55 protein-coding genes and 1 pseudogene (2 of these 56 running past the window's edge) are annotated in these 57,045 nt (G+C 58.8%); 35 read left to right on the top strand and 21 right to left on the bottom strand.

The annotated features are described in order from the left end of the window. Positions 1–529, top strand: partial view of a GNAT family N-acetyltransferase gene (locus AACY18_RS11290; RefSeq protein ID WP_339464888.1) — the end only. The gene continues 596 nt to the left of window position 1, outside the view; only the last 529 of its 1,125 coding nucleotides appear in the window; the start codon falls outside the window, past its left edge; the stop codon is at positions 527–529. Between the two features lie 110 nt (positions 530–639). Here the strand turns inward: AACY18_RS11290 and AACY18_RS11295 are convergent. The 5 genes and pseudogenes from AACY18_RS11295 to AACY18_RS11315 form a co-directional block, all read right to left on the bottom strand. Next, positions 640–1,020: pseudogene (locus AACY18_RS11295) on the bottom strand (aquaporin); the annotation flags it as partial. A gap of 26 nt (positions 1,021–1,046) precedes the next feature. Continuing rightward, positions 1,047–2,879 (bottom strand): ABC transporter ATP-binding protein, encoded by a 1,833-nt coding sequence (locus tag AACY18_RS11300; protein WP_339431057.1) that lies wholly within the window; start codon positions 2,877–2,879, stop codon positions 1,047–1,049. An 88-nt stretch (positions 2,880–2,967) separates the two neighbouring features. Next, on the bottom strand, positions 2,968–3,531 hold the full coding sequence (locus AACY18_RS11305) for a peptidylprolyl isomerase (protein WP_339431058.1): 564 nt from the start codon (positions 3,529–3,531) through the stop codon (positions 2,968–2,970). A gap of 3 nt (positions 3,532–3,534) precedes the next feature. Further along, the gene (locus AACY18_RS11310; RefSeq protein WP_339431059.1) at positions 3,535–4,338 is read right to left on the bottom strand and encodes an alpha/beta fold hydrolase; all 804 of its coding nucleotides are present in this window, start codon (positions 4,336–4,338) and stop codon (positions 3,535–3,537) included. A gap of 14 nt (positions 4,339–4,352) precedes the next feature. Next, positions 4,353–5,276, bottom strand: coding sequence for a LysR family transcriptional regulator (locus tag AACY18_RS11315; RefSeq protein ID WP_339431060.1), 924 nt, complete (start codon positions 5,274–5,276; stop codon positions 4,353–4,355). Between the two features lie 49 nt (positions 5,277–5,325). Here AACY18_RS11315 and AACY18_RS11320 point away from each other — a divergent pair, with 49 nt between their 5' ends. Both AACY18_RS11320 and AACY18_RS11325 read left to right on the top strand, forming a co-directional pair. Further along, positions 5,326–5,640, top strand: coding sequence for a 3-phosphoglycerate kinase (locus AACY18_RS11320; RefSeq protein WP_221729354.1), 315 nt, complete (start codon positions 5,326–5,328; stop codon positions 5,638–5,640). Positions 5,641–5,870: 230 nt separating this feature from the next. Continuing rightward, on the top strand, positions 5,871–6,470 hold the full coding sequence (locus AACY18_RS11325) for an FMN-dependent NADH-azoreductase (protein WP_221729353.1): 600 nt from the start codon (positions 5,871–5,873) through the stop codon (positions 6,468–6,470). Positions 6,471–6,707: 237 nt separating this feature from the next. Here the strand turns inward: AACY18_RS11325 and rne are convergent, their stop codons facing one another. Next, complete coding sequence (gene rne, locus AACY18_RS11330; protein WP_339464889.1) at positions 6,708–9,884, bottom strand: ribonuclease E; 3,177 nt, start codon at positions 9,882–9,884, stop codon at positions 6,708–6,710. Between the two features lie 699 nt (positions 9,885–10,583). Between rne and rluC the strand changes: the two genes are divergently transcribed. From rluC to sppA, 3 genes are read left to right on the top strand one after another with little or no spacing between them, the layout of a single operon-like run. Then, entirely contained in the window at positions 10,584–11,543 is a 960-nt protein-coding gene (gene rluC / locus AACY18_RS11335; protein WP_339431063.1) for a 23S rRNA pseudouridine(955/2504/2580) synthase RluC, read from the top strand. Then, positions 11,530–12,192 carry an HAD-IA family hydrolase gene (locus AACY18_RS11340; protein WP_339431064.1) on the top strand — a complete coding sequence of 221 codons (663 nt, stop codon included), beginning with the start codon at positions 11,530–11,532 and terminating at the stop codon, positions 12,190–12,192. The genes rluC and AACY18_RS11340 overlap by 14 nt, the downstream gene beginning before the upstream one ends. Before the next feature lie 24 nt (positions 12,193–12,216). Continuing rightward, entirely contained in the window at positions 12,217–13,206 is a 990-nt protein-coding gene (sppA, locus tag AACY18_RS11345; protein ID WP_339431065.1) for a signal peptide peptidase SppA, read from the top strand. A 72-nt stretch (positions 13,207–13,278) separates the two neighbouring features. Here sppA and AACY18_RS11350 read toward each other — a convergent pair whose 3' ends face one another. After that, on the bottom strand, positions 13,279–13,857 hold the full coding sequence (locus tag AACY18_RS11350) for a Maf family protein (RefSeq protein ID WP_339431066.1): 579 nt from the start codon (positions 13,855–13,857) through the stop codon (positions 13,279–13,281). Positions 13,858–13,962: 105 nt separating this feature from the next. On the opposite strand from AACY18_RS11350, the gene AACY18_RS11355 reads away from it, so the two are divergent. From AACY18_RS11355 to AACY18_RS11485, 27 genes are all read left to right on the top strand, one after another. Then, positions 13,963–14,490, top strand: a complete 528-nt coding sequence (locus AACY18_RS11355; RefSeq protein WP_014339505.1) for a YceD family protein — start codon at positions 13,963–13,965, stop codon at positions 14,488–14,490. A gap of 13 nt (positions 14,491–14,503) precedes the next feature. After that, entirely contained in the window at positions 14,504–14,686 is a 183-nt protein-coding gene (rpmF, locus tag AACY18_RS11360) for a 50S ribosomal protein L32 (protein WP_003179396.1), read from the top strand. 4 nt (positions 14,687–14,690) lie between these two features. Next, positions 14,691–15,701: a phosphate acyltransferase PlsX gene (plsX, locus tag AACY18_RS11365; RefSeq protein WP_339464890.1), complete on the top strand. Its 1,011-nt coding sequence runs from the start codon at positions 14,691–14,693 to the stop codon at positions 15,699–15,701. Positions 15,702–15,824: 123 nt separating this feature from the next. Beyond that, positions 15,825–16,763, top strand: coding sequence for an ACP S-malonyltransferase (gene fabD, locus AACY18_RS11370; protein ID WP_339464892.1), 939 nt, complete (start codon positions 15,825–15,827; stop codon positions 16,761–16,763). A 16-nt stretch (positions 16,764–16,779) separates the two neighbouring features. Then, positions 16,780–17,520: a 3-oxoacyl-ACP reductase FabG gene (gene fabG, locus AACY18_RS11375; RefSeq protein ID WP_339464893.1), complete on the top strand. Its 741-nt coding sequence runs from the start codon at positions 16,780–16,782 to the stop codon at positions 17,518–17,520. 196 nt (positions 17,521–17,716) lie between these two features. Next, positions 17,717–17,953, top strand: coding sequence for an acyl carrier protein (gene acpP / locus AACY18_RS11380; protein ID WP_003175607.1), 237 nt, complete (start codon positions 17,717–17,719; stop codon positions 17,951–17,953). A 108-nt stretch (positions 17,954–18,061) separates the two neighbouring features. Next, positions 18,062–19,306, top strand: a complete 1,245-nt coding sequence (gene fabF / locus AACY18_RS11385) for a beta-ketoacyl-ACP synthase II (protein ID WP_339431070.1) — start codon at positions 18,062–18,064, stop codon at positions 19,304–19,306. Further along, positions 19,306–20,121 carry an aminodeoxychorismate lyase gene (gene pabC, locus AACY18_RS11390; protein WP_339431071.1) on the top strand — a complete coding sequence of 272 codons (816 nt, stop codon included), beginning with the start codon at positions 19,306–19,308 and terminating at the stop codon, positions 20,119–20,121. The genes fabF and pabC overlap by 1 nt, the downstream gene beginning before the upstream one ends. Before the next feature lie 3 nt (positions 20,122–20,124). Continuing rightward, the gene (mltG, locus tag AACY18_RS11395) at positions 20,125–21,294 is read left to right on the top strand and encodes an endolytic transglycosylase MltG (RefSeq protein WP_339464894.1); all 1,170 of its coding nucleotides are present in this window, start codon (positions 20,125–20,127) and stop codon (positions 21,292–21,294) included. A gap of 19 nt (positions 21,295–21,313) precedes the next feature. Then, positions 21,314–21,946 (top strand): dTMP kinase, encoded by a 633-nt coding sequence (gene tmk, locus AACY18_RS11400; RefSeq protein ID WP_339431073.1) that lies wholly within the window; start codon positions 21,314–21,316, stop codon positions 21,944–21,946. After that, positions 21,939–22,922, top strand: a complete 984-nt coding sequence (locus AACY18_RS11405) for a DNA polymerase III subunit delta' (RefSeq protein WP_339431074.1) — start codon at positions 21,939–21,941, stop codon at positions 22,920–22,922. Before tmk ends, AACY18_RS11405 begins: the two co-directional genes overlap by 8 nt. A gap of 42 nt (positions 22,923–22,964) precedes the next feature. Further along, on the top strand, positions 22,965–23,321 hold the full coding sequence (locus AACY18_RS11410) for a PilZ domain-containing protein (RefSeq protein WP_150651119.1): 357 nt from the start codon (positions 22,965–22,967) through the stop codon (positions 23,319–23,321). A gap of 14 nt (positions 23,322–23,335) precedes the next feature. After that, positions 23,336–24,121: a TatD family hydrolase gene (locus tag AACY18_RS11415; protein WP_339431075.1), complete on the top strand. Its 786-nt coding sequence runs from the start codon at positions 23,336–23,338 to the stop codon at positions 24,119–24,121. Positions 24,122–24,462: 341 nt separating this feature from the next. Next, on the top strand, positions 24,463–25,104 hold the full coding sequence (locus AACY18_RS11420) for a TetR/AcrR family transcriptional regulator (RefSeq protein WP_221729339.1): 642 nt from the start codon (positions 24,463–24,465) through the stop codon (positions 25,102–25,104). A 137-nt stretch (positions 25,105–25,241) separates the two neighbouring features. Continuing rightward, on the top strand, positions 25,242–26,210 hold the full coding sequence (locus AACY18_RS11425) for a GTP 3',8-cyclase MoaA (RefSeq protein WP_339431076.1): 969 nt from the start codon (positions 25,242–25,244) through the stop codon (positions 26,208–26,210). Positions 26,211–26,381: 171 nt separating this feature from the next. After that, positions 26,382–26,987: a DUF4823 domain-containing protein gene (locus AACY18_RS11430; protein ID WP_339431077.1), complete on the top strand. Its 606-nt coding sequence runs from the start codon at positions 26,382–26,384 to the stop codon at positions 26,985–26,987. A gap of 15 nt (positions 26,988–27,002) precedes the next feature. Further along, positions 27,003–27,563, top strand: a complete 561-nt coding sequence (locus AACY18_RS11435; RefSeq protein WP_339464895.1) for a DUF1285 domain-containing protein — start codon at positions 27,003–27,005, stop codon at positions 27,561–27,563. Between the two features lie 132 nt (positions 27,564–27,695). Next, entirely contained in the window at positions 27,696–28,412 is a 717-nt protein-coding gene (locus AACY18_RS11440; RefSeq protein WP_339431079.1) for a FadR/GntR family transcriptional regulator, read from the top strand. Positions 28,413–28,482: 70 nt separating this feature from the next. Beyond that, positions 28,483–29,358: an SMP-30/gluconolactonase/LRE family protein gene (locus tag AACY18_RS11445; protein ID WP_339431080.1), complete on the top strand. Its 876-nt coding sequence runs from the start codon at positions 28,483–28,485 to the stop codon at positions 29,356–29,358. Positions 29,359–29,628: 270 nt separating this feature from the next. Next, positions 29,629–30,447 (top strand): SDR family oxidoreductase, encoded by an 819-nt coding sequence (locus tag AACY18_RS11450; RefSeq protein ID WP_339464896.1) that lies wholly within the window; start codon positions 29,629–29,631, stop codon positions 30,445–30,447. Between the two features lie 145 nt (positions 30,448–30,592). Then, the gene (locus tag AACY18_RS11455) at positions 30,593–31,597 is read left to right on the top strand and encodes a substrate-binding domain-containing protein (protein ID WP_339431082.1); all 1,005 of its coding nucleotides are present in this window, start codon (positions 30,593–30,595) and stop codon (positions 31,595–31,597) included. A gap of 54 nt (positions 31,598–31,651) precedes the next feature. Then, complete coding sequence (araG, locus tag AACY18_RS11460) at positions 31,652–33,196, top strand: L-arabinose ABC transporter ATP-binding protein AraG (protein WP_339431083.1); 1,545 nt, start codon at positions 31,652–31,654, stop codon at positions 33,194–33,196. 12 nt (positions 33,197–33,208) lie between these two features. Further along, positions 33,209–34,177 carry an L-arabinose ABC transporter permease AraH gene (araH, locus tag AACY18_RS11465; protein ID WP_339431084.1) on the top strand — a complete coding sequence of 323 codons (969 nt, stop codon included), beginning with the start codon at positions 33,209–33,211 and terminating at the stop codon, positions 34,175–34,177. 183 nt (positions 34,178–34,360) lie between these two features. Next, on the top strand, positions 34,361–35,074 hold the full coding sequence (locus AACY18_RS11470) for a GntR family transcriptional regulator (RefSeq protein WP_339431085.1): 714 nt from the start codon (positions 34,361–34,363) through the stop codon (positions 35,072–35,074). After that, on the top strand, positions 35,071–36,069 hold the full coding sequence (locus tag AACY18_RS11475; protein ID WP_339464897.1) for an ADP-ribosylglycohydrolase family protein: 999 nt from the start codon (positions 35,071–35,073) through the stop codon (positions 36,067–36,069). The genes AACY18_RS11470 and AACY18_RS11475 overlap by 4 nt, the downstream gene beginning before the upstream one ends. Positions 36,070–36,228: 159 nt before the next feature. Continuing rightward, positions 36,229–37,695, top strand: a complete 1,467-nt coding sequence (locus AACY18_RS11480) for a purine-cytosine permease family protein (RefSeq protein ID WP_339464898.1) — start codon at positions 36,229–36,231, stop codon at positions 37,693–37,695. After that, complete coding sequence (locus AACY18_RS11485; protein WP_339431088.1) at positions 37,688–38,608, top strand: PfkB family carbohydrate kinase; 921 nt, start codon at positions 37,688–37,690, stop codon at positions 38,606–38,608. The genes AACY18_RS11480 and AACY18_RS11485 overlap by 8 nt, the downstream gene beginning before the upstream one ends. 39 nt (positions 38,609–38,647) lie before the next feature. On the opposite strand, the gene AACY18_RS11490 is transcribed toward AACY18_RS11485, so the two are convergent. From AACY18_RS11490 to AACY18_RS11500, 3 genes are all read right to left on the bottom strand, one after another. Beyond that, positions 38,648–38,905, bottom strand: coding sequence for a hypothetical protein (locus tag AACY18_RS11490; RefSeq protein WP_221729325.1), 258 nt, complete (start codon positions 38,903–38,905; stop codon positions 38,648–38,650). 44 nt (positions 38,906–38,949) lie between these two features. After that, positions 38,950–39,276, bottom strand: coding sequence for a hypothetical protein (locus tag AACY18_RS11495; protein ID WP_339431089.1), 327 nt, complete (start codon positions 39,274–39,276; stop codon positions 38,950–38,952). A gap of 97 nt (positions 39,277–39,373) precedes the next feature. Then, positions 39,374–40,027, bottom strand: coding sequence for an HD domain-containing protein (locus tag AACY18_RS11500; protein WP_339431090.1), 654 nt, complete (start codon positions 40,025–40,027; stop codon positions 39,374–39,376). A 151-nt stretch (positions 40,028–40,178) separates the two neighbouring features. Between AACY18_RS11500 and AACY18_RS11505 the strand changes: the two genes are divergently transcribed. Next, positions 40,179–40,658, top strand: a complete 480-nt coding sequence (locus tag AACY18_RS11505) for a GNAT family N-acetyltransferase (protein WP_339464899.1) — start codon at positions 40,179–40,181, stop codon at positions 40,656–40,658. Positions 40,659–40,724: 66 nt separating this feature from the next. Here AACY18_RS11505 and AACY18_RS11510 read toward each other — a convergent pair whose 3' ends face one another. The 6 genes from AACY18_RS11510 to AACY18_RS11535 all read right to left on the bottom strand — a co-directional run bounded on the left by AACY18_RS11510 (position 40,725) and on the right by AACY18_RS11535 (position 47,565). After that, positions 40,725–41,717, bottom strand: a complete 993-nt coding sequence (locus tag AACY18_RS11510; protein ID WP_339431092.1) for a LacI family DNA-binding transcriptional regulator — start codon at positions 41,715–41,717, stop codon at positions 40,725–40,727. Between the two features lie 75 nt (positions 41,718–41,792). Next, on the bottom strand, positions 41,793–43,262 hold the full coding sequence (locus AACY18_RS11515) for a glycoside hydrolase family 32 protein (protein WP_445261471.1): 1,470 nt from the start codon (positions 43,260–43,262) through the stop codon (positions 41,793–41,795). 29 nt (positions 43,263–43,291) lie between these two features. Continuing rightward, the gene (locus tag AACY18_RS11520) at positions 43,292–44,437 is read right to left on the bottom strand and encodes an ABC transporter ATP-binding protein (protein ID WP_339431094.1); all 1,146 of its coding nucleotides are present in this window, start codon (positions 44,435–44,437) and stop codon (positions 43,292–43,294) included. Positions 44,438–44,464: 27 nt separating this feature from the next. Beyond that, complete coding sequence (locus AACY18_RS11525; protein ID WP_339431095.1) at positions 44,465–45,307, bottom strand: carbohydrate ABC transporter permease; 843 nt, start codon at positions 45,305–45,307, stop codon at positions 44,465–44,467. After that, positions 45,304–46,269 (bottom strand): carbohydrate ABC transporter permease, encoded by a 966-nt coding sequence (locus AACY18_RS11530; RefSeq protein ID WP_339431096.1) that lies wholly within the window; start codon positions 46,267–46,269, stop codon positions 45,304–45,306. The genes AACY18_RS11525 and AACY18_RS11530 overlap by 4 nt, the downstream gene beginning before the upstream one ends. A gap of 21 nt (positions 46,270–46,290) precedes the next feature. Further along, a complete protein-coding gene (locus AACY18_RS11535) occupies positions 46,291–47,565 on the bottom strand; it encodes an ABC transporter substrate-binding protein (protein WP_339464900.1) in 1,275 nt (424 codons plus the stop codon). 168 nt (positions 47,566–47,733) lie between these two features. On the opposite strand from AACY18_RS11535, the gene AACY18_RS11540 reads away from it, so the two are divergent. Next, entirely contained in the window at positions 47,734–49,299 is a 1,566-nt protein-coding gene (locus tag AACY18_RS11540; RefSeq protein ID WP_339431098.1) for a carbohydrate porin, read from the top strand. Between the two features lie 236 nt (positions 49,300–49,535). Here the strand turns inward: AACY18_RS11540 and AACY18_RS11550 are convergent, their stop codons facing one another. The 5 genes from AACY18_RS11550 to AACY18_RS11570 all read right to left on the bottom strand — a co-directional run. Beyond that, the gene (locus tag AACY18_RS11550) at positions 49,536–50,234 is read right to left on the bottom strand and encodes an outer membrane protein (RefSeq protein ID WP_339464901.1); all 699 of its coding nucleotides are present in this window, start codon (positions 50,232–50,234) and stop codon (positions 49,536–49,538) included. Positions 50,235–50,319: 85 nt separating this feature from the next. After that, on the bottom strand, positions 50,320–50,793 hold the full coding sequence (locus AACY18_RS11555) for an SRPBCC family protein (RefSeq protein ID WP_339431100.1): 474 nt from the start codon (positions 50,791–50,793) through the stop codon (positions 50,320–50,322). Between the two features lie 26 nt (positions 50,794–50,819). Continuing rightward, complete coding sequence (locus AACY18_RS11560; protein WP_339464902.1) at positions 50,820–54,236, bottom strand: beta-ketoacyl synthase N-terminal-like domain-containing protein; 3,417 nt, start codon at positions 54,234–54,236, stop codon at positions 50,820–50,822. A gap of 75 nt (positions 54,237–54,311) precedes the next feature. Next, positions 54,312–55,397: an acyl carrier protein gene (locus tag AACY18_RS11565; RefSeq protein WP_339464904.1), complete on the bottom strand. Its 1,086-nt coding sequence runs from the start codon at positions 55,395–55,397 to the stop codon at positions 54,312–54,314. Positions 55,398–55,515: 118 nt separating this feature from the next. Further along, positions 55,516–57,045, bottom strand: the 3' portion of a protein-coding gene (locus tag AACY18_RS11570) for an FAD-dependent monooxygenase (RefSeq protein WP_339464905.1). 231 nt of this gene lie beyond the right edge of the window; the window shows 1,530 of its 1,761 coding nt (coding positions 232–1,761); the start codon falls outside the window, past its right edge — the gene reads right to left on this strand; it ends in the stop codon at positions 55,516–55,518.

Here is a 57,045-nt window from a genome sequence, read left to right on the forward strand (position 1 = left end):
GGGGCAGGGCTTCGAATTTGAATGGCTACAAGGGCGAGAGCTAAACGAATCGCAGTGGGATTTCGTCTACGCCTGCTATGCCAATACCTACGCCGTGCGTCGGCAGACACCGTATCTGACGCGAGAGTTTTTCAGTTTGCTGGCCGCGCGCATGCCCGAATCGATCCGCGTGGTGCTGGCCAGGCAGGGCTCACGGCCGGTGGCCATGGCCTTCAGTCTGGTTGGCGGTGACAGTTTTTACGGGCGCTATTGGGGATGCCTTGCCGAATTTGATCGGCTGCACTTTGAAACCTGTTTTTATCAGGGCATGGACTACGCGATTGCCCAGGGCTATCAGCGTTTCGATGCCGGTGCTCAGGGCGAGCACAAACTGATTCGTGGCTTCGAACCGGTGATCACTCACTCGTGGCATTACCTGCGGCATCCGGGTCTGAAAGCGGCGGTAAAAGACTTCCTGCAGCAGGAACGCGCCGGTGTCCTGGCCTACGCCGAAGAAGCGAGAGCAGCCTTGCCCTACCGCCAAACCTAAATCTCCAATGTGGGGCTTGCTCGCGAAGGCGGTGTGTCAGTACAGCAAATATTGCCTGACACCACGCCTTCGCGAGCAAGCCCGCTCCCACATTTGGTTTTGTGTTGGACTCAGGTTTTTTCGTTACCCAACCAGAGATAAATCACTTCACCGGCCACCGCACCTGACAGCGGCGCCACCCAGAACATCCACAACTGCGCGATGGCCCAGCCGCCGACCATCAGCGCCGGCCCGGTACTGCGCGCCGGGTTCACCGAGGTATTGGTCACCGGAATCGAGATCAGGTGGATCAACGTCAGCGCCAGACCTATGGCAATCGGTGCGAGGCCCGGCGGTGCACGTTTATCGGTGGCGCCCAGAATGATGATCACAAACATCGCAGTCATCACCCGTTCGGTGACAAACCCGGCCGCCATCGAATACTGACCGGGCGAATGCTCGCCGTAACCGTTGGAGGCGAGGCCGGCGGCAATGTCGAAACCCTCACTCCCACATTGCAATTGTATTGACCCAATGATCAATCGATCCCGACAAATCCGCCGGTCTGGTGCGCCCATAACCGCGAATACAGTCCGCCATGGGCCAGCAGTTCGGCGTGGGTGCCGCTCTCGGCGATCTTGCCGTTTTCCAGCACCACCAGGCGATCCATGCGCGCGATAGTCGAGAGGCGGTGAGCAATGGCGATCACTGTTTTGCCCTGCATCAGGGTTTCCAGGCTTTCCTGAATCGCCGCTTCGACTTCCGAGTCCAGGGCCGAGGTTGCTTCGTCCATGATCAGAATCGGCGCGTCCTTGAGCAGCACGCGGGCAATCGCGATGCGCTGACGTTGACCGCCCGACAGCTTCACCCCGCGCTCGCCGACATGCGCGTCGAAGCCGGTGCGGCCTTCAGCGTCCGACAGCAACGGAATGAACTCATCGGCACGGGCCTTGTGCGCGGCATCCCAAAGCTGTGCGTCAGTCGCGTCAGGCTTGCCATACAGCAAGTTGTCGCGGATTGAACGGTGCAGCAGCGACGTGTCTTGAGTGATCATACCGATCCGCTCACGCAGGCTTTCCTGGCTGACGTCGGCGATGTTCTGGTCGTCGATCAGGATGCGCCCGCCCTCGACGTCATAGAGGCGCAGCAGCAGGTTGACCAAGGTTGATTTACCGGCGCCGGACGGCCCGATCAGACCGATTTTTTCACCCGGTTTGATGGTCAGGTTGAGGTCGCCGATGATGCCTTTCTTCTTGCCGTAGTGAAAATCGACGTGCTCGAAACACACCTCGCCATTGGCCACGGCCAGCGGTTTGGCGTGTTCGTGATCGGTGACGCTGACCGGCTGCGAGATGGTCCGCAGACCGTCCTGGACCATGCCGATGTTTTCGAAGATGCCCGTGACCACCCACATGATCCAGCCGGACATGTTGACGATGCGGATCACCAGACCGGTGGCCAGGGCAATCGCGCCGACGGTGATCAGCGATTGCGTCCACAGCCACAGGGCCAGCGCGGTTGTGCCGACGATCAGCAAGCCGTTCATGGCGGTGATCGCCACGTCCATGCTGGTGACCACGCGGCCGGCCATTTGCGCTTTGACGGTTTGTTCTTCGATCGCTTCCCTGGCGTAGTGCTGTTCGAAATGAGTGTGAGCGAACAGCTTGAGCGTGGCGATATTGGTGTAGCCGTCGACGATTCGGCCCATCAGTTTCGAACGTGCGTCGGAGGCTTCCACCGAGCGGTCCTTGACCCGCGGCACGAAGTAACAGAGTGCGCCGATGTAGGCGACGATCCACGTCAGCAACGGGACCATCAGACGCCAGTCGGCTTCGGCGAACAGCACCAGCGCGCTGATCGCGTAGATCACCACATGCCACAGTGCATCCACCGCCTGCACTGCTGAATCACGCAGCGAGTTGCCGGTCTGCATGATGCGCTGGGCAATGCGCCCGGCGAAGTCGTTCTGGAAGAAGTTCAGGCTCTGCTTGAGCACGTAGCTGTGGTTCTGCCAGCGGATCATGCTGGTCATGCCGGGGCTTAACGTCTGGTGCACCAGCAGGTCGTGCAGGCCGAAGAAAATCGGTCTGAGCACAAGCGCAACCACCACCATCCACGTCAGTTCGAGGGCGTGATCGCTGAAGAAATTCGGATTTGGCGTACCTTGGGCCAGGTCGATGATGCGACTCAGGTAACTGAACAGCGCCACTTCGATCAGCGCGGCGAACAGGCCGACCACCAGCAGGGCGGCGAAACTCGGCCAGACCTGCTTCAGGTAATAGGTATAGAAGGGGAGCACACGGTCGGGCGGAGACGCCGTAGGGGCGTCGCGGAATATGTCGATCAGTTGTTCAAAACGGCGATAGAGCATCAGATAACCGCCCGGAGTACGGGCTCTCCTTTTATCAGTGTGAGCGGCGCGGGATCAGGCCGTCGCCGCTCGATATGCCCTGCTGTACTCAGTCGAGGCGTTTGGCCGACTTGATAATCACAGGGTCGACAGGCACGTTCTGCATGCCGCTTTTGGTGGTGGTTTGCGAGTTGACGATGATGTCGACGACGTCCATGCCCTTGACCACTTTGGCAAACACCGCATAACCGGCGTCACGGCCTGGATCGAGGAAGGCGTTGTCAGCGACGTTGATAAAGAACTGGCTGGTGGCCGAGTTCGGATTGGAAGTACGGGCCATCGACAAGGTGCCGCGAACGTTATGCAGGCCATTGCTGGCTTCGTTCTTGATCGGTTCCTTGGTGTCCTTTTGTTGCATCTGCTGGGTGAAACCACCGCCCTGAGCCATGAAACCCGGGATCACACGGTGGAAAATCGTGTTGTTGTAGAAGCCACTGTCGACGTACGCCAGAAAGTTCTTGGTACTGATCGGCGCTTTGACCGGGTCCAGTTCGATTTCGATCTGGCCATTGGTGGTGTCCAGCAGCACGTGCGGCGCTTTGGCCGGGGTAGCAGCCATCAGGTTGGCAGCAAACAGCACGGTGCCGGCGACGAGGGCGAGTTTTTTCAGCATGGGTCAGTGATCCTGAGATTGAGTATCGGCTGCGGCGAGAAACGCCAGCAGCGTTTGATTGAAGCGTTCGGGCTGATCGAGCGGGGTGGCATGGCGTGAATCAGCGATCACCACCAGCCGCGCATCGGGCAGCAGTTTTACATAGGTTTCTTTAAGTGCCACAGGTGTGTAATCACGGTCGGCACTGACGATGAGCGTTGGACAGGTCACCCGGGAAAGTCGTTCCTGAACCCCCCAGCCAACAATTGCATCGAAGCTGGCGAGATAAGCACGTTTGTCGTTTTTTGCCCAGCGTTGCGCCATTTTCTGCCGCAGATTCGCCTGTTCGGGTTTTGGGAACAGTTTGCTGCCCAGCGCCTTGCCGATGGTCGCCAGGCTCAGCACGCGCATCAGGCTCCAGCGTTTGAACCATTGCCAATAGTCGTCGAGGCTGCGCAGTTTGACTTCAGGGGCGCTGTTGACGATGGTCAGGCTCTTGAGCATCTGCGGCTGATCGACACCCAACTGGAAGCCGATCATGCCGCCCATCGACAGACCGACGTAGTGCACCGGACCAAGGTTCAAATACTCGATCAGCGCCACCATATCGGCGCTGAACCCCGCGATGCTGTAGCGCTCGCGGGGTTTGTCCGAGCGCCCGTGGCCACGGATATCCGGGACGATCACCCGGTAGTGCGCGGCCAGCGCAGGGATCTGCATTTCCCAATCCAGCGTGCTCGAGCCGAGCCCGTGAACCAGCAGCAACGGCGTGCCGTGGCCATATTCCTCGTAGTGCAGGTTGCAACCTTCGTGCGCAAAATAGGCCATCGCTGGACTCCGTGTCAGACTTGCTCAGGGGCGGCGAACGGTGCGTCCAGCGGCAAGGTGTCGAAGGTGCGCAACAGTTCGATGAGGATTTGTGTCGCCGGGCCCAGCGGTTTGTCCTTGTTCGAATACAGATAGAAACTCGGGTTGCGGCTGCCGCCCTGATCCAACGGTAGCAGCTTGAGCGATCCCTCTTTCAGTTCCCGTTCGATCATGTGTCGCGGTAACCAGGCAAAGCCCAGGCCGCTGCTGACGAATGTCGCGGCCGTGGCGAGACTGCCGACGGTCCAGCGCTGTTCGGCGCCGAGCCAGCCGACATCCCGTGGCTGTTGACGACCGGAGTCGCGGATGACCACTTGCATCTGGGTTTCCAGATCCTGGAAGCTCAGTTCACGATTGAGTCGATGCAGGCTGTGGTCTGGGTGAGCAACCGCAACAAACTCCACGTCGCTCAGCTCCGCGCCCAGGTAACCGGGAATGCTCAGGCCGGTGATGGCCAGATCGGCCACGCCTTCGAGCAGCACCTCCTCGACACCCGACAACACTTCCTCACGCAGACGCACGCGACAGCCACGGCTCTGTGGCATGAACGCAGTCAACGCACGCACGATACGTGCGCTTGGATAAGCCGCATCGACCACCAGCCGCACTTCCGCTTCCCAGCCTTGCTCCATGTGATGGGCGAGATCTTCCAGTTGACTGGCCTGTTTGACCAGTTGCCGCGAGCGGCGTAGCAACACGCCGCCGGCTTCGGTCAGTACCGCTTTACGACCGTCGATCCGCAGCAACGGCACACCGAGCTGATCCTGCATACGGGCAACGGTGTAACTCACCGACGACTGCGAACGGTGCAGAACCTCGGCGGCCTGGGCGAATCCGCCGTGGTCGACTACGGCCTGCAATGTTCGCCATTGATCCAGGGTCACGCGGGGCGCTTTCATCAATAGCTCCTCTTGTCCTAAGCTGACGGTCCCCATTGGAGACTGTCGAATGAAAAAATTCTGTTGTGTGGTGCTGGCACTGCTGCCGTTGACAGCCTTTGCGTATCCGATCGATGTGCAGAAAAATCTCAATGGCATGAAGATCGACTACCAGAGTTTCGCCACGGATAACGACATTGGCTCCATCCAGGTGGCCAACTACGGCGACGTCGACGCGAGCTGCAAAGTGGTGTTCCGCAACGGTCCCGAGGCGCCACGGACACGTAACATCGAAGTCGTGGCCGGCAAACATAAAAACGCCACGGCCAAGTTCACCCGCACCATTATCAAACTGCGCATCGATCTGACCTGTACCCCGAAATAACAGCAAATCTTCCTTGTGGGAGCGGGTTTGCTCGTGAGGGCGGTAGATCAGTCATCCATGCTCGTGCTGACACATCGCCTTCGCCAGCAAGCTCACTCTCAAAGGGTTGAGTTGCATCTAAACTAAATTTTCGATGCTTTGCAGCAATTATTTGCGCTTTTTCATCGATTCAGCTCTGTTTAACCTTCACTCCATCGACCTACAACATTCTCGGATGGAGGCTACACAGCATGTCCCGCGTTCTGATCATCGAAAGCAGCGCCCGCCAGCAAGACTCGGTGTCCCGTCAGTTGACCCAGACCTTCATCAATCAGTGGAAAACCGCGCACCCCGACGATCAGATCACTGTGCGTGATCTCGCCGTGAACCCGGTGCCGCACCTGGACATCAACCTGTTGGGTGGCTGGATGAAGCCTGCCGATCAGCGCAACGACAGCGAACAGTCTTCTCTGGATCGCTCCAACGAATTGACCGATGAACTGCTGGCTGCCGACGTGCTGGTCATGGCCGCGCCGATGTACAACTTTGCGATCCCGAGCACCCTCAAGGCCTGGCTTGACCATGTGCTGCGTGCCGGCGTCACCTTCAAGTACACCGACACCGGTCCGCAAGGCCTGCTGAGCGGCAAGCGTGCCTACGTGCTGACCGCTCGCGGCGGAATTTACGCCGGCGGCCCGGCGGATCATCAAGAACCTTACCTGCGTCAGGTGATGGGTTTTATCGGTATCCACGACGTGACCTTCATTCATGCCGAAGGCATGAACCTGGGTGGCGACTTTCAGGAGAAGGGCTTGAACCAGGCCAACGCCAAACTGGCTTCCGTCGCTTGATAGGTTAATCGCCAGATAATCACTGGATGTTCTAGTGCTCTGGCGCAACCCCTTCAAGGTTTTACGCGCATCGAACCTCCCTTTGCACTTATTGCTCCTGAGTGCTGTAGCCCGATTGAACGCTTTAGCGAGATCGGGCTTTTTTTTGTTCTTCACGCAATCCCGGTACGGTAATCGGTGAGCATAAAAAAAGCCCCGCCTGAATATTCAGGCGGGGCTTTTTATTGGCTTTTGGAATCAGACGAGGGGTTTAGGCTCGTGTTCTTTTTCCTGGGCCTCTTCGTGATGCTCGGCCGCGTCCTGAACGGAGCGAGGCGCTTCAGCAATGGCTGCTTCAACGACGACTTCTTCAGCAGCCGGGGCAGGAGCTGCCTCGACCACTTCAGCCGCAGGAGCAGCTACGGCAGCCAGTTCAGCTTCCTTCTGCAGACGTTCTTCTTCGCGCTTGCGACGACGCACTTCGCGTGGATCGTTTGGAGCGCGGCCGTTTGGCGTCAGCGCGCTGACTACAGGCGCTTCAACCGCTGGGGCTTGGGCAACCACTGGCGCTTCGACGACCGGCGCTGGAGCAGGTTCGGCAGCGGCAACCACTGGCTCGGACACCGTGGCTTGTGGCACTTCAGCTTCAGCAGCAGGCGCTGGCGCTTCGGCTACGGTTGGCTCTGCAACCCAGTTGAATGCAGTTTGCTCTTCGCGAACTTCACGCACGCTTTCGGTCACGTTTTCAGCGACGGTTTCGATAACCGGCTCTGCAACGACAACGGGCTCTTGGGCTACGAAAGCAGGTTCGGCAGCGATTTCAATCTGAGGCTGGGCTTCAACCTGGGCTTGAATTTCGCGAACCGGTGCCACTTCGACTTCCGGAGCCGCCGTCACTTCCACCGGAGTGGTTGCTTCAACCACCGGTGCTTCAACTGGAGCAGTTTCCAGTGTAGCGGCAGTGGCGCGTTCGGCTTGCTCGTTGGCTTGCGCTTCAGCCGGAGCGCTGATGACGCTGCTGGCGACGGCGGTGGTAACAGCCAGGCCAGCGGCCAGATCGGCAGCGCTTGGTGCTTCAGCGTTTTCGCCGGACTCGGATTCTTCCGATCCTTCGATCACGTTGCCGTTGGCATCACGCTGACGCTCGCGACGGTTGCTGCGACGACGCTGGCCGCGGGAGCGACGACGTGGACGATCGCCTTCGGCGTTCTCCGAACCATCTTCCGGCAGTTGCTCTTCATTGGTGATCACTTCGTCTTCAACGACGGCAGCAGCGGCCTGCTCTGCACGCGGTTGACGCTCTTCGCGCGGCGGGCGCGGTGCGCGCTCTTCGCGAGGCTGGCGGGCCGGACGCTCTTCTGCATTAACGGTGGCAGCGGCGGCTACTGGAGCGGCATCCAGTGGCTCGCGCAGTTCGCGTACACGTTCTTCACGCTCGCCACGAGGCTTGCGGTCTTCACGCGGCGCACGTGGGGCGCGTTCTTCACGAGGTGCGCGAGGTGCGCGTTCTTCGCGGGCGGCTGGCGCTTCAGTGCGAGCTTCGCGAGGTGCACGTTCTTCGCGCGGTGCACGTTCTTCGCGCGGCTTGCGCTCTTCATCGCGACGACCATTACGGTTGCGGCTCTGCTGGCGACCGTTGCGACGTTCTTCGTTGCGGGCTGGACGCTCGGTAGCTGGTTTTTCAACGACCACCGGCGCGGCGGGCTCTTCTTTGGTCGCGAACAGGCTGACCAGCGACTTCACCAGACCTTTGAACAGGCTTGGCTCTGGCGCGGCCACTGGAGCTGGTGCTGGTGCAGCAGGTGCGGCCACTTCGGTCGGAACCGGAGCGTTGGCGCGGGCTGGTGCGGTCTTGACCGCGGCTTCCTGGCGAACCAGGGTGCGGGTTGCGGCGGCTGGCTGGACTTCTTCGACGTCGGCAGCGGCAGCGGCGATTTCGTAGCTGGACTGGTTGGTCGCGGCTTCCGGGCTGTCATCACGCAAACGCTGAACTTCGAAGTGCGGCGTTTCGAGGTGGTCGTTTGGCAGGATGACGATACGGGCACGAGTGCGCAGTTCGATCTTGGTGATCGAGTTGCGTTTTTCGTTGAGCAGGAACGCAGCCACCGGGATCGGCACCTGGGCGCGAACTTCGGCAGTGCGGTCTTTCAGGGCTTCTTCTTCGATCAGGCGCAGGATCGCCAGCGACAGCGATTCAACGTCACGGATGATGCCGGTGCCGTTGCAACGCGGGCAGACGATGCCGCTGCTTTCGCCCAAGGATGGGCGCAGGCGCTGACGGGACATTTCCAGCAGGCCGAAGCGCGAGATACGGCCGATCTGCACGCGAGCGCGGTCGGCTTCCAGGCATTCGCGGACTTTCTCTTCCACGGCGCGCTGGTTCTTGGCAGGGGTCATGTCGATGAAGTCGATGACGATCAGGCCGCCGATGTCGCGCAGGCGCAACTGACGGGCGATTTCTTCAGCCGCTTCAAGGTTGGTCTGCAGAGCGGTTTCTTCGATGTCGCTGCCTTTGGTGGCGCGCGCCGAGTTGATGTCGATGGACACCAGCGCTTCGGTCGGATCGATAACGATGGAACCGCCGGAAGGCAGTTCGACGACGCGCTGGAAGGCGGTCTCGATCTGGCTTTCGATCTGGAAACGGTTGAACAGCGGAACGCTGTCTTCGTACAGCTTGATCTTGCTGGCGTACTGCGGCATTACCTGGCGGATGAAAGTCAGGGCTTCGTCCTGGGCTTCAACGCTGTCGATCAGCACTTCGCCGATGTCCTGGCGCAGGTAATCGCGGATCGCGCGGATGATCACGTTGCTTTCCTGGTAAATCAGGAATGGCGCGGAGCGATCCAGCGAGGCTTCTTTGATGGCGGTCCACAGTTGCAGCAGGTAGTCGAGGTCCCACTGCATTTCTTCGCTGCTGCGGCCAAGGCCTGCAGTGCGCACGATCAGACCCATGTCGGCCGGGGCAACCAGGCCGTTCAGTGCTTCACGCAGTTCGTTGCGCTCTTCGCCTTCGATGCGACGGGAGATACCGCCGGCACGCGGGTTGTTCGGCATCAGCACCAGGTAACGACCGGCCAGGCTGATGAAGGTGGTCAGGGCTGCGCCCTTGTTGCCACGTTCTTCTTTTTCAACCTGAACGATGACTTCCTGGCCTTCGCTCAGGACGTCCTTGATGTTGACGCGGCCTTCGGGGGCTTTCTTGAAGTATTCGCGGGAGATTTCTTTGAGGGGCAGGAAGCCGTGGCGCTCGGAGCCAAAATCGACAAAGGCAGCCTCAAGGCTTGGTTCGATGCGAGTGATGCGGCCTTTATAGATGTTGGCCTTCTTCTGCTCGCGTGCACCGGATTCGATGTCCAGGTCGTAGAGGCGTTGGCCATCTACCAGTGCAACACGCAACTCTTCGGGTTGAGTTGCGTTAATCAGCATTCTTTTCATGTAGTACCGTCGGTTTCCGGGCTGCCGGAAACGGCGTTCGGCACACACGACTTCTCACGGTCGGTGTCAGGTGCGTCGGGAGTGGTTGGCCATTCCCGTGTCCAGCGATGTGCGACCAATTGGGCCGATACCGCGACGTACGCGTCCTGCTTGCTGTGGCTACTTAAGCACTCAGTCAGGAGGAGGAATCAACCAGTGGCTGTGGACGAGATGAAGCGTCTTGATAAAGCCTATTGCTACACAGTCCAGCGGTTGTGCATCTCCACCCTACACGTATCCCTGATAATTCGGGTGCTGCCGCGCGCAGAATCCGCAGCGGGTTGGCATTTACCGTGAACTCCGAAAGGGGAGGTCACGCATCATGGCTAATTTAGGCGATGTTTCCGAAGCGTTCGCTCGGGGTCATTCGCAGCTGACTGCACTTTGTGAACTGGCCGTGAATATCTGCCTGCCAGACGAGTAAAAACTCTGCTCGGCGGTGTAATTCAGGCCTCATGTCACCTGCGCTTGTTACAACTGCAAACTCCACCGTTACGTAGCGAAAGCCCCGTAGGACGGCCTCGCGTCCTGGTGAATTGCGTTGGTCAGGGCCGGTTTTTGACCGTGGTTCCGCTGCCCAGGCCGCTTTTGGCGGCGTTCGCGACTATAGCAGCAATGATTAAGTGCTTCAATTCCATAAAAATTGTTATCATCCGCGGCATGACAACTACTGCCCCTTCGACTCCAGGCGTTCAATTGCTTGAAGTCTCGCCGGAGTATGCCGGCCAACGAATCGACAACTTTCTCCTCGCCCGGCTCAAAGGCGTGCCCAAGACCTTGATTTACCGCATTTTGCGTAAAGGCGAAGTGCGCGTGAACAAGGGACGGATCAAGCCTGAATACAAACTGCAGGCCGGCGATATCGTGCGCGTGCCGCCGGTTCGCGTGCCGGAGCGTGATGAACCGGTGCCTTTGGCCCAGGGACTGTTGCAGCGTCTGGAAGCATCGATCGTCTACGAAGACAAGGCGCTGATCGTGATCAACAAGCCCGCCGGCATTGCGGTTCATGGTGGCAGCGGTCTGAATTTCGGCGTGATCGAAGCCTTTCGTCAGTTGCGTCCCGATACAAAGGAGCTGGAACTGGTCCATCGTCTCGATCGTGACACTTCCGGCTTGCTGATGATTGCCAAGAAACGCAGCATGCTGCGTCACTTGCACGAAAAATTGCGTGGCGATGGTGTCGACAAGCGCTACATGGCGCTGGTTCGTGGTAATTGGGCGACCTCGATCAAGCAGGTCAGTGCGCCATTGCTCAAGAGCAACCTGCGTTCCGGTGAGCGCATGGTTGAAGTCAACGACGAGGGCAAAGAAGCCCTGACTGTGTTCAAGGTGCTGCGCCGCTTCGGCGATTTCGCCACCATGGTCGAGGCCAAGCCTGTTACCGGTCGTACCCACCAGATTCGCGTCCACACCCTGCACGCCGGGCATTGCATTGCTGGCGACAGCAAGTACGGTGATGACGATTTCACCAAGGAAATCCGCGATCTGGGCGGCAAGCGCCTTTTTCTGCACGCTTACATGCTGACCGTGCCGTTGCCTGACGGTGGCAAGCTGACCTTGCAGGCCCCGGTCGATGAAATGTGGGCCAAGACTGTGGAGCGCCTGAGTGCCGCACCCTGATTACAAACTGCTGATTTTCGATTGGGACGGTACGCTGGCCGATTCCATTGGCCGGATTGTCGAGGCGATGCATTCCGCGTCCGGGCGGTCCGGTTTCGAGTTGCGCGATGACTTTGCCGTCAAGGGCATCATTGGCCTGGGTTTGCCCGAGGCGATTCGCACGTTGTACCCCGAGATCAGCGATACCGAAATGGTTGCGTTCCGCGAGTATTACGCAGATCACTACATCGCTGCAGAAGCCGTGCCTTCGCCGTTGTTCGAGGGTGTCGTCGAGTCGATGGCATCCTTTCGCGAGCAGGGTTATCACCTGGCAATCGCGACCGGCAAGAATCGTCGCGGACTGGATCGGGTGCTCAAGGCTAATGGCTGGGAAGAGTATTTCGACATTACCCGTGCTGCCGATGAAACTGCGAGTAAACCGCACCCTCTGATGCTGGAGCAGATTCTTGCTCATTGCGGTGTGCGTGCGGAGCAGGCGCTGATGGTGGGGGACTCGTCCTTCGATCTATTAATGGCGCGTAACGCGGGGATGGAGTCGGTGGCGGTCAGTTATGGCGCGCAATCGATTGAATCACTGCAGCAGTTCGAGCCGCGTCTGTCGATCGATCGTTTTTCCGAATTGCATGCCTGGCTGGGGCAGCGGGCCTAATACGTTTTTGCTGGGGTGAATGGCATGACCGACGAATGGAAGGCACCGGCCAAGGCAAGTGCCGACGGCGGTGACGAGAAAAGCTGGAAGCTGTTGGAAAAGACTCTGCTCGCCGGTGTGCAGGAGCAACGTCGCTCGCGGCGTTGGGGGATTTTCTTCAAGCTTCTGACGTTTGTTTATCTGTTTGTTGCGTTGATCCTGTTCACGCCGCTGATGGATATGGAAAAGAGCGCCGCTCGCGGCACGAACTACACCGCGCTGATCGATGTTGCCGGCGTGATCGCCGATAAGGAATCGGCCAGTGCTGACAACATTGTCGGCGCCTTGCGCGCAGCGTTCGAAGACAAGAAAGTCAAGGGTGTCATCCTGCGTATCAACAGTCCTGGCGGTAGTCCGGTGCAGTCGGGGTATGTCTATGACGAGATCAAGCGTTTGCGCGGTCTGCACCCGGACACCAAGCTGTATGCGGTGATTTCCGATCTCGGTGCGTCCGGTGCCTATTACATTGCCAGTGCGGCGGATCAGATCTATGCCGATAAGGCGAGTCTGGTGGGTTCCATTGGTGTGACCGCTGCTGGATACGGTTTTGTTGGCACCATGGAGAAACTGGGTGTTGAGCGTCGCACCTACACCTCGGGCGAGCACAAGTCGTTCCTTGATCCGTTCCAGCCGCAGAAACCTGAAGAAACCGCGTTCTGGCAAAGTGTGCTGGATACCACGCACAAGCAGTTCATCAATAGCGTCAAGCAAGGGCGCGGCGATCGCCTGAAGGATAAAGAGCATCCGGAGCTGTTCTCCGGGCTGGTCTGGTCGGGTGAGCAGGCGCTGCCATTGGGCTTGATCGATGGCTTGGGTAGCGCCAGTTCGGTGGCGCGTGACGTGATCGGTGAGAAAGAACTGGTTGACTTCACTGTTCAGGAATCGCCGTTCGATCGCTTCTCGAAGAAGCTTGGTGCAAGCGTTGCTGAGCAGTTGGCGATGTGGATGGGGTTCCACGGTCCTTCGTTGCGCTGAGTTGTTTTAAAGATCAAAAGATCGCAGTCTGCGGCAGTTCCTGGGAGCTATCGAAGGCTGCGATCTTTTGCTTTAAGGGATCTGCATTCCCTCAGCCAGCAGCATGTCGATCAGGCGAATCAGTGGCAAGCCGATCAGGCTGGTGGCGTCCGGGCCTTCGGTGGACTGGAACAGGCTCACGCCCAGGCCTTCGGCCTTGAAGCTGCCGGCGCAGTCGTAGGGTTGCTCGATGCGCAGGTAACGCTCGATGCGCGCCAGATCGAGTTGCCGCATATGTACGGTGAACGGCACGCAGTCGACCTGGCATTGGCCGGTCTGGCTGTTGAGCAGGGCGAGGCCGGTGAGGAAGGTCACGCTGGCACCACTGGCAGCCATCAGTTGCTCGCAGGCTTTCTCGAAGGTGTGCGGCTTGCCGATGATCTGCTCGCCGAACACGGCGACTTGATCGGAGCCGATAATCAGATGAGCGGGGTGGTTGTGGGCCAATGCTCGGGCTTTTTGTTCGGCGAGGCGTTTGACCAGTTCGATCGCCGGCTCGCCGGGGCGGTGGCTTTCGTCGATATCCGGCGAAGTGCAGGTGAACGGCAAGTGCAGGCGGGCAAGTAATTCGCGGCGATAAGTCGAGCTTGAAGCGAGTAATAAAGGCAGCATTCGCGTCTCCTGAGGGAGGTGTGGATTCTAGCGCAGGCGTGCAAGTGACGGACAGGGCACAATTTCCTTTGACATGGGTGGGTGCATCCCTATAATGCTGCGCCTATGTTGAATGACCCGATTCCACCTCACGTTGACCCGCGCAAATTGGCTGACCGTGGCACCACCCTTCAAGGTGAACTGCTGCTGGCCGATTTGAAGAGACTCTGCGACCCGCTTTCCGACAATGTCGGTACGGTGCAGGCCAAATTCGTTTTTGAACGAGATGAACGTAAATCTGTGGTGATCCACAGCTTTATCGACACCGAAGTCAAAATGGTTTGCCAGCGTTGTCTTGAGCTGGTCACCCTGCCGATCCACAGCGAATGCAGTTACGCCGTGGTGAAGGAGGGTGCGAATACCCAGTCGTTACCGAAAGGTTATGACGTGCTGGAACTGGGCGAAGATCCATTGGATCTGCAGTCACTGATCGAGGAGGAGCTTCTGCTCGCCTTGCCCATTGTGCCTGCTCATCATCCGGAAGAATGCCAGCAGCCGGCGGGAGCAGATGAGCCCGAACCGAGCGAGGACGAGGTAACGCGGTCCAACCCGTTCAGTGTATTGGCGCAGTTAAAGCGTGACCCAAACGTTTAGGAGTTAATCAATTATGGCTGTTCAGCAGAACAAAAAATCCCGCTCTGCCCGTGACATGCGCCGTTCGCACGACGCTCTCGAGGCTAGCACCCTGTCTGTAGAAAAAACCACCGGTGAAGTTCACCTGCGTCACCACGTATCGCCAGAAGGCGTATACCGTGGCCGTAAAGTGATCGACAAGGGCGCTGACGAGTAATCACTTGTCCGCTCAAGTCATCGCGATTGACGCAATGGGCGGGGACTTCGGTCCCCGCAGCATTGTTCAGGCCAGCCTTGCTTGCCTTTCTGCTACGCCCTCGCTGTACCTGACCCTCGTCGGTCAACCCTCCCTTCTTGAAGAATTGATCAACGGCCAATCGGCTGCCGATCGCGCGCGCCTGACAATTGTTGCGGCGTCTGAAGTCATCACAATGGACGAGAAACCGACCCAAGCCTTGCGTGGCAAGCCGGATTCGTCGATGCGTGTCGCCTTGGAGTTGGTGCGTGATGGCAAGGCTCAGGCCTGTGTCAGTGCTGGCAATACAGGGGCGTTGATGGCGCTGTCGCGATTTGTCCTCAAAACGTTGCCTGGCATTGATCGGCCAGCCATGGTTGCGGCGATCCCGACACAGAAGGGGTATTGCCAGTTGCTTGATCTGGGCGCCAATGTCGATTGCAGTGCCGAGCATCTTTTGCAGTTCGCTGTGATGGGCTCGGTGGCGGCGCAGACACTGGGCATCGCCCGTCCGCGCGTGGCGTTGTTGAACATTGGCACCGAAGACATCAAGGGTAATCAGCAAGTCAAGCTGGCAGCCACCTTGTTGCAAGCGGCGCGAGGGATTAACTACATCGGGTTTGTCGAGGGCGATGGGTTTTATCGCGGCGAGGCGGACGTGGTGGTATGCGATGGCTTTGTCGGCAATATCCTGCTCAAGTCCAGCGAAGGGCTGGCGACGATGATCGCGGCGCGTATCGAGGAGCTGTTCAGGCGTAACCTCGCCACGCGCGCTGTCGGTGCCTTGGCGTTGCCATTGATGAAGCGCTTGCAGGCTGATCTGGCGCCGGCGCGACATAACGGCGCAAGCTTTCTGGGTTTGCAGGGCATTGTGGTGAAAAGTCACGGGTCGGCCGGGGTTCAAGGCTTTCAGAGTGCTATCGAGCGCGCGTTGATCGAGATTCAGGAGAACCTGCCGGAGCGTCTCCACGGTCGTCTGGAGGATTTGTTGTCTTAGGCGTTTTCGTCGGACAATGCTTAAATGTGACCGCCCGGTTCAAAGGGCCATCCAACTGTCAGTTTCTTGCGTCCCCAAGTGGGGCGTCATTATTCGACGACAAGATCATTAGGGGCTTGTTACATGTCTGCTTCCCTCGCATTCGTCTTTCCAGGACAGGGTTCGCAGTCCCTCGGCATGCTGGCCGAGTTGGGCGCGCAACATCCATTGATCCTCGAAACTTTCAAAGAAGCATCCGATGCTCTGGGCTATGACCTTTGGGCGCTGACCCAGCAAGGGCCGGAAGAGCTGCTCAATCAAACCGATAAAACCCAGCCGGCCATTCTGACTGCATCGATTGCCCTTTGGCGTCTGTGGCTGGCTGAAGGTGGCGTGCGTCCAGCTTTCGTTGCCGGTCATAGCCTGGGTGAATACAGTGCGCTGGTTGCTGCAGGTAGCCTGAAGCTGGCTGACGCGGTGAAGCTCGTTGAGCGCCGTGGTCAGTTGATGCAGGAGGCCGTACCGGCCGGGCAGGGTGGCATGGCTGCCATCCTTGGCCTGGAAGACGCCGACGTGCTCGCAGCCTGTGCTGAAGCGGCGCAAGGCGAAGTGGTCAGCGCCGTCAACTTCAACTCGCCGGGCCAGGTGGTTATTGCGGGTGCCAGGGCGGCTGTCGAGCGTGCCATTGAAGGCTGCAAGGCGCGTGGCGCCAAGCGTGCCATGCCCTTGCCGGTAAGCGTGCCGTCGCACTGCGAGCTGATGCGTCCGGCTGCCGAACGCTTTGCCGCAGCCATCGCCGCCATTGACTGGCAGGCGCCGCAGATCCCTGTGGTACAGAACGTCAGCGCGCAAGTGCCGGTCGATCTGGAAACCCTCAAGCGTGATCTGCTCGAACAACTCTACAAGCCAGTTCGCTGGGTCGAGTCGGTACAGACTCTGGCTGCGAAAGGCGCGACCAATCTGGTCGAATGCGGGCCGGGCAAGGTGCTTGCCGGTCTGAACAAACGTTGCGCCGAAGGCGTTGCGACTTCCAACCTCAATACCCCAGACGCTTTCGCTGCCGCTCGCGCAGCGCAAGCCTGAATCAGGAGAAGCTTGCATGAGTCTGCAAGGTAAAGTTGCACTGGTCACCGGTGCAAGCCGCGGTATCGGCCAGGCCATCGCACTGGAACTGGGTCGTCAGGGCGCTACCGTCATTGGTACCGCAACTTCTGCCAAGGGTGCCGAGGCTATCTCCGCTACTCTGAAAGAACATGGCATTCAGGGTACCGGTCTGGAACTCAACGTCACCAGTGACGAATCGGTCAGCAGTGTACTGGCGAGCATTCAGGAGCAGTTCGGTGCGCCGGCAATCCTGGTCAATAATGCCGGTATCACCCGCGATAACCTGATGATGCGCATGAAAGACGATGAATGGTACGACGTGATCGATACCAATCTGAACAGTCTGTATCGCCTGTCCAAGGGCGTTCTGCGTGGCATGACCAAGGCGCGTTGGGGACGAATTATCAGTATTGGCTCGGTGGTGGGTGCCATGGGCAACGCAGGCCAAGTAAACTATGCAGCCGCCAAGGCCGGTCTGGAAGGTTTCAGCCGTGCAATGGCGCGTGAAGTCGGTTCGCGTTCGATTACGGTCAACTCGGTAACCCCAGGGTTTATCGACACCGATATGACCCGCGAACTGCCTGAAGCACAGCGTGAAGCCTTGCAGACGCAGATTCCGCTGGGTCGTCTGGGGCAAGCTCAAGAGATCGCGTCTGTGGTCGCTTTTCTTGCATCCGACGGTGCGGCATACGTTACTGGGGCTACAATCCCGGTGAACGGTGGGATGTACATGTGAGTAAAATGTGACGGATTGCTTCAAAAAAATGTCATACGAGCTGTCTAAAATCCGTTATAAAGCTGCAATCTATTTATAGACAGAGGGCTGCAGGGTTTGAGGAGTGAAGCTTTCAGTTGAAAAGCTGAAAAGTCTTTCTATACACTTACCCACCGGCCAGCTGCCTGAATTTGTCCATTAGGAGTGAAAACAAGGTATGAGCACCATCGAAGAGCGCGTCAAGAAAATCGTCGCCGAGCAACTGGGCGTTAAAGAAGAAGAAGTGGTTAACACTGCTTCCTTCGTTGAAGACCTGGGTGCCGACTCCCTTGACACCGTTGAGCTGGTGATGGCTCTGGAAGAGGAATTCGAGACCGAAATCCCTGACGAAGAAGCTGAGAAGATCACTACAGTACAAGCTGCAATCGATTACGTTACCAGCCACCAGGCGTAATAGTTTGTAATCGTTGCTTGCTGTCATGGAAAAACCGCACTGCCATCATGGCGTGCGGTTTTTTCTTTAGGCCTGATGCAAAATCGTCATTTGAAAAAGGAGAGTGCTGTGTCGCGTAGACGCGTCGTAGTCACCGGTATGGGTATGTTGTCGCCACTGGGCACGGATGTGCCGAGCAGTTGGCAGGGCATTCTGGCTGGCCGTAGTGGCATTGGTCTGATCGAACACACCGACCTTTCTGCCTATTCCACCCGCTTTGGCGGCTCGGTAAAGGGCTTCAATGTCGAGGAATACCTGTCGGTCAAGGAAGCGCGCAAGCTTGACCTGTTCATTCAGTACGGCCTCGCCGCAGGCTTTCAAGCCGTGCGCAATGCCGGTCTGGAAGTCACTGACGCCAACCGTGAACGCATTGGCGTCGCCATGGGTTCGGGTATCGGCGGCCTGACCAACATTGAAGAAACCAGCCGTACCCTGCATGAGACGGGGCCGCGCCGAATTTCACCGTTCTTTGTGCCAGGCTCGATCATCAATATGATTTCCGGTTTCCTGTCGATCCATCTGGGGGCACAGGGACCTAACTACGCCATCGCCACCGCGTGTACCACCGGTACGCACTGCATTGGTATGGCGGCGCGCAACATCATGTATGACGAAGCCGACGTGATGATCGCCGGCGGTGCCGAAATGGCGGCGTGCGGTCTGGGCATGGGTGGCTTCGGCGCGTCCCGTGCGCTGTCGACCCGCAATGACGAGCCGGCCCGTGCCAGCCGTCCTTGGGACAAGGGCCGTGATGGTTTCGTGCTGTCCGACGGTGCCGGTGCGTTGGTCCTCGAAGAGCTCGAACATGCCAAGGCTCGTGGCGCGACCATCTATGCCGAGCTGATTGGTTTCGGTACCAGCGGCGACGCGTTCCATATGACTTCGCCGCCCGCCGACGGCGCCGGTGCAGCCCGCTGCATCACCAATGCACTGCGTGACGCGAAGATCAATGCCGATCAAGTGCAGTACATCAACGCCCACGGCACTTCGACGCCGGCTGGCGATCTTGCCGAAGCCAACGCAATCAAGACCGTGTTCGGTGATCACGCCTACAAAATGGCGGTCAGTTCTACCAAGTCCATGACCGGTCACCTGTTGGGTGCGGCGGGCGCGGTCGAAGCGATCTTTAGCGTGCTGGCAATCAACGGCCAGGTGGCACCACCGACGATTAACCTTGAAGAGCCCGACGAAGGCTGCGATCTCGATTTTGTGCCGCACACTGCGCGCAACATGGATATCGACGTCGTGCTGTCCAACTCCTTCGGTTTTGGCGGTACCAACGGTACCTTGGCGTTCCGCCGGTTCGCAGGTTGATGGACTGCTGGGTCGACGGTCAACCGGCTGACACGCTGTCGCTGAAAGATCGCGGCCTGGCTTACGGCGATGGTCTGTTCGAGACCGTTGCCGTGCGTGGCGGCCAGCCGGTGCTGTTGGATCGGCATCTGGCGCGACTGGCCGATGGCTGTTCGCGTCTGGCCATTGCGACCGACATCGAACTGATTCGCCAAGAGCTGCTGAGCTATGCGGCGGCGATGGGCGAGGGCGTGCTCAAGCTTATCCTCACGCGGGGCGATGGTTTGCGCGGTTATGCGCCAGATCCTGCGGCGCAGGGTCGACGCATTCTGCAAGGCAACCCTCCTGCCGCTTACCCCGCTGTCCACGCGCAACTTGGCATTCGCCTCTTTCCTTGCAGCACGCGATTGGCCAGCCAGCCCTTGTTGGCGGGTCTGAAACACCTCAATCGCCTGGAACAAGTCATCGCCCGCGCCGAATGGCAGGACAGCGAACACGCTGAAGGCTTGATGCTCGATCAGGCCGGTCGAGTCATCGAAGGGGTGTTCAGCAACCTGTTTCTGGTGCGTGATGGGGTGTTGATCACACCTGATTTGAAGCGTTGCGGCGTGGCTGGTGTGATGCGCGCCGAAATATTGTTTCAGGCCGAGTCTTTGACCATCCCCACACAAATCGCCGATATCAGCCTTGAACAGCTGCAATGGGCCGATGAAGTCTTTCTCTGCAATAGCGTTTATGGCGTTTGGCCGGTACGTGCCTACGCTGCGCTGAGCTGGCCGGTTGGCCCGCTCACCCGTAAACTGCAAACCATTGCCCGCGCCCTACTGGATGCCTGATTCGTGAGACGTAAACTTTTGCTGCTGCTGGAAACCGGATTGGTTCTGGCAGGGTTGCTGTTGGGCGCCAGCGCCTGGAAGATTCACTCCGCACTGGAGCAGCCTCTGAACATCACGCAGGAAGAGCTGCTGGATGTGCCGAAAGGTTCCACACCGACCCGGACTTTCCTCGAGCTCGAAACCGATGGCGTCATCAAGGACGCATTCTGGCTACGGGTTTATTGGCGGTTCAATCTTGCCGGTACGCCAATCCACAGCGGTGAATACCGCATGCAGCCGGGCATGACTGTCGATGGTCTGATCGACTTGTGGAAGCGTGGGGAGGTGGTTCAGTACAGCCTGACGTTGGTTGAAGGATGGAATTTCCATCAAGTGCGCGCGGCGTTGGCCAAAGACGAAAAAATCGAGCACACCCTCAATGGTCTTAGCGACAGCGACGTCATGGCGAAGATCGGCCACAAGGGGTTGTTCCCGGAAGGTCGTTTCTTCCCTGATACCTACCGCTTCGAGCGCGGCATGTCCGATACCGAACTGCTGAAAAAGGCCTTTGATCGTCTCGACGAAGTATTGGCCAAGGAGTGGGAAAATCGCTCCGCCGACGCACCTTACAGTGAGCCTTATCAAGCGCTGATCATGGCCTCGCTGGTTGAGAAGGAAACCGGCGTGCCGCAGGAACGCGGTCAGATTGCCGGCGTCTTTGTGCGTCGGATGGCGGTGGGCATGCAATTGCAGACCGATCCAACAGTGATTTATGGCTTGGGCGATCGTTACACCGGCAAGCTGACCCGTGCTCATTTGCGAGAGCCGACGCCTTATAACACCTACGTGATTCCTGGCCTGCCGCCGACGCCGATTGCAATGGTTGGGCGTGAAGCGATTCACGCTGCGTTGAACCCGGTGGAGGGCACCAGTCTTTACTTCGTCGCACGTGGCGACGGCAGCCATGTCTTCTCTGACGACCTCGATGCACATAATCGTGCGGTGCGCGAGTTCCAGCTCAAGCGACGCGCCGATTACCGCTCCAGTCCGGCGCCAGCAGTCACGCCTGAGGCGGCTCCGGAATCCGATGAAGCGAAACCTGCAGCATCACCGCAAACTGCGCCTGAGTCGCCGCCGCAGGTTTCGCCTCAGGAGGCTGCACCGGACGCTGCGGCACCACAAGACACGCAATGACTTTGATTAAGGACTGCCTGTGACTGGCTTGTTTATTACCTTGGAAGGCCCGGAAGGCGCCGGCAAGAGCACCAACCGCGAATACCTGGCAGAGCGCCTGCGCGCCGCCGGTATCGAGGTGCTGTTGACCCGTGAGCCCGGCGGTACTGCGCTGGCCGAACGGATTCGCGACGTGCTGCTGGCGCCGGCCGACGAAGTCATGAATCCGGATGCCGAGCTGTTGCTGGTTTTCGCCGCGCGTGCCCAGCATCTGGCTGAAGTGATCCGTCCGGCTCTGGCCCGTGGTGCAGTGGTGTTGTGTGACCGGTTCACTGATTCGACATATGCCTATCAGGGCGCTGGTCGCGGTTTGTCGCTGGAGCGTATCGCGACGCTGGAAACCTTCGTACAGGGTGATCTGCGCCCGGATCTGACGCTGATTTTCGATCTGCCGGTGGAAATCGGCCTGGCCCGTGCCAGTGCGCGGGGGCGTCTGGATCGTTTCGAGCTTGAAGGACGGGCATTTTTCGAAGCGGTGCGCGGCGCGTTTCTCAAGCGTGCTGAAGCCGATCCTTCGCGTTACGTGCGGATCGATGCCGGTCAGCCGTTGGCACAAGTCCAGCAATCGCTGGATACATTGCTGCCGCGTTTGCTGGAGCTGAGCCGTGGCTGAGGCTTATCCGTGGCAAGACAGCCTCTGGCAGCATCTGGCCGGACGTAGCCAGCACGCCCACGCCTATCTGCTACATGGCCCGGCCGGTATCGGTAAGCGGGCCTTGGCGGAGCGGCTAATGGCCAGCCTGTTGTGCCAGCGTCCGACGCCTGAAGCCTGCGGTGAGTGCAAATCCTGCTTGCTGCTCAAGGCTGGCAGCCACCCGGACAATTACATCCTCGAACCGGAAGAGGCCGACAAGGCAATCAAGGTCGATCAGGTGCGTGATCTGGTCAGCTTCGTGGTGCAGACCGCGCAACTGGGCGGACGCAAGGTGGTGTTGGTCGAGCCGGTGGAGTCGATGAACATCAACGCCGCAAACGCCTTGCTCAAAAGTCTTGAAGAGCCTTCCGGCGACACGGTATTGCTGTTGGTCAGTCACCAGCCGAGCCGTTTGTTGCCAACGATCAAGAGTCGCTGCGTGCAGCAGGCCTGTCCGTTGCCGAGTGAGGCGATGAGCCTGCAATGGCTGGCTCAGGCGCTGCCGGAATGTTCCGCAGAGGAGCGTGTCGAGCTGTTGACGTTGGCGGCGGGCTCGCCATTGGCGGCGGTCAGCCTTCAGTCTCAAGGTGTGCGCGATCAGCGCGCGCAAGTGGTCGAAGGTGTGAAGAAGCTGCTCAAGCAGCAGCAATCGCCGACGCAACTGGCCGAAGAATGGAAAAGCATTCCAATGCTGCGTCTGTTCGATTGGTTTTGCGATTGGTCGAGCCTGATCTTGCGTTATCAACTGACGCAGGACGAAGCCGGTCTTGGCCTGACCGATATGCGTAAGGTTGTGCAGTACCTCGCGCAGAAAAGTGCGCAGGGCAAAGTCCTCGATATTCAGGACTGGATTCTCGCCCAGCGGCAGAAAGTCCTGAGCAAGGCCAACCTCAACCCGACACTGTTGCTGGAGGCGTTGTTGGTGCAATGGGCGGGATTGCCTGGCCAAAGATAAGAATGTGTACCTAGACTCTGAGCATCAGCAGTGGAGGTCAACATGAACGAACCTGTCAGCCCCGGGCCGCGCAACGGCATTTTGTCCCTGACCATCAAGGACAAATCCGTGCTTTATGCCGCTTATATGCCGTTCATCAAGAACGGTGGTCTGTTCATCCCGACCAACAAGAGCTACAAGTTGGGCGATGAGGTGTTCATGCTGCTGAACCTGATGGATGAAGCGGAAAAGATTCCGGTCGCCGGCAAGGTCGCCTGGATCACCCCCAAAGGTGCGCAAGGCAACCGCGCCGCCGGTGTCGGCGTTCAGTTCAACGAGGGCGACAACACGGCCCGTAGTCGCATCGAAACCCATCTGGCCGGAGCGCTGAAATCCGACCGTCCCACTCATACGATGTAAGTAGCTGCCTTTTTATGCTCGTAGATTCCCATTGTCACCTTGATCGCCTTGACCTCGCTGCCCATGACGGCTCGCTGGATGCTGCACTGGATGCCGCTCGCGAGCGCGGGGTCGGGCACTTTCTGTGCATCGGCGTGAGTGCCGATAACGCTGCCGACGTCAAAGCCCTTGCTGAGCGTTATGACGACATTGATTGCTCGGTTGGCGTGCATCCGCTGGACGTACAGCCTGGCGCGGCGCCAGCGCTGGACTGGCTGTTGCACGAACTCAATCATCCGAAAGTGGTGGCGATTGGTGAAACCGGTCTGGATTACCACTACGAACCGGAAGCCGCCGAGCTGCAGCAAGAGTCGTTCCGTCTGCACTTGCAGGCCGCGCAGCAGACCGGCAAACCGGTGATCATCCACACCCGCGGTGCCCGCGCCGATACCCTTGCGCTGCTGCGCGAGGCGGCGCTGCCCCAAGCAGGGGTGCTGCATTGCTTTACCGAAGATTGGGACATGGCGAAAGCTGCGTTGGACATGGGTTATTACATTTCCTTGTCCGGCATCGTCACGTTCCGCAATGCTGACGCGTTGCGCGATGTGGCGAGCAAAGTCCCGGCCGATCGCCTGCTGGTCGAAACCGACTCGCCGTACCTGGCGCCTGTCCCTTATCGCGGCAAACCGAACCTGCCCCAGTACGTGCGCGAAGTGGCAGAGTTTCTGGCGATGCTGCGTGGCGAAAACTACGAGCGTTTTGCCGAGCAGACCACCGAAAACTTCAAGCGTCTGTTCCCGCAGGCCCATGTAAAAGCCTGAATCGCAGGCAAAAAAAACCCGGGTTCTGGGGGGTGAATCCGGGTTAAGACCATTAGGAGTAAAACAAAGGCACGCGGTCCTTTGGTACCTTTATCGGCCCGGCACTTGGGGGAGATGCCGCCCGACAGTTCAAGTATTGATCAGTCTGGCGTGCAGTCCAGTTAGCCGGTCGGGGTTTTTAAACAAATTTGGAATACGTTTGCTTCAGTTGAGTTCTCATTACCCCCCAAACGTTCGCAAAATGAACAAGAAACACAGATATGGTCGGATGATCCGTGCATTTTTGTGCAAGTTAGGCATAATACGCGGCTTCGAATTTTGACCCCAACAGACCTTTTCTTATGCACAAAGAACCTCGTAAGGTCCGTGAGTTTCGTCGCCGCGAGCAAGAAATTCTCGATACCGCGCTCAAGCTGTTCCTCGAACAAGGTGAAGACAGTGTCACCGTCGAGATGATTGCTGATGCCGTGGGTATCGGCAAAGGCACGATCTACAAGCATTTCAAGTCCAAGGCCGAGATTTATCTGCGCCTGATGCTCGATTACGAGCGCGATTTGAATGAGCTGCTGCATTCGGCCGACGTCGACAAGGACAAAGAAGCGCTGTCCCGTGCCTACTTCGAATTCCGCATGCGCGACCCGCAGCGCTATCGTCTGTTCGATCGCCTCGAAGAGAAGGTGGTCAAGGGCAATCAGGTGCCGGAGATGGTCGAGGAGCTGCACAAGATCCGTGCCTCGAACTTCGAGCGCCTGACCTTGCTGATCAAGGGGCGTATCAGCGAAGGCAAGCTCGAAGACGTGCCGCCGTACTTCCACTACTGCGCGTCCTGGGCGCTGGTGCATGGCGCAGTCGCGCTGTATCACTCGCCGTTCTGGAGCAATGTGCTGGAAGATCAGGAAGGTTTCTTCCAGTTCCTGATGGACATCGGCGTGCGCATGGGTAACAAGCGCAAGCGCGATCCGGAAATCCCTCCAGGCAGTTGAGCCATTCAGTTGCCTTATTGCGTCATGTTTTCGCTACATGACGCAGTACCGCAGGAATATACTCAGGCATAGGGCTTGCTAAAACTTGATTTGTGAGTCAAGTTTTAGCGGCTCGATTTTCTATTGCCGGAGTGATCATGATCGTTGACCGTCAAGGCAGGCGTTTTCGCAATTTGCGGATCAGTCTGACTTCAGCCTGCAATTACGCTTGTACCTACTGCGTGCCTGACGGCAAGCGGCTGGTGGCTGCGCAGGATGAACTGTCGGCCGAAGCCATGGCGCGCGGCGTGGCGTATCTGATCGAGGCCGCGGGTATCGAGCGGCTGCGCATCACCGGTGGCGAACCGCTGGTCAGCCCCAAACTCGAATCGTTCATGACGGCTGTCGGCAAGATGGGCCTGGACGACATCAGCCTGACGACCAACGGTCAACTCCTCGCGAAAAAACTCCCTTTGTTGGTAGATGCCGGTCTGCGGCGCATCAACGTGTCCCTTGATACCCTCGACGCCAGTGCGTTCCGTAGCATCGCTCGTGGCGGCGATCTCGCTACCGTGCTTGATGGGATGAATCAGGCTGCAGCGGCGGGAATGAAGATCAAGGTCAACATGGTGCCGTTGCGGGGGCAGAACCTCGATCAGGTGATGCCGTTGCTTGATTACTGCCTGGAACGCGGATTTGAGCTGCGTTTTATCGAGCTGATGCGAATGGGCCACCTGGCCAAAGATTCCAATGCCTTCCTGCAACAGTTCGTCAGCCTGCAGCAACTGCTGAGCCTGATTGGCGAGCGCTACGAATACGCGCAAACCGACGCGCCTGTGGATGCCACGGCCGTGCGTTACGCGATTCCCGGGGTGGGCAACTTCGGTGTGATCGCTAACGAAAGCGTACCGTTCTGCCGTACCTGTTCGCGTCTGCGTTTGTCGTCGACTGGCTGGCTGCATGGCTGCCTGTCGTCGAGCAACCGCCACTATGTCGGTGATTTACTCGACAAACCGCGGCACCAGGCATTGCCGGCGTTGCAGCGCTTACTGGTCAAGGCGTTGGGCGACAAGCAGGAAGTCGCGTTTTCTGGCGGCGCGACTGTCATGAAGATTATCGGCGGCTGACATACCGCATTGGCGAGCAAGCCCGCTCCCGCATTTGGAATGCCTTCCACTTGTGGGAGCGGGCTTGCTCGCCAATGCGTTGTATAACTCGATAAAGTTCGTGAGCTGGCGCAAAAGCTGCATCCAACGGCCATTCGCCGGTTTTCCGTCACCGGCTTCTGGAGGATGAGGATGCGTAGCCTGGTTTTGCTGCTGGCCGTTTTGGCGCTTGGCGGCTGTATGACTGTCAGCGATATGGCCGAGGGCACTCGCTATCAGATGAGCGACGCGGGGCTGCTGGATCACAGTGACAGTCGCCGTGTGAACAACTTCCGCATTCAGCCGGACTCGTTCATCTACATCGCTCAGGGCGCGTTTGCGCCGCCGGGTGGTTCTTATCCGCGGCCAAACGTGGTGGCTGAAGAAGCCTTCAAGGGCTTTGTCGAGTACTTTCCGATGGTACGCCGCGCGCGTGCGCCGGAAGGCCTCGATCAGGCGATGGGCGAAGCCCGCGATGCCGGCGCTCACTACTTGCTGTACACGCGTTTCGCCAAGTCTGATGACCGTATCGGCAACTCTGATGAGTGGCTCGATCAGGAGGCGGTGGATCGCCTCGGCATCGACGGTGGCGTGATTCAGATCATGTTGATCGAGACCAGCACCCAGTATTTGATTGATACTGCACGGATCAAGAGTCGTGGCGGTTTACTGACGTTCCACGACAACAAACCTGAAGACCTGATCGGCCCGCCACTGGCGCAGTACGCGCGCAGCCTGCTGGGGATCGGCGACCAATAAACCAAGGAGTACGCCATGAGTGGCCCGCAAAAAGCCAATGACCTGTTGGGACAGATTCCCAAAACCAAAGGCCTGCCGCCGGTGCATTTGTGGAACCCGGAGTTTTGTGGCGACATCGACATGCGCATCGCCCGGGACGGCACCTGGTACTACCTGGGCACGCCGATCGGGCGAAAGCCAATGGTCAAACTGTTCTCCACGATCATCCGCCGCGATGGCGATGATTACTTCCTGATTACTCCGGTTGAGAAGGTCGGGATCAAGGTCGACGATGCACCGTTCGTGGCGATTGCCGTGGAGGTTGAAGGTGAGGGCGAGGCGCAGGTGCTTCGCTTTACCACCAATGTCGACGAGACCGCCGAGGCGGGGCCGGAACATGCGATCCGCGTCGAGATCGACCCCCTCACGCAAGAACCTGCGCCGTATGTGCATGTACGAACCAACCTTGAGGCGTTGATCCACCGCAATGTGTTTTATCAATTGGTAGAACTGGCGGTCAGCCGCGAAATTGACGGCCAGCGCTGGCTCGGGGTTTGGAGCGGCGGCGAGTTCTTTCGCATTGGTCTTGAGCCTTAACAAAAATCCAAATGTGGGAGCGAGCAAGCCCGCTCCCACACTGGTTTTCGTGTTAGCTGACAAAATCTGATTTGACACCCAATCGTATGATGATTAGCGTAGGCACCCATCGCGAACCGCTTTGAGGTGTCCATGTCCAGCAGCTTTCATGCGTCCACGGTTGACTGGCTGGGCAGTTGGATCGCCGCCGGCCAGGTAAAGCCGGGGCAGTCCATCAAGGTCGAGGCTGATCTCGGCGAGCAACTCGGCGTCAGTCGTACGGTCATCCGCGAAGCCATCAAAACCCTCGTCGCCAAAGGCATGCTCGAAGTCGGGCCAAAGGTCGGCACGCGGGTATTGCCGGTGCGGCGCTGGAACCTGTTCGATCCGCAAGTCGTCGGTTGGCTGTCACGCAACGGGCTGCCGGAAAACTTCGTCGATGACTTGCTCGACCTGCGCCGCACCATTGAGCCCATGGCCGTGCGCTGGGCTTGCGAGCGGGCGACCCTTGATCAGATCCAGGCCGTGCAACTGGCCTATAACGCTCTCGAGCGTGCGGTCGACAGTGGCACGGATTACAACCGCGCCGACCAGTCCTTCCACGAATGCATTCTTGCCGCCAGCCATAACCAGTTCATCGAACAAATGGTGCCGGCCCTCGGCGCATTGCTGGCGGTATCGTTTGAAGTGTCCGCCGCCGACCCCGATGAACTGCGCCGCACCTTGCCGATCCACAAAGACATGGCCGACGCCATCGCCGCTCGCGATTGCGCACGCGGTGTGTGGGCCTGCATGACCCTGATCGATAACGCGGATCTGGCGATCAAGCGCTTTTACCCGCAAGTCATGGCCGACAAAAAAGCCAGCTGAAACCCACACATTCCTCTGTGGGGGCCAGCCCACTCCCACATTGAAAACAAGAATGACCAAAGGAATTGCCATGACGTGGACTGCCGTTACCCAACACCGCGCCCAACTCGGTGAAGGCCCTTTCTGGGATGCCCCGACCCAGGCGCTGTACTGGGTTGATATTGCCGGCAAGCAAGCCCTGCGCCTGATCGGCCAGAATGTGCAGATCTGGCAGATGCCAGAACACATTTCCGCGTTCATCCCGTGCAACAGCGGCGATGCCCTGGTGACCCTCAGCAGTGGCGTCTATCGACTCGATCTCGACTCCCCCGGCCTTGAACCGCGACTGACCCTGTTCTGCATCGCCGACCCGCAACCCGGCAACCGCCCCAACGAAGCGCGCTGTGATGCTCAGGGCTGCTTGTGGCTCGGCACCATGCAGAACAACATCGGCGAACAGGGCGAAGATCTGCCGATTATCCGCCGCTCCGGTGGCCTGTTCCGTATCGATCCGGATAAACGCGTCACGCCGTTGTTGCGCGGATTGGGCATTCCCAACACGTTGCTGTGGAGCGACGACGGCACAACGCTGCTGTTCGGCGACAGCCTCGACAGCACCCTCTATCGCTATTTCATCCACACCGACGGCAACCTCGACACCGCTTACATCTGGTACGGCCCCGATCAACAGGGCGGCCCGGACGGTTCGGCAATGGACGCAGAAGGTTATGTATGGAATGCGCGTTGGGACGGCAGCTGCCTCTTGCGACTGACGCCTGAAGGCAAGGTTGATCGCAAAATCGATCTGCCGGTCAGCCGCCCGACCAGTTGCGTATTCGGTGGTGAAGACCTGAAAACCCTTTACATCACCAGCGCCAAGAGCCCGCGCAACCACCCGCTGGACGGTGCTGTGCTATCGATGCGGGTTGATGTTGCAGGAAAACGCTGTACGCGATTTGCAGGCTAGATCCCAAAATATGGGATGAGAAATTATATATTGAGATTATTTGGCGGTCGGGTTTATAGTCGGCTCCAGCAGTAACACGCACTCACACTTAAAAAGAACAAAACAGGTGAAGTGATGCAGCGAATGTCTATTGCACTCCCATGTGGAGTCCGCGTCTCGCAACGGCCCGATACCGTTGCCCGCGCCTGCCTGTTTTGTTCCAAACGCCTTCCAGACCGGACATCGTCAGATGCCCGGTTTTTTTGCGCTTGCGAACAGGAGTCCTGATCCATGGCTGAACCACTTACCCTGCCGCCGGTGCCCGCGCCGCCGAAGGGCGAGCGTCTGAAAAACAAAGTTGTGCTGCTCACCGGTGCCGCCCAAGGCATTGGCGAAGCCATCGTCGCGACCTTCGCTGCGCAGCAAGCGAAACTGCTGATCAGCGATATTCAGGGTGAGAAGGTCGAGCAGGTTGCAGCCCATTGGCGCCAACAGGGCTACGACGTTCAGGCGATCAGGGCTGATGTGTCGCGCCAGCAGGACCTGCACACCATGGCCAGACGCGCGGTCGAGTTGCACGGCCGCATCGACGTGCTGGTCAATTGCGCCGGGGTCAACGTGTTCCGGGATCCGCTGGAAATGACCGAAGAGGACTGGCGCCGTTGTTTTGCCATCGACCTCGACGGCGCCTGGTATGGCTGCAAAGCGGTACTGCCGCAGATGATCGAGCAGGGCATCGGCAGCATCATCAACATCGCCTCGACCCATTCGAGCCACATCATTCCCGGCTGTTTCCCGTACCCGGTGGCCAAGCACGGCCTGCTCGGGCTGACGCGTGCGCTGGGCATCGAGTACGCGGCGCAGGGTATTCGCGTCAACGCCATTGCGCCGGGCTACATCGAGACTCAATTGAACGTCGATTACTGGAACGGTTTCGCCGATCCGCACGCCGAGCGTCAACGCGCTTTCGATCTGCACCCGCCCAAACGCATCGGTCAGCCGATTGAAGTGGCAATGACGGCGGTGTTTCTGGCAAGCGATGAAGCACCCTTTATCAATGCCTCGTGCATCACCGTCGATGGTGGTCGCTCGGTGATGTACCACGACTGACTGATTGGGTTTTCGCGCGGATAAGTCCGTCTGAAATCCAATCATCATACGATATGACTATTTTCTACAGGCTTTGCAGGAACCCGCTTCAACCGCTTTAACGCTTTTCAAATATTGCTCAAAAAAAATAACAAGGAGTCAGCTTATGAAACGTCGTTTCGGGATTCGTACCCTGTGCAGTGCCGCCCTGGCGGTCACCGCGTTCAGTCTGAGCAGTTCACTGCTCGCTGCCGATACCGTGAAGATCGGCTTTTTGGTCAAACAGGCCGAAGAGCCGTGGTTCCAGACCGAATGGGCCTTCGCCGAGAAAGCCGCCAAGGACAAAGGGTTTGAACTGATCAAGATTGCCGTGCCGGATGGCGAAAAAACCCTGTCGGCCATCGACAGCCTCGCGGCCAACGGTGCCAAGGGCTTCGTGATCTGCCCGCCGGACGTGTCCCTGGGCCCGGCGATCATGGCCAAAGCCAAAAGGAATGACCTCAAAGTAATTGCCGTGGACGACCGCTTCGTCGACGCCAACGGCAAGTTCATGGAAGACGTGCCGTACCTGGGCATGGCCGCGTTCGAAGTCGGCCAGAAGCAAGGCGCCGCCATGGCCGCCGAAGCCAAGAAACGTAACTGGGACTGGAAAGATACGTACGCGGTGGTCAACACCTACAACGAACTCGACACCGGCAAGAAGCGCACCGACGGCTCGGTCAAATCCCTCGAAGAGGCGGGCATGCCCAAAGACCATATTCTGTTCGCAGCCCTGAAGACCCTCGACGTACCGGGCAGCATGGACGCCACCAACTCGGCGCTGGTGAAACTGCCGAGCGCGGCGAAGAACCTGATCATCGGCGGCATGAACGACAACACCGTGCTCGGCGGCGTACGCGCCACCGAAGCCGCCGGTTTTGCTGCGGCTAACGTGATCGGCATCGGCATCAACGGCACCGACGCGATCGGCGAGCTGAAAAAGCCCAACAGTGGCTTCTACGGTTCGATGCTGCCGAGCCCGCACATCGAAGGCTACAAGACCGCCGAGATGATGTACGAGTGGGTCACCACCGGCAAAGAGCCGCCGAAGTACACCGCCATGGACGACGTCACCCTGATCACCCGCGAGAACTTCAAGCAAGAGCTGGAAAAAATCGGTTTGTGGAACTGACGCAGCAACGGCCCGGGTAGCCGGGCCGTTTGATCGGTGTGATGAGGTGGCTTTATGCACGCGCAAGTACAGACACAAGAACACAGCATGGGCGCCAGCCTGCGCTTCAACGGGATCGGCAAAACCTTTCCCGGCGTCAAAGCGCTGGATGGCATCAGTTTCGTCGCGCATCCGGGGCAGGTTCATGCCTTGATGGGCGAGAACGGCGCCGGCAAATCGACCTTGCTGAAAATCCTCGGTGGCGCTTACATCCCGAGCAGCGGTGAGTTGCAGATCGGCGACCGGACGATGGCTTTCAAATCGACTGCCGACAGTATCGGCAACGGTGTCGCGGTGATTCACCAGGAGCTGCATCTGGTGCCGGAAATGACCGTCGCCGAGAACCTGTTTCTCGGGCATCTGCCGGCCAGTTTCGGTTTGATCAATCGCGGTGCGCTGCGCCAGCAAGCCTTGAGTTGCCTCAAAGGTCTGGCTGACGAAATCGATCCGCAGACCAAGGTCGGTCGCTTGTCACTCGGTCAGCGGCAACTGGTGGAAATCGCCAAGGCGTTGTCGCGCGGCGCCCATGTGATCGCGTTCGACGAACCCACCAGCAGCCTCTCGGCCCGTGAGATCGACCGCTTGATGGCGATCATCGGCCGTCTGCGCGACGAAGGCAAAGTCGTGCTTTACGTTTCCCATCGCATGGAGGAGGTGTTCCGCCTCTGCGATGCGGTAACGGTGTTCAAGGACGGCCGCTACGTGCGCACTTTCGACGACATGAGCCAGTTGACCCACGATCAACTGGTGACCTGCATGGTCGGGCGCGACATTCAGGACATCTACGATTACCGCAATCGTCCACGCGGTGCCGTGGCGCTGAAGGTCGACGGTTTGCTCGGCCCGGGCCTGCGTGAGCCGATCAGTTTCGAGGCGCACAAGGGCGAGATTCTTGGCTTGTTCGGGCTGGTCGGGGCAGGGCGCACCGAGTTATTTCGTTTGCTCAGTGGACTTGAGCGCCACACCGCCGGACGCCTCGAACTGCGCGGCCATGAACTGAAACTGCGCTCACCGCGCGACGCGATTGCCGCCGGGATCCTGTTGTGTCCAGAGGACCGCAAAAAGGAGGGCATCATCCCGCTGGCCAGCGTTGCCGAGAACATCAACATCAGCGCGCGCGGCGCCCATTCGGGTCTCGGTTGCCTGTTGCGCGGGATGTGGGAGAAGGGCAACGCCGACAAGCAGATCAAGGCGTTGAAAGTCAAAACGCCCCACGCCGGCCAGCAGATCAAATTCCTCTCCGGCGGCAATCAGCAGAAGGCCATTCTCGGCCGCTGGTTGTCGATGCCGATGAAGGTTTTGCTGCTCGATGAACCGACTCGCGGCATCGACATCGGTGCCAAAGCGGAGATCTACCAGATCATCCATAACCTTGCCGCCGACGGTATTTCGGTGATCGTGGTGTCCAGCGACCTGATGGAAGTGATGGGGATTTCCGACCGCATTCTGGTGCTCTGCGAAGGCGCCCTGCGCGGCGAAGTCAGCCGCGAACAGGCCAATGAATCCAACCTGCTGCAACTGGCTTTGCCGCGCCACCGCGCTGACGGCGTGGCGAACTGAGAGGTGACTATGATGACAACCCAAAACGAAACCCTGCCCACCGAGCGCAAACCTTTGGACATGCGGCGCTTCCTCGATGACTGGGTCATGTTGCTGGCAGCGGTGGCCATCTTCGTCGCCTGCGCCTTGCTGATCGACAACTTCCTTTCGCCGCTGAACATGCGAGGGCTGGGCCTGGCAATTTCCACGACCGGCATCGCCGCCTGCACCATGCTCTATTGCCTGGCGTCGGGGCATTTCGACTTGTCGGTGGGGTCGGTGATTGCTTGCGCCGGGGTGGTGGCGGCGGTGGTCATGCGGGACACCGACAGCGTGTTCCTCGGGGTCAGTGCGGCGCTGTTGATGGGCCTGATTGTCGGCCTGATCAACGGGATCGTGATTGCCAAGTTGCGGGTCAACGCGTTGATCACCACGCTGGCGACTATGCAGATCGTGCGGGGGCTGGCGTACATTTTTGCCAACGGCAAAGCGGTGGGCGTGTCGCAGGAGTCGTTCTTTGTTTTCGGTAACGGCCAGTTGTTCGGCGTGCCTGTGCCGATCGTGATCACCGTCGTTTGTTTTGTGTTTTTCGGCTGGCTGCTCAATTACACCACCTACGGTCGCAACACCATGGCCATCGGTGGCAACCAGGAAGCGGCGTTGCTGGCCGGGGTGAACGTTGATCGCACCAAGATAATCATCTTTGCCGTGCACGGTTTGATCGGTGCGTTGGCCGGGGTGATTCTGGCGTCGCGCATGACCTCCGGGCAGCCGATGATTGGTCAGGGTTTCGAGCTGACCGTGATCTCGGCGTGTGTGCTGGGCGGGGTATCGCTGAGCGGCGGGATCGGCATGATTCGGCATGTGATTGCCGGGGTGTTGATTCTGGCGATCATCGAGAATGCGATGAACCTGAAGAACATCGATACGTTCTACCAGTACGTGATCCGTGGATCGATTCTGCTCTTGGCTGTCGTAATCGACCGCCTCAAGCAACGCTGACCCCCTCATCCTTGTGGGCGAGAGCCTGCTCGCGAAAGCGCTGAATCAGTCGCCGGAAATATTGACTGACCCGACGTCTTCGCGAGCAGGCTCGCACACAATGGACCGCAGCTTTCCCGCCTTCTGTCCAATCTCCAAAATTCCCCTTGCTTGGTCGTGCCCGTTTCGGGTATCAATTTGTACATGATTAGACAGGTACGATTTGACAAGAAACAACGGGTGGTCGACGAACTCGTCCGGCGCATCGAAAGCGGCCTCATGGAGGACGGCGTTCTGTTGCCCGGCGAACATCAGTTGGCTCAAGAATTCAAAGTCAGCCGTGGCACATTGCGCGAAGCGCTCGCCGAACTGAAGCGGCGCAAGTACATCGCCACGCAAAGCGGTGTCGGCTCCATCGTCACATTTGACGGTGTGGCGCTTGACCAGCGCAGCGGCTGGGCGCAGGCACTGGCCGACAGCGGGGCGCTGATCAACACTCAAGTGTTGCGTCTGGAAGCCGTGACCCGGCCCGACTTGCTGGCGCGTTTCGGTACCGACCAGTTCATCACCCTCGACCGCCGTCGTCGCTCCAACGATGGCACGCTGGTGTCCCTCGAACGCTCATTGATGCCGGCCACCGGCGGCCTGGAAAGCCTGCCGCGCGTCGGTCTGATCGACAACTCCCTGACCATCACTCTGGCCGCCTATGGCTATATCGGCGAGCGCGGTGATCAGTGGATCGGTGCCGAACCGTTGAATGCCGAAGATGCCGAGTTGCTTGGCCGCCCGGTGGGCACGGTATTTCTCAAGGCCCTGCGCACCACCTACGACCGGCAGAACCGTTTCATGGAGCAGGTCGAAAGCCTGCTCGATCCGGTGCATTTCCGTCTTCACCTGCAGTTTGGAGAGTCGAAATGACCACGCTCAACCGTGCCCTCGGTGCTTTTTATGGCCTGGCCCTCGGTGATGCGCTGGGCATGCCGACGCAATCGCTGAACCGCGAAACGATCAAGGCCCGCTTCGGCCAGATCACTGATCTGCAGGATGCCGGCCCGCTGCAACCGATTGCCGCGAACATGCCCAAGGGGTCAATCACCGACGACACCGAACAGGCGATTCTGGTCGGCCAGTTGCTGGTCGAAGGCAACGGTCGCATCGAGCCTGCGCTACTGGCGCAACGACTGATCGAGTGGGAAGCCGAGATGCAGGCCAAAGGCTCTCAGGACCTGCTCGGCCCATCGACCAAGCGCGCCATCGAAATGATCCTCGCCGGCCATTCGCCGGAAGAAGCTGGGCGTTACGGCACGACCAATGGCGCGGCGATGCGCATTACCCCGGTGGGGATCGCGGCGAATGTCGCCGACCCTGAGCGCTTTATCGCGGCGGTGGTGCAGGCCTGTCAGGTTACCCACAACACCACGCTGGGCATCTCCAGTGCGGCGGCGGTGGCCGCGGTGGTGTCAGCCGGGATCAATGGCATGGATCTGGGCGAGGCGTTGAACCTCGGCCAGCAGATCGCTCAGCAAGCGCAATCTCACGGTCACTGGGTGGCCGGTGGGCGCATGGCTTCGCGTATCAGTTGGGCGCGCACCATCAGCGTCGACAGCGACAAGGCGCTGCTGGCCGATCTGCTCTACGACGTGATCGGCACTTCGGTGGCCTCGCAAGAGTCGGTGGTGGTGTCGTTTGCGCTGGCGCAGCAAGTGGCCGTCGGCGAGATGAGCGCGTTTGATGCGCTGTGCATGGCGGCCAGTCTGGGCGGCGACACTGACACCATCGCAGCGGTGCTCGGGGCGATGCTCGGGGCCTGCCTGGGTCTTGAGAGTTGGCCTGCGCCGATGATTGCAACGGTCAAAGCCGTCAATGATCTGGAGCTTGAGCCTTTGGTGCAAGGGCTGTTGGCCCTGCGCTGATTGAACTGACGCCATCGCGGGCTTGCTCGCGAATGGATCACCGCATTCTTGAATTTTCAACCCGCAATGGATCGCACGGACAGGCCCAGGACGGCCGGGGATGTCTAGTTGTTTCGCGTCATTGCCACAACCACAAAAAAGGCAAACAGGAGCACTTTCATGAGTTCATCAAACGTCGGGCAAAGCGCCGGGCAACTGGAAACACGCGGCATCGAACCGGTCCCGGAAGCCGAGTGCAACGGCCACCCGCTGCAATTGTTCTGGGTCTGGTTCGCGGCCAACATTTCCATTCTCGGCTTGCCGCTGGGCGCGACGCTGGTGGCATTTCGCGGGTTGGCGATCTGGCAGGCGATCATCGTCGCGATCATCGGTGCCGCCGGTTCGTTTGCGGTGGTCGGGATCATCTCCATTGCCGGTCGTCGTGGCCGCGCGCCGAGCCTGACCTTGTCGCGGGCGATCTTCGGTGTGCGCGGCAACATCGGCCCGACCCTGGTCTCGCTGATGTCGCGTCTGGGTTGGGAAACCGTCAACACCACCACCGCCGCATTCGTGCTGCTGTCGCTGTGTTCGATCCTGTTCGGCTCGCCGGTCGAGGCAAAAAGTGCCCCGCTGCTGACGTTGATCTTCATCGCGATTTTCGTGCTGCTGACTCTGTCGGTTTCCGGTCTTGGCCACGCCACCTTGCTGGTCATCCAGAAGTGGGCGACCTACTTGTTCGGCGCGCTGAATATTCTGGTCGGCGGTTTCCTTTGCGCCACCATCGACTGGAGCGCGGTGTTCAACGCCACGCCAGCGCCGATGAGCGCCATGATGATCGGTATCGGTACCATGGCCGCCGGCACCGGGATCGGCTGGGCCAATGCCGGCGCCGACATGTCGCGCTATCAGCATCGCAGCGTCAACGCCGTGCGTCTTGTGGCGTCGGCGGCGTTCGGTGCGGGGATTCCGCTGGTGTTGCTGATCACCCTCGGCGGGCTGTTGTCGGTGGGCAATAACGACCTGGCATCGGCGACTGACCCGATCGTGGCGATCCGCGACATGCTGCCGACCTGGATGGCGGTGCCGTACCTGATCACCGCATTCGGTGGCCTGCTGCTGTCGAACAACCTGTCGGTGTACTCCGCCGGATTGACCACGCTGACCCTGGGCCTGAAGGTCAAACGCGTCTACGCAGTGGTGGTCGACATCGTCGCAATCTTCGCCGGTTCGATTTACTTCATGCTGATCGCTGACAGTTTCTACGGCCCGTTCATCACCTTCATTTCCCTGCTGGCGGTGCCGATCACCGCGTGGGTCGGGATCTTTGTGGTCGACCTGATCCATCGTCATTACTACAGCCCCCAAGACCTGCTCGACGTCAGCCCGAGCAGCGCCTACTGGTATCAAGGTGGGATCGAGTGGCGCGCATTCGGGGCGTGGGCGATGGCCATCGTGCTGGGTTTCAGTTTCACCACCATTGGCACCACCGCCGAAAACGTCTGGTTCAAGGGCTTCCTGTCCGATTCGTGGCTGGGCCACAACGGTCTCGGCTGGATCGTGACGTTCGTGGTGGCCGGTGGCATTTACTTCCTGCTCGGCGGGGCGAAAGATCGCCGCGCCGCGCTAGTCGAGAATGCTCATGCCTAAGATGTTGCACACCGGCCAGGTCATCATCGACCTGGTCATGGCCGTGGAAAAACTGCCGCAAGTCGGCGGTGACGTGCTGGCCCAGTCTGCCGGTTTCGAGGCCGGCGGCGGCTTCAATGTGATGGCGGCGGCTGTGCGTAATGGTCTGCCGGTTGTCTATCTCGGTCGTCACGGCACCGGGCGTTTCGGCGATCTGGCGCGTGATGCGATGAACGCTGAAGGCATTCACATCGGCATCAGCGCACCGGCGCAACGCGACACCGGTTTGTGTGTGGCGCTGACTGATGCTTCGGCCGAGCGCAGTTTCATTTCCTACATCGGTGCTGAGGGTGAGGTGACCGAGGCCGATTTGAACAGCGTGGCGGCCGAGGCGGGCGATTACGTCTATCTCAGCGGCTACAGCCTGCTGCACGAAGGCAAGGCCCAAGCCTTGCTCGACTGGACGCTGGCATTGCCGGCGTCGATCAGTGTGGTGTTCGATCCGGGGCCGCTCGTCGAATCGCCGGACTCGCCGCTGATGCAGGCGTTGTTGCCGCGCATCGACGTGTGGACCAGCAACAGCCTCGAAGCGCGGCGCTTTACCGGGGCTGAAGAGATTTCTGTTGCGCTTGATCGCCTCGCAGAATTCCTGCCCAGCGAGGTGCTGATGGTGGTGCGCGACGGGCCGCAAGGGTGCTGGTTTCAGCAAGCTGGCGAGCGTCGGCATGTCCCTGGGTTTGCCGTGAATGCGGTGGACAGCAATGGTGCCGGGGATGCCCATGCCGGGGTCTTTGTGGCCGGGTTGGCGCAGGGGCTTTCGGCATTTGACGCCGCACGGCGGGCGAATGCGGCCGCCGCATTGGCGGTGACTCGTTGGGGGCCGGCAACCGCGCCGCAGAGTGCTGAGGTGGATGCGTTGATCAGCGCAGGCTGATTCGGCCGTCCGCCGCACGTGCGGCGAACGGCCCGGCGACTACTGCAGATCCAGCTTGCGCGCCGCTTCAACCCCGGCGGCACTGAGCTTGATCGGCAGGTGCAGCGAATGTTCGCCAGCCTCGTTGCACGTCACATGACCATGGTGAATCAGCCCGCGATCCTGCAAAGCGGCGAGGGCACTGGCCACGACTTTCTCCCCGCGATAATTGTCCAGCACCTCTTTGCCCAAGCCACTTGGGTGGGCGTGCAGCAGGCGAGTGAGGACTTCTTTTTCCAGGTTTTTATCGACGTTCATGGTTACCTCTTCATGGATGTGAATAGGACGCTCGCGTCGGCGAACTACTGGCTGGAACCCTCGGAGCCCGAACCACCGGTGGTGGTTTTCGAACTCGCGCCGGCACCTGAGTTCACAGGTGGCACCGGGTTGCCGGACGTTCCGCCCTGACGTCCAGGATCGTTACCCTGGGTGCGCGGGTCGGTGCCGGTGGCTGGCGGAGCAACGTTGACGCCCGAACCATCGGTGTTCATGCCGGGGGTACTCTGGATGGCGGGGGCTTTGGGGTGTTCGACCGGATCGGTCGGGCCGGTTCCTGTAGCGGTGGCGGCGAATGCCGCGGGGCAGAGCAGGGCGGTGAATACGAGGGCGGTCAACCTTGACGGGATCATAGGGCTTCTCCAGTGATTGAAATCCTTACCTGTCGTTGGTCTGCCCTCGAATCGGATTGGTGCCTGATGAGCGACGAACGGTCGAGCGCGATTGCACTCAGGCGACGCCGATTTCTTCCTTCAATTGCTCCATGAAACCCTTAAGGCGTTGATGACGGATCAGCGCCAGACGCTGACCGGCGGCGGTCTGGAAACCGTCGGCGAGGTGCAGCAGTTTGGTCTGGAAATGATCGAGGCAGAAGCGTGTGTCGTCGTAGTTGCGTTGTTTCGCTTCGGGATCTAGCGGGTCGTAAAGCGCCGAGCCCATGCGCCCGGCGACATAGAACGTGCGAGCGACGCCGAGCATGCCCAGCGAATCGAGACGGTCGGCGTCCTGGACGATTTTTGCTTCGAGGGTAAGCGCGGCGATGTTGGCGGAAAAACTGTGCGCCTCAATGGCGTGGGCAACCGCGGCGATTTTTGCTGACGGCCAGTTCAGTTCTGCCAGCACCGTTGACGCTTTTTCCGCCGCCAGACGCGAGGCCTGCGAGCGCTGCGGCGAGTTCTTTTCGATGGCCACGCAATCGTGCAACAGCGCCGCGGCCAGCATTATTTCAAGATCCCCGCCTTCCTCGGCCTGCAACGTACGCACGTTGTGCCAGACCCGCTGCAGGTGCGCGAGGTCGTGAGCACCGTCGTCTGAAGGCTCAAGGGCGTGGGGCAGTAGATCCGTTGCCAACGTCGCCAGTGGTACAAAAGCGTTAGGGTTCATTAGCATCCTTTGAGGTGAGCGCTATTGTTGTGGGCGCGGCGCTAAATCATCAGCTGCCCGGCCCTGCCAAGGTCAAGCGTTGAATTGCCATGTGACGAGCGCTCCGTCGCGCCTTAGTATGGCGCTTTCCAATTTCCAACAAGGCCCGTCCATGTCGATCGAAATCCGCCCGGCGACCCCCAGCGATGCACCGCAGATCCTCGCCTTCATCACCGAACTGGCAGATTTCGAAAAGGCCCGCCACGAAGTCATCGCCAGCGTCGTCGACATCGAACGCAGCCTGTTCGGCGAAGGCGCCACCGCCCATGGACTGATCTGCCTGCGCGACGGCCTGCCCATCGGTTTCGCCGTGTTCTTCTTCAGCTATTCGACCTGGCTGGGCAGCAACTGCCTGTACCTCGAAGACCTCTATATCACCCCGGAACAACGCGGTGGCGGCGCCGGCAAAACCCTGTTGCGCCATCTGGCAAAAATCGCCTGTGACAACGACTGCGGCCGCTTCGAATGGAGCGTGCTCGACTGGAACACCCCGGCCATCGACTTCTACAAATCCCTCGGCGCCCAACCACAGGAAGAATGGGTGAGGTATCGCATGGATGGCAAGGTGCTGCGCGAGTTCGCCGAAGGCTGAACACCGATGGGGACGTGACAGACGAATGGCCAATCGAAAGCAAGCGGGTGTGCTATCACCTAATGCTTATAGTGATGCCCTGATCACCAATGGACAATCAACTGGCTGGGCTCCCGATTCGTCGAGGGACTCGATCAGGTGCCGGGCAGCCTTGCGACCGATCTCGTAGTACGGCAGTTGCACTGTGGTCAGCGGCGGGATGAACAGCTCAGCAATACCGATCATGTTGTCGTAGCCGAGAACGGCGACATCGTCGGGAATTTTCAGGCCACGGCCCAACAGTAACTGATAGGCACAAAAGGCAATGCGGTCGTTGCCACAGATCAGAATGTCGAACTGGGGACGACCCTCAATGATGTGCCGGTCGAGGATGGCGGCGGCTTCACCATAGGCATCATGATCGCAAAGGTCGTATTGCAGGACTGCGTCAGGCGCAAGGCCAAATGCCTGGCAGGCACGCTGCAAGCCTTTTTGTCGCAGGTCCCAGGCCAGACTCTGTTTTGGCAGATTGATACACAGAGGGCGCCGATAGCCTTGGCTCAATGCGTGATGTACAGCGCGATACTGCCCCGTTTCGTCGTCGGGCACATAACTCACCAGGCGACTGTCATCCGCCAGGCAATTGGCAAGTACCAGTGGTTTGCTCTTCAAACGCTCGGGAATGCACACCTGGCGAAAGCCCATGGCGCTGAAGATCAGCCCGTCGGGACGGTGCGACAACATCAGGTCGATGTTTTGGTCGGTGGGTGGGTTGCTCAACAGGTTGAGGATGAACACATTCCAGCCCGCCTGCTGCGCGGTCTGTTCAATGGACAGCAGCAACTCGACGGCAAACGGTGTGGTCGCGGTGTCCAGCGCGAACACACCGATGGTTCGCGACTGGAGGTTGTCGCCGCGCATTTTGCGCGCCGACAAGCTCGGTACGAATTGCAGTTCATCGATGGCGCGACGCACCCGCAGAAGGGTTTCGGGGCTCAGTTTTTCCGGGTTGTTGAGCGCTCGAGAAACCGTCATCAGGGACACGCCGGCCAGCAGTGCAACGTCTTTCACTGAAGTCATGTCAGGCGAAACCGATCAGATTGACGCAGAATCATGACACATCGCCCGCGCTTCTCGCGACTCGAGTGACGCTGCTCATAGCCATCCCGAGGCGAGAGGCCATGCCCTGGTAATCGAGACGCGCCCGCCACTGCCGCTTGCAAGAAGCTTCACGCCAAGACTGTCGGGCTTTGGGTAGAGGCGACTGCTGAGGCTGAAGCGCCCGTTTTCGTCGAACACCTCAATCGATGAGCGATCGAGGAACACCCGTAGTTCCAGTCGCGCTTGTGTCGGGTCTATCGACACGCTGCGTTGACCTGTGACTTGCGTACCCGAGCGGCTACGGTCAAGCACCAGACGCTGCAGTGACGCATCGTAGTAGAGCCGCGTTTCTTCCTGGCCATCGACGCTGCAGCGCAAGGCGATGCCCAGGTGGCCGTCGGTGCAGCCGAGCAAGTCCAGATGCACATGGATTTCGAGCATATCGCCATTCACTTCTGGCACCCACCGGGCTCCCGACTCCTCCCACCAAAGCGTGCCCGGTAATGGCGCTGTGCGCAGAGCGGTGAGCTCCCGTGCCGGAAACACGCAAAGGCGATCGGCGCACAGTTCAAGTTCGCGTGGCAAACCGAGCATGCCGCACCAGTGATGGGCCTGGCTCGGCATCGGGCTTTCCCACATGTCGAGCCATGCCCACACGAGGCGCCGGCCATCGGCGGCCAATAGCGTTTGCGCGGCATAGAAATCGTGGCCGTTATCCAGCTCGATAAAAGGCCCGCCAGTGAAGTGCCAGTCGCTGTCGAGTCGGCCCACTCGGTAACCGGTCTGGTACTTGTTGAGTCGGTCGTAACCTTGGGATGACATGCCTTGGGGGGAGTACAGCAGCACATCGCGTCCGTTCAGTCGAAACAGATCCGGGCACTCCCACATATAGCCATCGCCCTCGCTGCCGCTGGATACATAGTCAAGGAACTCCCAAACGTGCAGATCCGTGGAACGGTACAGCGGGAGCAGCGGCCTATCGCCCAGGCGTGCGCCGGCAATCAGGTACCAATAGTCATCCTCCTTCCATACCTTGGGGTCACGAAAGTGCATGATCGTGTCTTGCGGCGCGGTCTCGATGACGGCGCCATGCTTGACGAACCGGATGCCATCGGTGCTGGTTGCCAGGCACTGCACTTGACGGATCAAGCGCTCGTCACCCACTTCCCCCAGCCAGGTGTGTCCGGTGTAGATCAGTGCCAGGGTATCTGCGCACACCACAGCGCTACCGGAAAAACATCCGTCACGGTCGAAGTCATCGCCCGGTGCCAGCGCTATGGGTAGGTGCTGCCAATGAACGAGATCGGCACTCTTGGCATGACCCCAATACATCGGGCCCCATTTCGCTTCGAAGGGGTTATGTTGATAGAAAACGTGATATTCGCCCCGAAAGTACACGACCCCGTTAGGGTCGTTCATCCAGCCTGCCGGGGGGGCAATATGATAACCGGGTCGATAATCCTGGATGACGCGGGACAGGCCATCACTCAGCGCACGCTGCGCAAGGTCAAGGGTGCAAGGCATTGGATCGCTCAGGGTCTTCAAAGACAAGGTCATAGGGCGCGTGCTCGTACCGGGCGCAGAGGGACGCCGTCGGGCAGGGTTTCAGTGGCTTGAGGATGGCGCTTCAAGGCTGCGCCGTCGGCGTCGAACAGGTGCAGGTTGTCGATGTCCAGTTGCAATTCGACCCGATCGCCCACCTGCCAACCGGCGCTGACCTCACAACGACAGGTCAGCGGCTCGTCCTGACCGGTATCCAGGTGCACATAGGTTTCGCTGCCCAGGTATTCGACCCCGGTCACGACGACGCCGGCGGTTCCATCCGCCGCCTTGAGCGAGACGTGCTCCGGACGAATTCCGAGGCTCAACTGCGTGCCCGCCGCCAGGTTCGAGCTGTCGAAGGGCAGGGCGGTCATACCCAAAACGGCGGTGTCGATCAGGCTGGTTTCGCCCGGCGCATGCAGGCGCGCCGCAAGGAAGTTCATTTTTGGCGAACCGAGAAAACCGGCAACAAAGCGACTGGCCGGGCGCTCATAGAGTTCGCGCGGTGAACCGACCTGTTCTACGCGACCGCCATTGAGCACCACAATTTTGTCAGCCAGGGTCATCGCTTCCACTTGATCGTGGGTGACGTAGATCATGGTCGAGGCCAGTCGATCATGCAGCCGGGCGATTTCGTTGCGCATCTGCACCCGCAAGGATGCATCCAGATTCGAAAGCGGCTCATCGAACAACAAAATGTCCGGTTCGCGCGCCATGGCTCTGCCCATGGCCACACGCTGACGCTGCCCACCGGACAGTTCTTTTGGCTTGCGTTGCAGCAGTTTGTCCAATTGCAGGATTTGCGCGGTTTTCAGCACGCGCTCGCGCAGGCTGCTCTTTTCAGTCTTGGCCAGTTTGAGACCAAAGCTGATGTTGTCGTAGACGCTCATGTGCGGGTACAGCGCATAAGACTGAAATACCATGCCGACGCCTCGCTCGCGCGGTTCCAGGTCGTTGACCCGTCGCCCGTCGATCAGCAGGTCGCCGCCGCAGATCGAATCCAGTCCGGCGATCAATCGCAGCAGGGTCGACTTTCCGCAGCCCGAAGGGCCGACGAACACCACGAATTCACCCGCCGCGATCTCCAGGCTGACGTCGCGCAGAATCCGTACGCCGCCCAGTTGTTTGTTCACGTTGTCCAGTTTCAATTTGATCACGATGCTGTTCCTTGTCTTTGTTGGGCATCAACCCTTTAACGCGCCGGCAGTGAGACCGGAAACGATTCGGCGCTGGAAGATCAGCACCAGAATCACCAGTGGGACGGTGACCACCACGGAGGCGGCCATCAACAATCCCCAAGGCAACTCATGGGGGCTGCCGCCGGAAATCAAGGCGATGGCGACTGGCACGGTGCGTTGGGTGTCGGTGAGGGTGAAGGTCAGGGCAAACAGGAACTCGTTCCACGCGGCGATGAAGGCCAACAAACCCGTGGTGACCAGTGCGGGCCATAGCAACGGCAACAGCACTCGGGTCAGTGTGACCCAGGGCGAGGCGCCATCCATGATTGCCGCTTCTTCCAGTTCATGGGGCAGTTGGCCCATGAACGTGGTGAGCACCCAGACGGTGAAGGGCAGGGTGAAAATCGTGTAGCTCAGGATCAACGCCAAAGACGTGTTGTACAGACCCAGGGCGCGGATCACTTCGAACAGCCCCGACAGTACGGCGACTTGGGGAAACATCGACACGCCCAGAACCATCATCAATACCGTGCCACGTCCACGGAATTTCACCCTTCCCAAGGCATAGGCGGCGGTCAGGCTGAGGAACAGCGCCAGTGTCACTACGCACAACGCAACCACCAGCGAATTACCAATCGCCCGCAGGAATGAGGCTTGGTGGAGTACCGTCGTGTAATTGGAGAAGTCGGGAGTTTCGATCCAGTAGCTCACCTCGAACAAGGCGCTGGACGGCTTCAGCGACGTCACGATGGCGTAGTAGAAAGGGAAGACCGCATACAGCAGCAACACCCCGATCAGGCACCAGAACCCGAGACGCAGCAGGGTTTTTTTCAGCAGGCGCGGGCTCATGAGCGGACCTCCAGTTGACGGCGTCCGAGGTACAGGTAAGCCATGGCGATTACCGCTACGACCAGAAACAGCAAGGTCGAAGCGGCGCTGCCGTAACCGACGTCCTGAAACTCCACCAGGTGTTGGCGGGCATAGACCGACATGCTCATGGTGCTTGATGAGTTCGAGGTCAGCACATAGATGACGTCGAATACCCGCAAGGAGTCGAGGATGCGGAAGATGGCCGCCACCAGCAGAGCAGGCATCAACAGTGGCAGCGTGACACGCCAGAACACTTTCAGCGGATGAATGCCATCGACCCTGGCGGCTTCGTAACAATCGCTCGGCAACATCTGCAAGGCCGCGAGCATCAGCAGCGTGACAAAAGGCACGGTCTTCCAGACGTCGACGATGATCACCGCCCACATCGACAGATCTGCATCGGCTGTCCAGGCCAGAGGCGCATCGATCAGGCCGAGGCTCAGCATCAGGTGATTGATGATGCCGAACTGGTCGTTAAGCATCCATGACCAGATCTTCGCCGAGACAATGGTTGGAATCGCCCAGGGAATCAGAATCAACGCACGCACCAGCGAACGGCCGGTGAACTTGATGTTCAACAGCAACGCCACCAGCAGCCCCAGGACGACTTCCAGTCCCACCGACACCACAGTGAAATGCAACGTATTGCGCACCGCATTCCACCATTGCGGATCGACCAGGATGCCCGACCAGCCGGCACTGCTGTGAAACAGATAATTGCTCAAGCCGACAAAGGTTGCATCGCCCGTCTCGGCCAGGCTTGCGTCGGTCAGGCTAAACCAGAATGTGCGCAGCAGCGGCCAGGCCGCCACCAGGGCCAGGCACAGCAACATCGGGCTCAGGAATAGCCACGCGGCGCGAACGCGACGGCGTTGTACCGGCGTTTCCCGAGTGAGCAGGTGCTCTTCGTCGCCGGGGGCGAGTGTAGTGGAGGCAGACATGGTGATTTCCTTCCTTGTGGCTTACCAGTTCTGGCGTTTGATACGCGTGAGTTCGCTTTCCAGTTCGGCCAGCGCTTGATCGACAGGCAACTCGCCCGCCAGCACGCCATGCACTCGATCGAAGAACGCATTGGAGACCCGTGGATAGCGATCGGCAGTGATGGAGGCGGGGCGCATCACCCCATCGTTGAGAATGCTGTGCAACTGAGCGTAATAAGGCATGGCCGCGAGCAATTCGGGGTCTTGATAAAGCGACTCGATAACCGGGTTATAGGCGCCAATCAGGGCACGGTGTTTTTGCTCTTGGGCACTGGTCAGATAGTTCACCAGCTCTGCGGCAAGTTTTGGGTTGGCACTGTAGCGCGATACCGCCAGGCCCCAGCCACCGAGGGTGGAGGCATGTGTGCCGGCTTCGCCGCCGCGGGGCAGGGGAGCGACCCCAACCTTGTCTTTTACGGCGCTGTCCTGGCTTTGTACCAAGGCCCAGACATACGGCCAGTTACGCATGAACAGCGCATTTCCCGATTGGAATACGCCACGTCCTTCCTCCTCGGTGTAGTTGAGTACGCCACGCGGGGAGATGTCTCCTACCCAGCTTTTCGCCAGGGTCAAAGCCGTTTTCGAGGCCTGACTGTTGACCACGATGTCGCCTCGTGGATTGACCAGTCCGCCTTGCGGTTGGCTGCTGATCCATTCCAGTGCATTGCACGTCAGGCCCTCGTAGGCGCGCCCCTGAAAAATGTAACCCCACGCATTGGGGTTCCCGGCAGCGCGTTCGGCCTGTTGAATACTTCTGGCGGTCGCGGTCATTTCTTGCCAGGTCTGGGGAACTGGCTGGTGGTACTTTTCGAGCAAGTCTTTGCGGTAATACAGCAGGCCCGAGTCAGTGAACCACGGCATCGTCACCAACCGTCCATTCACCGTGGCGTTATCCACCTGTGCCTGGAAGTAGCCCTGGGTCGCGTTGGCAGGAAGGACCTCGCGCAGATCCAGCAGATGTTTGGCCAGCATCCCCGGCCACACCATATCGATTTGAATGATGTCGATGTCGGCGGACTGCGCGCTGAGGATCTGCTGGTAGAACGACAACCGCTCGGTCGCCGAGTTGGGCGTGGAAACCACCTCGACATTGTTGCCGGTCTGTTTCGACCACGCCTCGACAGCCTCCTTGCAGAGTTGTAACTCCGCACCCACCGCACCGCACGAGATCGTCAAATGGGCTGCGTTCGAGAGGGATGGAAACCCGGCACAGAGGGCGAACAGTGTGGCTGGCAGGAGAGATTTCAGATGTTTCATTGAGCACCCTTTATTTTTGTTTTTAGAAAAGTTAACGTTAACATCGCCAAATGTAGCAGCGTATTTGCGATGGGGCATCCTTTTTTTCGTCGATTGCGACAATTCACAACTGACGAAAAATGGCCGGTCGCGGGAACAAAACAATAAAAACAAAACAGGGAAATCCACATGCAGAAAGCATCAGGCTGGCTACTCGCAGGCGTGCTCGGCACATCGGCGGCCACCTCTCAGGCCGCGACTCTGGAAGAGCGCATGGCCGCGTTTGAAGCCCGTGCCAGCGCAGCGGAACAGCGTGCAGCCGCAGCCGAACAGCAAACCCAGGCGCTCGCCAGGGAACTGCAGCAAATCAAACTCGCCACTCCCGCTTTGCAGCCCGCTGCGTCCACTGCCGCCGCCCATTCGACGCCTGCTTTGGATACCCGGCTGGCAAAACTCGAAGCCCGTCAGGACAGCATGGAAAAAACGGGCAGTACTGGACACCTTACAGACGGGTTCAGCTTCAAAGGCTATGCCCGCTCCGGATTGCTGATTGACGAGGGGCTTGGTGGAGGCCGTGGCGGGCCTTATACAACGCCGGCCGGCTCAGTTGGTGGTGCTGTCGGGCGACTCGGCAACGAAGACGACACCTACATGCGTATAGACCTGTCGAAAGAAACCTATGCGCAGAACGGCACCCGCGCCAAATTCACGGTGTCCATCGCCGATGGTGTGGAGAGCTCCAATGACTGGACGGCCGACGAGAGCAACCTGAACGTGCGTCAGGTCTTTACCGAGCTCGATCATCTTGCCGCCTTCAAGGGCAACTCAGTGTTCGAGAACGCCACCTTGTGGGCAGGCAAACGATTCGACAGGGATAACTTCGATATCCATTGGCTGGACTCCGACGTGGTCTATCTGGCCGGCACCGGAGGTGGTATCTACGATGTGCAGATGAACAAGAACTGGCGCTCCAACTACTCTTTGATCGGGCGTAGCTATGGGGATTTCAGTGAGGGCGGTGTCAATGCCGATGTGCAAAGCTACATCCTGACCTCCAACCAGTTCTTCGATAATGGTCAGTGGCAGTGGATGTTCAATGGCATTGGCTCAAAGAAAAACGACTTCGGCAATCGCAGCAATCAAGCAGGCCTGACGCCTGCGGATTCCGGCTTGCACAGCATGTTGGCCAATCATCAGAAAAACTTCTTCGGCCGGGAAGGCTTCTTCAAAACGGCGCTGCTCTATGGACAAGGTTTGGGGGCAGAGGTCAAGAACATCGGTTCGGATGGCGAACTGATCGACGACGCCCGCGCTCTGCGCCTGGCGCTTTATGGTGAGACACCCATTGCCCCCGGCTGGCGTATCGGCCCCAGCTTGCTGGCCGAACAGAGCAAGGACAGATACGTCAAGGGTGACGACTACCGCTGGATGACCCTGAACGTGCGTTTGGCCAATGCAATCAACAGCAATTTCGAGATGGCCTACGAAATGAGCTGGCAAACCATGGACCTCGACCCCAAGGGCTACAGGCAACGCAATGCGGTCGACGGTAACTTCTGGAAATTCACGGTCGCTCCGACCTTCAAGCCTGACGTTGGAGACCTTCTCACACGTCCCGAATTACGAGTATTCGCCAGTTTCATGAACTGGTCTTCGGATCTGGACAGATACAGTTCCACAGACAACTTCGGCAAGACGGACTTCAACGCCGGAGGTGTTTGGCAATACGGGATACAAATGGAAACCTGGTTTTAATGTTTGAACACGCCGGCCAGCACGCCTTCAGCGCGCCGGCCGGCTGTTGTTGCAAACAGTGATGTCGGCTGCAGACATCTGCTTTGAGATTGGCCATGAAAATTTGGCCAACTTCAACAGGCACTGTGACAGCGAAATGAAGTGACACCGAATATCGTCGTGGAACAGCAGTGGCGTTATTCAATCCTCAGGCTTGTCATAGCGACGCCGTGCCAGGCGTCGATGCATTTAACCGCTTAGAACCAATAATGCAGGCCGAGCATTAATGACTGGGCGCTGTAGTCAGTGCGCACATCGCCTTGGGGCAGGCCCTGAATGTCGCCGAAGTGCGCATCGCGCGTCTTGAGGTATCGATAATCCAGGGATGTGGACCATTGATCGGTGAGCTCGAAACTGACCCCGGCTCCGAGTTGATAGGCCGACACGTTGTCGCGATGAGTATTGCCGAAGTGGACGCCGCCGGCTTCCAGGCCACTGATTGATACGGTGCTGTAGCCCAGGCCGCCACCCATGTAGGGCGTGAACCGACGGAAGGGCGCCGGGAGGTTCAGGAAGTCATACCAGAGGTTGGCCATCAGGCTGGTGACTTCCTCTTTGCCTTTGCCCGGGATGCTCCCGCCGCCTTCGTAGACCCGGTTATTGAATTGGGTGAGAGTGTTTTTGCGGTAACTGAGCTCCACTTCGGGTCTGAGCCCGACGGGGAATCGCCAGCCCAATGCCAGTCCCGTGGCGTAGCCGGAGTTTAAGGGGTGATTGAACTGCATCTCGACAAAATCGAGGTTGTTCTGATTGAGGTTTTGCGGCGCAACCCAGTTCAGGCCGCCCATGACACTGATGTAGGGGCCGAGCGTGTCGGCGGAACTGGACGCTGGGTTGACAAAGCCCATGCCTATGACGCCCATCACGAGATACTGAGTGTTTTTTAGTAAGTTCATGCTCGGTCCGAAGTGTGCCGTTATCGATAAGTAGACGAATCTTGCTCAGGCGTGAGCGTTCAATACGCCCGTTCCCGGTATTTTTTTAGTGCTGGCAATGCGCGTCAGGTTTTTCGAACACGAGGTTGTTCATCGCTTTAGCTCGTTGTTCCGCCAGGGTGCGCAGGTTGGTCAGTGCGGTGGTCATGGCTGCCGTCAGCATCTTTCGTAATAGCCCGCGGTATAAAAAACTGAAGGGACCGGAGATCTTCGCACTGTGGGTGACCTGGGTTTCATGCGGGGAAAGCCTGTGCATCCGGTGATCGAACTCGAGGTCGATCCAAAGCAGTCTTGCCGTGTTCCGATAGCTTTCATGCAGCCGCACCGCTTCCAGTTTCAGTGGCATGCTCAGGCCATTTTTGAGGACGCACTTGCCCCGCGTTCCAGGCTGGAACGGGCCATCGAGTTCACAATGTCTGACGTCGGTATCCCATAACGGCGCTTCTGAGAAGTTGCTCCAGATCTCCCAGATTTCAGAAGGAGGCGATTTGACTCGGACTTGCACATTTACATCGTTCACGGCGACACCATTGTTGTGTGGGGCTGTCACGCAGCCGGCGCGGATTGACTCAGCACTTGAGCGGTAATATTCGCTTGACCGATTTTTTCGCCCCGGTTGAACAGGTCGATGTAGATCCGGTTCGTTTTGAAGGGCTGATCCTGCGCGTCAAAACCGGCTTGCGGTGCCAATGACAGGGGGCTGTTTCTGGGGATTGGCCGATCGAGAGTGAAACTCAAGGCCAGCAGGTTCATCGGGGTATTGAGTGGGATTCGTAGATGGCTGTGAGCAATCTGCATGTAGCACTGACGGGCAACTTCGAGGAAATAGACCATCGAATAGTGCTCTGGATCGCCCTCCTGGAAGATGTGCTCTTCCGGCAGTTTGAGCGTGTCTACGCTCAAACCCTGGGCGATACCGCTTATGTCACTGACGATGATGTTTTCTTCTCTGGCCTTGTGCAGCAACGCCTTGTCGCGGCAGCGAACAGCCGTGAATTCGCCGGCGGGCGATGTTTCGAACGCCGAGTTGTAAGCCATGCCAAGGATGCATGTGCACATCAACTTGCCGGCCTGCATGACCTTGGCATTGAAGACCTGAGGGTCTTTGCCTTGCTCCAGATGAAGCTCAATCGCACCCTGCTTCTGTACGTATTGCTGGAACTTGATACTCAGGTTTTTGACATAGGCTACTCGGCCGCTCAGTGGGGGCATGGCGAGTTCAATCAGTTGCAACACGCCCTCGAGCAATAAAATGCCGGGGATGTGATCAAGTGGATGGTCGAAGAAGTAAGGGTGCGCTTCATTCACCACGAGTTGGGCGTGCAGTGACTGAGGGCCACGCTGGACGTTGGCGATCACGATATTCTCCGGGCGACGTTGCCAGTGCGCGGGGCGCTGGGCTTGCGAGCCACGGTGCAGTGCGAGAAGTCCCTCCACAGCGCGAGTTCTGACACGTAGCCCCGAGAGCAGGGTGCTGGTCAGCAACTCGCTCAGTTCCAGTACGTCGACACCGTCGTGTCGCGGCTCCCTCACCAGGCTGACAGGGTGTGCAGGCGAGATGACCTTCTGCAACGCCTGGGGCGCCGAGTGAGCGAAACGCAACGTGAAGGGATGCTTGACGGCCGCGGCGGGTTCGGCGGCGGTCGTGCGCCACTCCCGAAGTTTTTCAGTAAATAACCACATCACAGCCTTGCCGGCTTCGCGCACCTCGATCACCGTGTGAACAGAGGCACTCAACAGCACCGCCAACAGGGTTTCGATGCCACTGGCTTCGGCCAAAAAACCGGTCATTTCTTGCAGTGAACTGCTGGCATGAGTTGCATCAGGCTGCAGTTCGCAGACTTCAATGTTCTGGTATTGACTCAGCGCTTTGCCCTGCAGTTGGCAAGCCTCTTGCAGCGTGTTCGCGGCATGGGCCAAGACTGCTGCGCGGATCACCAGTAAAGGCTTGTCGCTGGAGCTTGGTAGATAGGGGCGCAGAGCGATCACCCCCACCCCTTCGCCTTGCCGTGTCGCTGAGTGCCGGGCGCGTTCGATCTCTATTTCGCCACTGATAAAACGCCCTGCACCGAGCAAGAGCGTCGTCACGCCGCCCTTGAGCCACTGCTGCGATGCCAGCAAGGTTTGCCAGAACAAGCCAGGGGTGCCGACCAGTGTTTGATGGAAACCTTTGAAGTCAAAAATTTTCGCCGGGTAGCCGGACAACATGTTCGGCAACATGGTGGCCACATCCGTCACCTCCACACCGGGCGGCATGCCTTGAGCCTTGGAATAGAACGTGTGGGCGCCGCTATACGCATTGCTGAAACGCTCCCCACCCATGTTGCAGCACATGACCATCGCAGTGCCGGGTGAGCCGGCCACGCCTGGCAGGCGTTGCAGTAAATGATTGATGCGATCGGTGACCAACAGCTTGAACGGATCGACATGGGCCAGATGTTTGGGCCCCATGCCGAAACCGTCTATATCAATGACGCGATCCTGCGACAGGAATTTCCCCAGTAACGGCTGGCCCGCAGTGGCGGCGCAATCAACGAAGCGCCCATAAGGGAAACTGACTGACGGTGCTGCTGGCTGATCGAGTTGTTGCTTGAGCGCCTGCAATGAGAAGTGACTGCCGATCGCCGCTTCAGCCTCGACAATGGCAAGGTCCAGCATCAGCACGCCGGGGGCGACCCGGGGGACGGCAGCGCGGTTGTCGGGAATGTACTCATCCACCACCAGATGCGCATTGGCGCCGCCGAAACCAAAGCTGGATATGCCAACCCGAATCGCCGACGGACGATCTGCCAGGGGCTGTACCTGCGCTGTGGCCAACTGCAGGCAGGTCTCATCGACTTTTGCGCTGGGGCGGTAGTCGGGCTGAGGGGGAATACCTTTGTGACGCAATATCATCAATGCCTTGGCGAGCGAAGCGCCTCCGGCGGCGGCCAATGGGTGACCAATGACGGATTTGATCGAACCGATCATTATCTTTTTGCCAGCTGTGCGATGAGGGGCGAAGAAACTGTTCAACGAGTCCAGCTCTGTCGCATCCCCTAGCGGTGTACCGGTGCCATGGGTCTCGATGTAGTCGACGTCGTTGGGGTCAAGACCGATATAGGCACGCTGGTAAGCCGTGCATTGAGCCTGTTTGCCTGGCGCAAACACCGAACCTTCGGCGCCGTCGGCCGACAGTCCCAATGCCCGCAAAACCCCCAAGGGACGGCGCTTCGCAATCAGGGCCTGCGAGACAGGCTCGACCAGAAAGGCGACCGCACATTCGCCCGGCACAATGCCGTCAGCGTCCTGGCCGAACGCCTGCATTTGGGCTCGGGAGGAAAAAGCGGTCAACTGCGAGAACCCCAGAAACAGCGCCGGCGGCAGCACGGTGTTCAGTGCCATGACAATCGCGTTGTCTGCCTGTGCGCTGTTGACCAGTGCTTGGGCCATATCGATTGCATAGGGGAACGAACTGCAGGCGGTGTCTACTGATAACGCGGGGCCACCCAAGGCAAACGCCGCCGCCAGTTCAGCGACTTGCTCACCCGGCGTATAACCGCGTGGTGTATTGGCTGTTGCGCAGACGCCGGTGACGAAGTAACTCTCATCGCTCCAGGACGTCGCGACCACCAACGCGGTGCGCTCCTTGATCAATACCGAGCCTTGTGCGGCAAGCTGGGTGAGGAGTGTCTGGAGTACTTTCTTGCCGATGGCGACCTGCCGTCCTTCATGGCGTGAAGGGGTCGATGCGTCATCGGTCAGGCAAAAAGCACTGTCCAGGTAAGTACGATCCTTTTCCCCTTTCTTGGCCGAATAGATTGTCGCCTTATCCAGCTCCCAGCGTGTCAGCATCGAATCGATGGGCGCTACCTGTCCCTGCGCGAGCAAGTGCCAAAGCGCATCCGTTGAAGGGGCCCCGGGAAACTCTCCAGCCATTGCACTGAAGCAAAAATCACCCTCTGTCGTTACCGCGCCACTCATACCCGTTCTCCTGGTTGTCAAAATGCCGGGTGATCTTTGCGATCACCGGGTTCCATTCCATTTTTTTACAGCGGCTCAGCCCAGTTTTTTCAGCAGCGACACGGCGTCTTGCGGCGTACGACGCGACATCAGCGCCTCACCGGCGAATTCGCTGACAGGGCACTGTTGCGCCATTGATTGGCAGAGGGTTTCGCGGGCAAAACCGCTGAGCCCCAACTGCGCGAAAGGCGTCTCGATGTCGATCGGCTGTGGCGCGTCGGGGATCAGGGGGGACAGGGCGTTTAAAAGCAGATTGCTTAGCGGCTCCTGGGGGGCTGGTGTGCTGGATGGTTGCGTTTGGCTGGGTATGCCTGAGGTGGATTCGGGGGTGGCCAGGGCGGCTTTAATCAATACGATTGTTTCCTGTGGACACTTGGCGTTGACCAACTCCGTGCTGTTGGCCTTGAGTGACGGCCACAAAGCGACGATCGCTTCCTGGAAGTCCAGTTGCACCAGGGAGTCCAGGCCCAGGCTTTCATAGCTTTGCTTCTGGTCGATCTGGTCAGCGGTAAAACCGGTGATATTCGCCAGTTGCTCAAGTACCCATGTTTCGATATTCACGACAGGCGCCTGCGGATTGGCTTCAAGTCGTGCCAGCAGGACGGTAGGCGAGGGCGCATCAAAGAGTAATGAGGTAAGTTCTTTCTTTTCCGGAAAGTGTTGAGCCAGGGATTCGAAAATATCGACCAGCCCCAGGGAGTCGATGCCCAAACTCTCGAAACTTTGATCGAAGTCGATTTGTTCCTTCTTGAATCCAGTAACCGAACTTATTTCGGCGCGCAACCATTGCGCGTAGCTGAGCGCAGGCGTTTGGTCGGCAACGGTTGCCGATGCCAGCACTACCGGGTTGGCGTGTACGGGCTCCAGGGCGGGCAGGCTTCTATTGACGGGGGTTTCAACCCCATTGGCATAAACACCTTCCAGGACTTGTTGATGAGCGTTGAAGTAATGCGCAGTGACCGTTTCGGCCTGCTCTAGCAAACGCATCAATATGGACTCTTTTTCGATATTGGAATCGCAAAGTGAATCAATGATTTTTTCTGAAAGAGAGAAATAGCTATGCGCTATTTTTCCATTGGACACGATGAATTCCTGCACAACATCGTTGAGTTGGGCGCGCATGGGGTTCTCCTAACCAAAGTCGGTATATGTTTTCTATCAACAAGAAATCAAAAGTCATGGCCCAAGGCTGGGCCCTGTGTCACTCAATGAAGCAAACAGGCAGTAGCCATATAGAGACTTAAAGTTGGAGTTCCACTGCGTCGATCTCGGAAGATGTTGTTTTTCTGGCCCCTTTGAGCAGCCCGGATCTTACGTTCAGATAAGTGAAGAGCGTGATTGCATCAGCCCCCTGGAAAGCGATATAGCCGTCAGGACGAATCAGCATCAATGTGCCCTCTTTGGCGTGGTAGCGCTTGTGCAGCCGCCAATCGGGGTCCAACAACGTTGAGTGCCAGAAAGGCAGCTCGGAGCTACTCAATGCATCAATGATGCAATAAGCCTTGATGCCCGGGTAATCCTTCTCTACCGACTCGGCCAGCGAGCAATAGCCCGGTAGCAAGGGAGAAAACTGATCGGCTGCGCTGAAAATCAGCAGTGTGAAGGTTCCCTGGAACAAGTCGATCAAGCGTTTTTGCGGCAAACCCTGCCGTTGCCACAACTCTACATCGGGAGCCAGTTGACCTGCGCGAGGTGCAGTCGTCTGGAATTCGGGTTTCTTCCCTTTTTTGTCCCAATTCATGCGCTGCTTTTTCGTCAGTGATTCTTGAATGTAATCACTTTTGCCGTAGTGGTACTGATGACCGGAAATCATCGTGGGCAACGTGCGCTGAACCTTGCGCCTGTTGCTCAGCAGTGGCAGAACATTGTCGCGCAGCCAAACGAGGGCGCGATGCCTGAGGGTTATCAATGCGGTCAGTCGGTGTGCCGTGTTCTCGACTTCCAGGGCAACCGGATAACGTTCTTCGTTGTAGCTTTCCAGCAGTGATTGATCCGCCAGGCCCTGATCGACATAGGCCATTTTCCACGCCAGGTTGTAGGCCTCGGAAACACCCAGGTTCATCCATTGCCCGCCGATCGGGCTGCCGATATGAGCCGAATCGCCCACCAGGAACACAGAGCCTTGTTGCAGCGACTGCACGCGACGATGTTGAAAGGAGGCGATGGTAGTCGATGAAATATTGGACAGCGTCATCTTTTGCCCGCGCCCTTCGCACAACCGCTGAAAGTTCTCCAGGCTCAAGGACGGACGCTCGCCTTCTGGCGGCAGGTCGTAGGGCATCTCGATGAACAGTCGATAACGCGATTGCGCGCTGATCGGTGCGACCGCCACATAGCCGTCCTGCGCACCGAGGAAGAAAGCCCCTTCGTCCTTGCTGCCAGACCACTCGATATCGGCATCGGCCAGCATGAAGAAACGGTCGTAGGACGATCCTTCGAAGGGCATCTCAAGACGTTTTCTGATGTTGCTGCGAGCACCGTCGCACGCGGCCACCCACCGACTGCTGAAGGATTCGTCGTCACCGTCCGCATGATGAAGCGTCATTCGCACGGAACCCGGCAGGTTTTCTATATCGACCAGTTCGGTATTCCACTCGACCTCCACCCCCAACTTGCCAAGGCGCTCAAGCAGAATCTTTTCTGTTTGCGGCTGTGGCAGGCTGAGAAGCAGGGGATAGGTTGTATCCAGGTAGGAGAAGTTGTAGTTCAGTACCCGTTTGGCGTTCGACTGCACCGAAAACTGGTTGATCGTGAACCCGTCGCTGATGGC

Source organism: Pseudomonas sp. EA_65y_Pfl2_P74 (assembly GCF_963970575.1).
Lineage (GTDB): Bacteria > Pseudomonadota > Gammaproteobacteria > Pseudomonadales > Pseudomonadaceae > Aquipseudomonas > Aquipseudomonas baetica_A.

Bases quoted from the DNA above. Each gene is read 5' to 3' on its own strand.
- rluC (WP_339431063.1), top strand. From the start codon at position 10,584: ATGACAACTACTGCCCCTTCGACTCCAGGCGTTCAATTGCTTGAAGTC.
- AACY18_RS11530 (WP_339431096.1), bottom strand. From the start codon at position 46,269: ATGTCTGCCTCCACTACACTCGCCCCCGGCGACGAAGAGCACCTGCTC.
- AACY18_RS11435 (WP_339464895.1), top strand. From the start codon at position 27,003: ATGAGTGGCCCGCAAAAAGCCAATGACCTGTTGGGACAGATTCCCAAA.
- AACY18_RS11475 (WP_339464897.1), top strand. From the start codon at position 35,071: ATGACCACGCTCAACCGTGCCCTCGGTGCTTTTTATGGCCTGGCCCTC.
- AACY18_RS11550 (WP_339464901.1), bottom strand. From the start codon at position 50,234: ATGAACTTACTAAAAAACACTCAGTATCTCGTGATGGGCGTCATAGGC.
- AACY18_RS11440 (WP_339431079.1), top strand. From the start codon at position 27,696: ATGTCCAGCAGCTTTCATGCGTCCACGGTTGACTGGCTGGGCAGTTGG.
- AACY18_RS11315 (WP_339431060.1), bottom strand. From the start codon at position 5,276: ATGAAAGCGCCCCGCGTGACCCTGGATCAATGGCGAACATTGCAGGCC.
- acpP (WP_003175607.1), top strand. From the start codon at position 17,717: ATGAGCACCATCGAAGAGCGCGTCAAGAAAATCGTCGCCGAGCAACTG.
- AACY18_RS11540 (WP_339431098.1), top strand. From the start codon at position 47,734: ATGCAGAAAGCATCAGGCTGGCTACTCGCAGGCGTGCTCGGCACATCG.
- AACY18_RS11310 (WP_339431059.1), bottom strand. From the start codon at position 4,338: ATGGCCTATTTTGCGCACGAAGGTTGCAACCTGCACTACGAGGAATAT.
- AACY18_RS11305 (WP_339431058.1), bottom strand. From the start codon at position 3,531: ATGCTGAAAAAACTCGCCCTCGTCGCCGGCACCGTGCTGTTTGCTGCC.
- AACY18_RS11500 (WP_339431090.1), bottom strand. From the start codon at position 40,027: ATGAACCCTAACGCTTTTGTACCACTGGCGACGTTGGCAACGGATCTA.
- AACY18_RS11350 (WP_339431066.1), bottom strand. From the start codon at position 13,857: ATGCTGCCTTTATTACTCGCTTCAAGCTCGACTTATCGCCGCGAATTA.
- AACY18_RS11455 (WP_339431082.1), top strand. From the start codon at position 30,593: ATGAAACGTCGTTTCGGGATTCGTACCCTGTGCAGTGCCGCCCTGGCG.
- AACY18_RS11535 (WP_339464900.1), bottom strand. From the start codon at position 47,565: ATGAAACATCTGAAATCTCTCCTGCCAGCCACACTGTTCGCCCTCTGT.
- AACY18_RS11525 (WP_339431095.1), bottom strand. From the start codon at position 45,307: ATGAGCCCGCGCCTGCTGAAAAAAACCCTGCTGCGTCTCGGGTTCTGG.
- AACY18_RS11325 (WP_221729353.1), top strand. From the start codon at position 5,871: ATGTCCCGCGTTCTGATCATCGAAAGCAGCGCCCGCCAGCAAGACTCG.
- AACY18_RS11300 (WP_339431057.1), bottom strand. From the start codon at position 2,879: ATGCTCTATCGCCGTTTTGAACAACTGATCGACATATTCCGCGACGCC.
- AACY18_RS11450 (WP_339464896.1), top strand. From the start codon at position 29,629: ATGGCTGAACCACTTACCCTGCCGCCGGTGCCCGCGCCGCCGAAGGGC.
- AACY18_RS11470 (WP_339431085.1), top strand. From the start codon at position 34,361: ATGATTAGACAGGTACGATTTGACAAGAAACAACGGGTGGTCGACGAA.
- AACY18_RS11445 (WP_339431080.1), top strand. From the start codon at position 28,483: ATGACGTGGACTGCCGTTACCCAACACCGCGCCCAACTCGGTGAAGGC.
- AACY18_RS11430 (WP_339431077.1), top strand. From the start codon at position 26,382: ATGCGTAGCCTGGTTTTGCTGCTGGCCGTTTTGGCGCTTGGCGGCTGT.
- AACY18_RS11480 (WP_339464898.1), top strand. From the start codon at position 36,229: ATGAGTTCATCAAACGTCGGGCAAAGCGCCGGGCAACTGGAAACACGC.
- AACY18_RS11485 (WP_339431088.1), top strand. From the start codon at position 37,688: ATGCCTAAGATGTTGCACACCGGCCAGGTCATCATCGACCTGGTCATG.
- AACY18_RS11565 (WP_339464904.1), bottom strand. From the start codon at position 55,397: ATGCGCGCCCAACTCAACGATGTTGTGCAGGAATTCATCGTGTCCAAT.
- AACY18_RS11355 (WP_014339505.1), top strand. From the start codon at position 13,963: ATGTTGAATGACCCGATTCCACCTCACGTTGACCCGCGCAAATTGGCT.
- AACY18_RS11415 (WP_339431075.1), top strand. From the start codon at position 23,336: ATGCTCGTAGATTCCCATTGTCACCTTGATCGCCTTGACCTCGCTGCC.
- sppA (WP_339431065.1), top strand. From the start codon at position 12,217: ATGACCGACGAATGGAAGGCACCGGCCAAGGCAAGTGCCGACGGCGGT.
- AACY18_RS11490 (WP_221729325.1), bottom strand. From the start codon at position 38,905: ATGAACGTCGATAAAAACCTGGAAAAAGAAGTCCTCACTCGCCTGCTG.
- fabD (WP_339464892.1), top strand. From the start codon at position 15,825: ATGTCTGCTTCCCTCGCATTCGTCTTTCCAGGACAGGGTTCGCAGTCC.
- AACY18_RS11505 (WP_339464899.1), top strand. From the start codon at position 40,179: ATGTCGATCGAAATCCGCCCGGCGACCCCCAGCGATGCACCGCAGATC.
- AACY18_RS11560 (WP_339464902.1), bottom strand. From the start codon at position 54,236: ATGAGTGGCGCGGTAACGACAGAGGGTGATTTTTGCTTCAGTGCAATG.
- AACY18_RS11515 (WP_445261471.1), bottom strand. From the start codon at position 43,262: ATGCCTTGCACCCTTGACCTTGCGCAGCGTGCGCTGAGTGATGGCCTG.
- pabC (WP_339431071.1), top strand. From the start codon at position 19,306: ATGGACTGCTGGGTCGACGGTCAACCGGCTGACACGCTGTCGCTGAAA.
- AACY18_RS11510 (WP_339431092.1), bottom strand. From the start codon at position 41,717: ATGACTTCAGTGAAAGACGTTGCACTGCTGGCCGGCGTGTCCCTGATG.
- AACY18_RS11420 (WP_221729339.1), top strand. From the start codon at position 24,463: ATGCACAAAGAACCTCGTAAGGTCCGTGAGTTTCGTCGCCGCGAGCAA.
- araH (WP_339431084.1), top strand. From the start codon at position 33,209: ATGACAACCCAAAACGAAACCCTGCCCACCGAGCGCAAACCTTTGGAC.
- AACY18_RS11425 (WP_339431076.1), top strand. From the start codon at position 25,242: ATGATCGTTGACCGTCAAGGCAGGCGTTTTCGCAATTTGCGGATCAGT.
- AACY18_RS11495 (WP_339431089.1), bottom strand. From the start codon at position 39,276: ATGATCCCGTCAAGGTTGACCGCCCTCGTATTCACCGCCCTGCTCTGC.
- rne (WP_339464889.1), bottom strand. From the start codon at position 9,884: ATGAAAAGAATGCTGATTAACGCAACTCAACCCGAAGAGTTGCGTGTT.
- fabG (WP_339464893.1), top strand. From the start codon at position 16,780: ATGAGTCTGCAAGGTAAAGTTGCACTGGTCACCGGTGCAAGCCGCGGT.
- araG (WP_339431083.1), top strand. From the start codon at position 31,652: ATGCACGCGCAAGTACAGACACAAGAACACAGCATGGGCGCCAGCCTG.
- AACY18_RS11410 (WP_150651119.1), top strand. From the start codon at position 22,965: ATGAACGAACCTGTCAGCCCCGGGCCGCGCAACGGCATTTTGTCCCTG.
- rpmF (WP_003179396.1), top strand. From the start codon at position 14,504: ATGGCTGTTCAGCAGAACAAAAAATCCCGCTCTGCCCGTGACATGCGC.
- AACY18_RS11320 (WP_221729354.1), top strand. From the start codon at position 5,326: ATGAAAAAATTCTGTTGTGTGGTGCTGGCACTGCTGCCGTTGACAGCC.